45 protein-coding genes and 4 tRNA genes (2 of these 49 only partly in view) are annotated in these 57671 nt (G+C 42.5%); 12 read left to right on the forward strand and 37 right to left on the reverse strand.

From position 1 onward, the window contains the following. The 4 genes in view from ONT18_RS03310 to ONT18_RS03325 are tightly spaced (at most 37 nt apart) and all read right to left on the reverse strand, a layout consistent with a single transcriptional unit that may run on beyond the window. A protein-coding gene (locus ONT18_RS03310; RefSeq protein WP_264903987.1) for a fimbrillin family protein crosses the window boundary here: on the reverse strand, positions 1-868 show its 5' portion. It extends 698 nt beyond the left edge of the window; the window shows 868 of its 1566 coding nt (coding positions 1-868); the start codon lies at positions 866-868; the stop codon falls past the left edge of the window. Between the two features lie 34 nt (positions 869-902). After that, positions 903-1793, reverse strand: coding sequence for a fimbrillin family protein (locus ONT18_RS03315; RefSeq protein ID WP_264906784.1), 891 nt, complete (start codon positions 1791-1793; stop codon positions 903-905). Positions 1794-1830: 37 nt separating this feature from the next. Beyond that, positions 1831-2724 (reverse strand): FimB/Mfa2 family fimbrial subunit, encoded by an 894-nt coding sequence (locus tag ONT18_RS03320; RefSeq protein WP_264903988.1) that lies wholly within the window; start codon positions 2722-2724, stop codon positions 1831-1833. A gap of 20 nt (positions 2725-2744) precedes the next feature. Further along, positions 2745-3515 (reverse strand): hypothetical protein, encoded by a 771-nt coding sequence (locus ONT18_RS03325; RefSeq protein WP_264903989.1) that lies wholly within the window; start codon positions 3513-3515, stop codon positions 2745-2747. Between the two features lie 551 nt (positions 3516-4066). Between ONT18_RS03325 and ONT18_RS03330 the strand changes: the two genes are divergently transcribed. Beyond that, positions 4067-5629: an ATP-binding protein gene (locus ONT18_RS03330; protein WP_234563671.1), complete on the forward strand. Its 1563-nt coding sequence runs from the start codon at positions 4067-4069 to the stop codon at positions 5627-5629. A gap of 113 nt (positions 5630-5742) precedes the next feature. Here the strand turns inward: ONT18_RS03330 and ONT18_RS03335 are convergent, their stop codons facing one another. From ONT18_RS03335 to ONT18_RS03355, 5 genes are all read right to left on the reverse strand, one after another. Then, positions 5743-6384: a DedA family protein gene (locus ONT18_RS03335; RefSeq protein WP_233339057.1), complete on the reverse strand. Its 642-nt coding sequence runs from the start codon at positions 6382-6384 to the stop codon at positions 5743-5745. Between the two features lie 64 nt (positions 6385-6448). Then, positions 6449-8164, reverse strand: a complete 1716-nt coding sequence (locus ONT18_RS03340) for a glutamine--tRNA ligase/YqeY domain fusion protein (protein ID WP_119229109.1) — start codon at positions 8162-8164, stop codon at positions 6449-6451. 298 nt (positions 8165-8462) lie between these two features. Further along, complete coding sequence (locus ONT18_RS03345; RefSeq protein WP_022121194.1) at positions 8463-8837, reverse strand: hypothetical protein; 375 nt, start codon at positions 8835-8837, stop codon at positions 8463-8465. 77 nt (positions 8838-8914) lie between these two features. Then, positions 8915-9613, reverse strand: coding sequence for a phosphatase PAP2 family protein (locus tag ONT18_RS03350; protein WP_119238246.1), 699 nt, complete (start codon positions 9611-9613; stop codon positions 8915-8917). A gap of 70 nt (positions 9614-9683) precedes the next feature. Next, positions 9684-11594: an LTA synthase family protein gene (locus ONT18_RS03355; protein WP_264903994.1), complete on the reverse strand. Its 1911-nt coding sequence runs from the start codon at positions 11592-11594 to the stop codon at positions 9684-9686. Between the two features lie 183 nt (positions 11595-11777). Between ONT18_RS03355 and ONT18_RS03360 the strand changes: the two genes are divergently transcribed. After that, a complete protein-coding gene (locus ONT18_RS03360) occupies positions 11778-12200 on the forward strand; it encodes a helix-turn-helix domain-containing protein (protein ID WP_006846727.1) in 423 nt (140 codons plus the stop codon). Between the two features lie 95 nt (positions 12201-12295). Here the strand turns inward: ONT18_RS03360 and ONT18_RS03365 are convergent, their stop codons facing one another. From ONT18_RS03365 to ONT18_RS03420, 12 genes are all read right to left on the reverse strand, one after another. Continuing rightward, the gene (locus ONT18_RS03365) at positions 12296-12913 is read right to left on the reverse strand and encodes a sigma-70 family RNA polymerase sigma factor (RefSeq protein WP_264903995.1); all 618 of its coding nucleotides are present in this window, start codon (positions 12911-12913) and stop codon (positions 12296-12298) included. A 102-nt stretch (positions 12914-13015) separates the two neighbouring features. Beyond that, a complete protein-coding gene (locus ONT18_RS03370) occupies positions 13016-16003 on the reverse strand; it encodes a PD-(D/E)XK nuclease family protein (protein WP_264903997.1) in 2988 nt (995 codons plus the stop codon). Between the two features lie 75 nt (positions 16004-16078). Beyond that, on the reverse strand, positions 16079-19291 hold the full coding sequence (locus ONT18_RS03375) for a UvrD-helicase domain-containing protein (protein WP_264903999.1): 3213 nt from the start codon (positions 19289-19291) through the stop codon (positions 16079-16081). A 71-nt stretch (positions 19292-19362) separates the two neighbouring features. Further along, positions 19363-21489: a DUF5686 family protein gene (locus ONT18_RS03380; protein WP_264904000.1), complete on the reverse strand. Its 2127-nt coding sequence runs from the start codon at positions 21487-21489 to the stop codon at positions 19363-19365. 64 nt (positions 21490-21553) lie between these two features. Beyond that, complete coding sequence (locus ONT18_RS03385) at positions 21554-22426, reverse strand: sigma-70 family RNA polymerase sigma factor (RefSeq protein ID WP_006846722.1); 873 nt, start codon at positions 22424-22426, stop codon at positions 21554-21556. A gap of 116 nt (positions 22427-22542) precedes the next feature. Beyond that, positions 22543-24219, reverse strand: coding sequence for a GH25 family lysozyme (locus ONT18_RS03390; protein ID WP_264904002.1), 1677 nt, complete (start codon positions 24217-24219; stop codon positions 22543-22545). Further along, positions 24216-25565, reverse strand: a complete 1350-nt coding sequence (gene tilS / locus ONT18_RS03395; protein ID WP_233339052.1) for a tRNA lysidine(34) synthetase TilS — start codon at positions 25563-25565, stop codon at positions 24216-24218. The genes ONT18_RS03390 and tilS overlap by 4 nt, the downstream gene beginning before the upstream one ends. A 33-nt stretch (positions 25566-25598) precedes the next feature. Continuing rightward, positions 25599-26342, reverse strand: a complete 744-nt coding sequence (gene kdsB / locus ONT18_RS03400) for a 3-deoxy-manno-octulosonate cytidylyltransferase (protein ID WP_022121184.1) — start codon at positions 26340-26342, stop codon at positions 25599-25601. 173 nt (positions 26343-26515) lie between these two features. Then, positions 26516-27754, reverse strand: a complete 1239-nt coding sequence (locus ONT18_RS03405) for an ABC transporter permease (protein WP_117694876.1) — start codon at positions 27752-27754, stop codon at positions 26516-26518. 109 nt (positions 27755-27863) lie between these two features. Beyond that, positions 27864-28640 (reverse strand): ABC transporter ATP-binding protein, encoded by a 777-nt coding sequence (locus ONT18_RS03410; protein WP_117586656.1) that lies wholly within the window; start codon positions 28638-28640, stop codon positions 27864-27866. An 11-nt stretch (positions 28641-28651) separates the two neighbouring features. Next, positions 28652-29833: an efflux RND transporter periplasmic adaptor subunit gene (locus ONT18_RS03415; RefSeq protein WP_264904006.1), complete on the reverse strand. Its 1182-nt coding sequence runs from the start codon at positions 29831-29833 to the stop codon at positions 28652-28654. Between the two features lie 63 nt (positions 29834-29896). Next, complete coding sequence (locus ONT18_RS03420) at positions 29897-31231, reverse strand: TolC family protein (RefSeq protein WP_264904008.1); 1335 nt, start codon at positions 31229-31231, stop codon at positions 29897-29899. A 350-nt stretch (positions 31232-31581) separates the two neighbouring features. On the opposite strand from ONT18_RS03420, the gene metA reads away from it, so the two are divergent. Genes metA through ONT18_RS03440 form a run of 4 tightly spaced genes read left to right on the forward strand, consistent with a single transcriptional unit; the run spans position 31582 to position 37950 of the window. Continuing rightward, positions 31582-32499: a homoserine O-acetyltransferase MetA gene (metA, locus tag ONT18_RS03425; RefSeq protein ID WP_006846715.1), complete on the forward strand. Its 918-nt coding sequence runs from the start codon at positions 31582-31584 to the stop codon at positions 32497-32499. 36 nt (positions 32500-32535) lie between these two features. Continuing rightward, positions 32536-34599 (forward strand): peptidase U32 family protein, encoded by a 2064-nt coding sequence (locus ONT18_RS03430; RefSeq protein WP_264904010.1) that lies wholly within the window; start codon positions 32536-32538, stop codon positions 34597-34599. Continuing rightward, complete coding sequence (locus ONT18_RS03435; protein ID WP_264904012.1) at positions 34600-35526, forward strand: zinc ribbon domain-containing protein; 927 nt, start codon at positions 34600-34602, stop codon at positions 35524-35526. It begins immediately after the preceding gene. 42 nt (positions 35527-35568) lie between these two features. Further along, positions 35569-37950, forward strand: a complete 2382-nt coding sequence (locus ONT18_RS03440; RefSeq protein ID WP_264904013.1) for a TonB-dependent receptor — start codon at positions 35569-35571, stop codon at positions 37948-37950. A 77-nt stretch (positions 37951-38027) separates the two neighbouring features. Here ONT18_RS03440 and ONT18_RS03445 read toward each other — a convergent pair whose 3' ends face one another. The 11 genes from ONT18_RS03445 to trxB form a co-directional block, all read right to left on the reverse strand. Beyond that, positions 38028-39272 (reverse strand): DUF5103 domain-containing protein, encoded by a 1245-nt coding sequence (locus ONT18_RS03445; protein ID WP_264904015.1) that lies wholly within the window; start codon positions 39270-39272, stop codon positions 38028-38030. Positions 39273-39375: 103 nt separating this feature from the next. Beyond that, positions 39376-39447, reverse strand: a tRNA-Glu gene (locus tag ONT18_RS03450). Positions 39448-39517: 70 nt separating this feature from the next. Then, a tRNA-Glu gene (locus ONT18_RS03455) sits at positions 39518-39589 on the reverse strand. A 28-nt stretch (positions 39590-39617) separates the two neighbouring features. Further along, positions 39618-39704: transfer RNA gene (locus ONT18_RS03460), tRNA-Ser, on the reverse strand. Between the two features lie 524 nt (positions 39705-40228). After that, positions 40229-40858: an HD domain-containing protein gene (locus ONT18_RS03465; protein WP_264904017.1), complete on the reverse strand. Its 630-nt coding sequence runs from the start codon at positions 40856-40858 to the stop codon at positions 40229-40231. A gap of 65 nt (positions 40859-40923) precedes the next feature. Next, positions 40924-41841: a 1,4-dihydroxy-2-naphthoate octaprenyltransferase gene (gene menA, locus ONT18_RS03470; RefSeq protein WP_264904018.1), complete on the reverse strand. Its 918-nt coding sequence runs from the start codon at positions 41839-41841 to the stop codon at positions 40924-40926. Positions 41842-41896: 55 nt separating this feature from the next. Further along, complete coding sequence (locus ONT18_RS03475; protein ID WP_264904020.1) at positions 41897-44248, reverse strand: putative porin; 2352 nt, start codon at positions 44246-44248, stop codon at positions 41897-41899. Then, positions 44248-44598 (reverse strand): hypothetical protein, encoded by a 351-nt coding sequence (locus tag ONT18_RS03480; protein WP_006846707.1) that lies wholly within the window; start codon positions 44596-44598, stop codon positions 44248-44250. Before ONT18_RS03480 ends, ONT18_RS03475 begins: the two co-directional genes overlap by 1 nt. An 11-nt stretch (positions 44599-44609) precedes the next feature. Beyond that, on the reverse strand, positions 44610-45506 hold the full coding sequence (locus tag ONT18_RS03485; RefSeq protein ID WP_264904022.1) for a DUF4468 domain-containing protein: 897 nt from the start codon (positions 45504-45506) through the stop codon (positions 44610-44612). Between the two features lie 53 nt (positions 45507-45559). Beyond that, positions 45560-45648, reverse strand: a tRNA-Ser gene (locus ONT18_RS03490). Positions 45649-45757: 109 nt separating this feature from the next. Then, positions 45758-46690: a thioredoxin-disulfide reductase gene (gene trxB / locus ONT18_RS03495; RefSeq protein WP_264904024.1), complete on the reverse strand. Its 933-nt coding sequence runs from the start codon at positions 46688-46690 to the stop codon at positions 45758-45760. 225 nt (positions 46691-46915) lie between these two features. Between trxB and ONT18_RS03500 the strand changes: the two genes are divergently transcribed. After that, positions 46916-48016, forward strand: a complete 1101-nt coding sequence (locus ONT18_RS03500) for an AAA family ATPase (protein ID WP_264904026.1) — start codon at positions 46916-46918, stop codon at positions 48014-48016. 109 nt (positions 48017-48125) lie between these two features. On the opposite strand, the gene ONT18_RS03505 is transcribed toward ONT18_RS03500, so the two are convergent. From ONT18_RS03505 to ONT18_RS03520, 4 genes are all read right to left on the reverse strand, one after another. Next, positions 48126-48641: a GNAT family N-acetyltransferase gene (locus ONT18_RS03505; protein ID WP_264904027.1), complete on the reverse strand. Its 516-nt coding sequence runs from the start codon at positions 48639-48641 to the stop codon at positions 48126-48128. A 332-nt stretch (positions 48642-48973) separates the two neighbouring features. Next, positions 48974-49069, reverse strand: a complete 96-nt coding sequence (locus ONT18_RS03510; RefSeq protein ID WP_153072405.1) for a smalltalk protein — start codon at positions 49067-49069, stop codon at positions 48974-48976. A gap of 96 nt (positions 49070-49165) precedes the next feature. Next, positions 49166-49840, reverse strand: coding sequence for a DNA-binding protein (locus ONT18_RS03515; protein WP_437183704.1), 675 nt, complete (start codon positions 49838-49840; stop codon positions 49166-49168). Between the two features lie 614 nt (positions 49841-50454). Continuing rightward, positions 50455-51603, reverse strand: a complete 1149-nt coding sequence (locus ONT18_RS03520; protein ID WP_264904029.1) for a hypothetical protein — start codon at positions 51601-51603, stop codon at positions 50455-50457. 445 nt (positions 51604-52048) lie between these two features. Between ONT18_RS03520 and ONT18_RS03525 the strand changes: the two genes are divergently transcribed. The 4 genes from ONT18_RS03525 (at position 52049) to ONT18_RS03540 (ending at position 56012) form a co-directional block, all read left to right on the forward strand. Continuing rightward, complete coding sequence (locus ONT18_RS03525; RefSeq protein WP_264904030.1) at positions 52049-54208, forward strand: TonB-dependent receptor domain-containing protein; 2160 nt, start codon at positions 52049-52051, stop codon at positions 54206-54208. A gap of 272 nt (positions 54209-54480) precedes the next feature. Next, positions 54481-54627 carry a hypothetical protein gene (locus ONT18_RS03530; RefSeq protein WP_153118889.1) on the forward strand — a complete coding sequence of 49 codons (147 nt, stop codon included), beginning with the start codon at positions 54481-54483 and terminating at the stop codon, positions 54625-54627. A gap of 655 nt (positions 54628-55282) precedes the next feature. Then, positions 55283-55618, forward strand: a complete 336-nt coding sequence (locus tag ONT18_RS03535; protein ID WP_264904032.1) for a hypothetical protein — start codon at positions 55283-55285, stop codon at positions 55616-55618. Between the two features lie 13 nt (positions 55619-55631). After that, positions 55632-56012 (forward strand): hypothetical protein, encoded by a 381-nt coding sequence (locus ONT18_RS03540; protein ID WP_117664305.1) that lies wholly within the window; start codon positions 55632-55634, stop codon positions 56010-56012. A gap of 87 nt (positions 56013-56099) precedes the next feature. On the opposite strand, the gene ONT18_RS03545 is transcribed toward ONT18_RS03540, so the two are convergent. Continuing rightward, positions 56100-56360 (reverse strand): copper resistance protein NlpE, encoded by a 261-nt coding sequence (locus tag ONT18_RS03545; protein ID WP_264904036.1) that lies wholly within the window; start codon positions 56358-56360, stop codon positions 56100-56102. Positions 56361-56678: 318 nt separating this feature from the next. Here ONT18_RS03545 and ONT18_RS03550 point away from each other — a divergent pair, with 318 nt between their 5' ends. Continuing rightward, positions 56679-57671: the start of an outer membrane beta-barrel protein gene (locus ONT18_RS03550; RefSeq protein WP_264904038.1), read on the forward strand. The gene runs 1101 nt beyond the window's last position; only the first 993 of its 2094 coding nucleotides appear in the window; its start codon is at positions 56679-56681; the stop codon falls past the right edge of the window.

The raw sequence follows: 57671 nt of genomic DNA on the forward strand, positions 1-57671 counted from the left end.
AGATGTAGCCCAAATCCTCGGCTGCGCCGCTCTCGCCGCCGCCGTCAGCCCAGCTGCCGATGGTGCAACCCTCTAACGTCAAGCCAGTGGTGTTCACCCTGACGGTGTATTTATAGCGGTTGCCCGCTTCTAATACGACGTCGTTCTGCGGGCGGAAGTAGAAGGTGCCGCTGCCGAGTTCCACCTTGACGAACGGCTTGCCTGCCGCAACGGTCTGCGGGGCGGTCAGTGCCTCGTAGGTGTTTCCGCTTGCGTTGTAAGTCTTGATGGCGGTCGGGTTGCCGTTATCGGCGGAAAGGCTCACGAGGCTCACCGTGGCACCGGCGACGCTCGTGAATCCCGTGCCGGGCTTCAGTTCGATTGCGACGCGTGCCGTGCGGTGGGTAAATCCAAGTGTCGGGTCGTCAAATTTCACCGTCTGGTTTTCGGCGGAAATGAAGTCGCTTTTCTGGAAGTCAGCCAATTTGCTCTGGTCTTCGGCAACCTTCACGACAGGCATCTGTGTGATGTCTGTATTATCCAAGGGCCACCATGCCGATACGGTAATTGGGTTGCGGCTGATCCAGTAGTACGGGTCGTTCTCGCGTGAGAGCGTAGCACTCTTGTATCCGTCGGCATCCGTAGCCGTAACGGTGTATTCCTTTACCGCATCGCCAATCTTGAGTGCCACGGAATTGACGTCCACCCAGTCGCCGTCCACGGATGCACGGGTTGATGGCGTTGCCTCCACGGACAGTCCGGTGGCATGGATGACTATTGGGTATTCCTCTTTGGACAGACGGCTATCGTCAGCCAGTTCGTCCTGTGTGCAGGCGGCGAGGGCGAACAGCAGTGCGGTGGCTGCGGGGATAAATAATCTATGTCTCATAATCCTTCATTCTAATCAATTAATTATTAATATCTTACAGGTCAGCATCCACTTCTCCACCGTCTATATCGTTCCACTTTGCAATGGTGGCTTCGCTGACTTCAAGGACTTTGTTGCTCACCTTGACAGTATAGGTGTAGTTGTTGCCCGCCAGCAGTGCGCCATCGGGCATGGTGAGTGTGGCAGGATATTCCTGACCTTTGTAATTCACAACCAACGGCAGGGATGCAACTGTCTGCGGGAAGAGGATGATCGATGACGTGAGATTGCCGTCTGCCAGATTCATGGTCAGTTCTCCGGTCTGTAGTCCGTTGTCTGCGGTGGCAATACCGTCGGCCGTGTTGAACGTACCGGTGAGTAACAATCCGTCCAGCGTGTAACGTTCAGGCTTGACCACGCTGAAATCCACACCATCGCCCGCCTCGAAGGTAAGGGTTATCCGGCTCATGCGGTGGTGGAAGGAGTTGTCTTCACCGCCTTTGTAGGTTTTGTCGGTAAAGCTCACCACCGGGCTGCTTTTGTCTCCCGTGGCTCCTGAAGCAAAGAGGAAGTCGATGGCAGGCTGGTTCAGCTGCGCCGTGGCATCGGTCGTGGCTGTGATGATGCCTCCCGCCGCGTTGTACGGATAGTAGGCGCGGAAAGTATGGGTCTTTGTATCTTCGAAATAGATAACCTTTCCTTCTGCCTCAAATTTCCCGTTCTTCAGGATGAAAGGCACGTTGCCGTACCGGGTATCGTTGCCGATATCGGTGATGCCGATACGGTCACCGTTGTCCCAAGTGGTTCCGCTGGCACGGGTGTTTACGCTGATACCACCAGTAAACTGCACGGCTACCTTACCATTTGCTGTTGTAGAAGCTGTATCTTCTGTACTGCATGAAACCATTGCACCTGCTAAGAGTGCAAGGGCGAAAAACTTCGTCATCTTTTTCATATTATCAATATTTTAAAAGTTATTATTATTATTTGGTTTCTACTTCATTGTTGAGGTTTGTCCAACCGTTGATGGTAGCTTCCAGATTCATCTTCGGCTGCATTTCTTCGTACTTGAACCTTAGTTCATACTTTCCACCAACATTCATCTTAGGAGCAGTGATGTCAAACTCCTGCAAGGTCCCGTTAGGCAGCAAGAGGCGGAGATAAACATGAGAGGCGGGGCTTCCCTGTATGGTTGGCATCAGTCGGATGACTTCCGATTTCAGGGTTGATTCCGTAGCCAGGAGGGTAGGGAGTTCCACTTCCGTTGGCTCTATGCTCGGCAAACCGTAGTCTCCATCACTGTTCTTCAGTGTTGGGAACAGACACCAGGCACAATCCAAAGCCTTGCCACTCATCTCTGTGCCTTTCGGTATGTTCTCGATGATGATGGTCAGTTCCGAAAGCACGCTCTTTATAGGGGTTTGCACCACATAGCTGCCTTCCTTGTTGTCTATCTTCACATCGGCAACTCCGAAATAGGCATTATGCTTCACATCTTTAGGATTGGTCAAGCCTATCTGGATATTGTTCCAGTTGGTCAAAGACCGGGTCTGGTCAGTGGTGAAAAATGGCTCTATGAGATTGGTAATAGCCAATATCTGATAATGCCCTTCAGGAAGAGCGAAGCGTTGGCTTGCCACCTCCTGTGCACCGCCATATTGTTTTTCCTCTACAAGCGAGCCGTCATTGGCATTGAATATCCAGAGCTTCACGTCTTTCACTTCCGTACCTTGGTCGGCTTCATCAGCCCAAATGAGCGATACCGACAAGCCGCTTTCTTCCTTGTCATCATGAACATCATGGTCGCAACTTGTCAACAGGCATGGGACGCATAACAGCACCCATAACCAAATATTAAATCTTCTTTTTGCTTTCATTCTCTATCTTGTTTTAGGAGTTACGGATGATGATTGGTAAAAGGCAAGTTGATTCCTAATCTTATGCCACTTTCCCACAAGAAGTTGTTCTTATGCTGATATTCCGGCATTCCATCCATACGTTCGCCAGTAAGACGGGTCAAACCGGAATAGATACCAAGTTTTAAGCAAGAGGTCAGTTGGTAGCCCACCTGCAAGTCTGCACCATAACCCAAATGCCAGTTGGTAGAACCTTTTATCACTTTGGCATCATCGGCTATAGTCTGAATATCAGCCTTGGTCGTTACAGCATAAATATGAGGTGATACTGCCAAATCCCATCGGCTGTCAGCTGTTTGAGGGAACAACCCAAGGAGGTTGATATTTACTCTGGCTCCATATTGTCCCATAGAGACATGGCTTTTCAGATTGGCATACTCCCAACTGTCCATGCCCAGGACACCTGCCTTGTAAAGCACACCGTCGCTACCCAACCAATAGTTACGTTCTACGCAGCAGTCTTGTGCAGACAATTTCATCTCTCCATACTTGGCAGATAACTCAGCCGAGAAGATGGAGTTGAAACGATAGCCCCCATATAAGCCAGCAGCCCAACCGGGATGAGTCTTGTCGTGTCCGAAACTTGAGAAGGTAGAGAAGCCGAAAGGCATTCCACCCTCTACTCCTACATACCAGCCTTGCTGACCGGTCTTTCCATCTTCTCTTGCTTCTGCTTTCGCGAAAGAAAATGGAAGAATTAAAGCAAGTGCTGCAACCAGTAATCGTTCTTTTCCAGTTAAATAATTTCTCATATTAATCTATTATGTTTTGATTATAATTTACAATATTTTAAATCCTTCATGATACAGATTGTAAAAATCCTGGTGCAAAGATAAGGTTTTTATTTGAAAGTGGGGGGTAATATTTGTTTTTTCAGGTATGATTTTTTGGTTTTGGGTGTCTCATTCGTGGGCAATGCGACACCTTGTTTGTATTTTTTAACGTTTTCAGACTCTATTGTCTTAACTCCTTAACTTCCTTAACTCCTTTAACTTCCTGATATGCGAAGTTCAGTTATTAGCCAATAATGATGTTAATTTCATTCAAATATTTGGCGTTATCAAGATTTTGCAGTATATTTGCATCCAAAGAATTTAAAACTACTTTAGCAACCAGATCTTATTCCAACAAAGATTAAGGATATTGTTAAATTTAAAATAATTAAGAATTATGAGTGAAAGTGAGATTGAGGGCTTTCATTTAATAGTGCAAAAGATAATTGTGAAAAATATCTCTCCCAAAATTTTCCTATTCAAAAAAATATTCGTAACTTAGCAGCGCAAAACGTAAAGCATGTAGGAATATGGCAAAAATGGTAAATTTCTATCCTGTAGGAATACAAACATTCTCGAATATCAGAGAGGGTAATTATCTCTATATAGATAAGACCCAATACATCGTGGATTTTCGAGAGAAAAAAATGAAGTATGTCTTTCTGAGTCGTCCAAGACGATTCGGAAAGTCGCTCTTTGCATCTACCCTCCAGGCCTATTTCGAGGGAAGGAAAGAACTTTTTGAGGGATTGGCCATTGCTGATTATGAGAAGGATTGGGTGAAGCACCCTGTGCTGCATTTCGACCTGAGCGGCGCCAAGCACATGGGAGTGGAACAGCTGGAAAGATACCTGGCTGATATGCTTGAAGAGCAGGAGACAATCTGGGGATATAAGACGCATCAGGTGGACGCTAACCTCCGTTTGAAAGACCTGGTGAAAGAAGCATACAAGCAGACGGGTAAGAAGGTAGTGATTATCATTGATGAATATGATGCCCCTTTGCTGGATGTAGTGCATGAAAAGGAAAATTTGAAACCGCTGCGCCTCATCATGCAGAACTTCTATAGTCCCATCAAGATGCTCGACCCATACTTGGAGTTTACCTTCATCACGGGTATCACCAAGTTCTCGCAGCTCAGCATCTTCAGCGAACTGAATAACCTCGATAACATCAGTATGTTCGACCAGTATTCGGCTATTTGCGGTATCAGCAAGAAGGAACTTACCACTCAGATGAAACCGGATATAGAGGCATTGGGAGAAGACCTGGGTATGACGTATGAGGAGTGCCTGGCAGAGCTGACAAGATTCTACGACGGCTATCATTTCAGTAAGAAATCTGAAGATGTATTCAATCCGTTCAGCCTGGTAAAGGCACTGAATGCACGGGATATTGCTCCTTACTGGTTTGGCTCGGGTACGCCGACTTATCTTATCAAGACGCTGCAGAAGTATCACGTCAATGTGATGGATATTGAGAAGAAATCATGTGATGTGGATGACTTTGATGTTTCGCCAGAAATGATGACTTCTGCGCTTCCGTTGCTCTATCAGAGTGGTTATCTCACCATCAAGAAGTATAACCCGATGCTGCAACGTTATACCTTGGAATATCCTAACAGAGAGGTTAAGATTGGCATGCTCAAGAGTCTTGCACCTAACTATCTTTCACCAATATCTTTGGATAATAATAGTCTGGTAGGTGATTTTCTGGAAATGCTCTATGAGGCAGACGTTGAGGGAGCGATGGTGCGCCTGAAGGCTTATCTTGCCAGCATTTCCAACCGTTTGAGCAATAAGAACGAACGGGATTTCCAGACGGTGTTCTATCTTATCTTTAACCTGATGGGAGCACACATGAGGGTAGAGGAGGATAGTGCGATAGGCAGGGCTGATGCAGTGGTGTATATGCCTGATGCCGTATTTGTTTTCGAGTTGAAATATGATGGTTCAGCCGAGGAAGCTATCAGACAGATAGATGAAAAGGGATATCTGATTCCATATTCTGCCGATGGTAAGCGTCTGTTTAAGATTGGTGTAAATTATGACAGCACACAGCGGACGATAGGTGATTGGATTATCAAGGAATAGGTCACTTGAATCCAACCTTGTTTTGCCATGATGAGATGCTTTAGAAGATAAGTAATTATACGAAAGAAAAAATCCCCCATCCCGCTTGAGAATGCAGGATGGGGGATAGTTTCTTATTTCTTCTTGAGCCCCTTGTATGCAAGGAAAGCTACAATAACAACGGCAAGAGCCAAGATGATGTAACCGAGCTCATGACTATACTTTAATGCCTGCTGATATACATCTTGAGTTGTTTTATAGTCTGTATATTGGTAAATACCCCAACCGATGGTTGCTAAAACAGTATTCCAGATGCCAGCACCGATTGTGGTATAGAGCAAGAATTTGCCTACATGCATGCCTGCCAAACCGGCTGGAATGCTGATTAACTGGCGAACAGCTGGTACCAGGCGCCCAAAAATAGTGGATGCGGCTCCATGCTTGCGGAAAAACTCTTCTGCAACTTCTACCTTTTGGCGGTCTATCAGGCACATATGTCCGATGCGGCTGTCGGCAAAACGGTAGATGATAGGGCGGCCTACCCATTTAGCTAAATAATAGTTGATAAGTGCACCGATATTGGCACCAATGGTGGCAAATACGATGACTAGGATAAACGACATTCCGCTATCAGGATCCATGGCTTTCCATGCTGCAGGTGGAACAACCACCTCTGATGGGAATGGGACGAATGAACTCTCGATAGCCATGAAAAGGATTACTACCCAGTAATTTAAATTGTCTAGTATCCAAAGAAAAAGCTCTGCTGTATTCATTTGTTATCTTGAATCTAAATAATATCTGTCTCAGCTGTTGAAAACTGAGACAGATATAGGTGATTTATTTATTCTGTTTTGCCCATGTATCCTTCAAACCAACGGTTTTGTTGAATACTGGTTTTTCTGCAGTAGAATCAAGATCGGCCATGAAATAACCGATACGCTGGAACTGGAGATATTCACCTGGCTTCTTGCTGGCTGCATATTCCTCAACATAGCAGTTAGGATAGTCGTGGAAGCTGTCTGGGTTAAGCAACTCGTGGAAGTCACGTTCATCAGCAGATGGATTTTCTACCATAAAGAGACGGTCGTATTCGCGCACCTCTGCCTTTACGCAGTGATCTGCTGATACCCAATGCAATGTACCCTTAACCTTACGGTTGGCACCTTCCATGCCGCTCTTGCTGATAGGATCGTATTCTGCCTGAATCTCAGTGATAACACCATTTTCGTCCTTTGTGCATCCAGTGCACTTAACGATGTAAGCATTCTTCAGACGAACTTCTTTACCTGGAGTCATACGGAAGAATTTTTTAGGAGCATCTTCCATAAAGTCAGCACGTTCTATCCAGAGATTCTTAGAGAATGTGATGGTGTGTGTACCGTCAGCTTCATTTTCTGGATTATTGATGGCTTCCATTTCCTCTGTTTCACCTTCCGGATAGTTGGTAATTACGAGTTTTACAGGATCAAGTACTGCACTCACACGACAAGCTTTCTTGTTCAAGTCTTCTCTAACAGATGCTTCGAGTAAGGCCATATCGTTGAGAGCATCGAACTTAGTATAACCGATACTGTCGATAAACATACGAATACTCTCAGGAGAGTAACCGCGACGGCGCATTCCGCAAAGAGTAGGCATACGTGGGTCGTCCCATCCGATAACCAGTTTCTCATCAACCAGCTGGTGAAGCTTACGCTTGCTCATTACTGTATAAGTGAGGTTCAATCGGTTGAACTCAATCTGACGAGGACGATTGTCGTTTAATACATCTGCAGTTCCGTCCTTCTCCTTCAAGAAGTCGATGAACTTATCGTAAAGCGGACGGTGAGGTACAAATTCCAATGTACAGATAGAGTGGGTTACCCCTTCAAAGTAGTCACTCTGTCCGTGAGCGAAATCATACATAGGATATGCATGCCATTTAGTTCCTGTACGGTGATGAGGAGTTTGGATGATACGATACATGATAGGATCGCGGAAATGCATGTTTGGATTCGCCATATCGAGTTTTGCGCGAAGCACCATGCTGCCTTCTACGGCCTCAGGAGTATTCATCTTCTCAAACAAAGCAAGGCTTTCTTCGATTGGGCGATCACGATATGGGCTAGCAGTACCCGGTGTGGTAGGGGTACCCTTCTGCTGTGCAATTTCTTCAGCAGTTTGTTCATCTATATATGCATTGCCCTTCTTGATCATCCAGACAGCAAAATCCCAAAGCTTCTCAAAGTAGTCAGAAGCATAGTAGATATTGCCCCACTTGAAACCGAGCCACTGGATGTCTTGAAGAATATTCTCTACATATTCATTGTTTTCCTTGCTAGGGTTAGTGTCATCAAAACGAAGATTGCAAACACCATTATATTTCTCTGCAACACCAAAGTCCATGCAGATAGCTTTGGCATGGCCGATATGCAGATAACCATTAGGCTCTGGCGGAAAACGCGTCTGGATTCGTCCTCCGTTTTTGCCTTCTTTGAGGTCTTCCTCAACTAACTGTTCTACGAAAGAGATACTTTTCTTCTCTTCCAAATTGTTTTCTTCATTAATTGCCATAATTCAATAAAAAGAATAATTTTTAAATTTTATGGTGCAAAGATACAAATTTAATTGTAAGTACCGAAATTATCTGGCAGATAATTTTGTTTTGGGAGCGATAATTTTGTTTTGGGAGCAATAATTCACAAAATATGTTTTTAAACATATAAAAAGATTCGTTCGTTTCGAAAAATATGTCTATCTTTGCATCGTTATCCTGAATACAATCTTTTTACCTTAAATGAAACTAATACCAAAAAGAACGCCTTCGCTGTGAAGCGAGGGCGTTTTGCTTTTATACCAGGTTCATATTTAATTACTTTTTGCGGAATGTTTCGTTCTTAATAATGATAGAACCTTCTTCTGTATCGAGTGTAGCCTGCTCCTGAACATCGGCATCGAGACCCTTGCGGCTCAGGATAATCACAGCTGCTTTACCTTCTGGCTTAGCTGGCAATTCCCACTTGTAAAATTCCTTGTTAAGGCCTTTTACTTTAACAGAGAAATCACTGTTCAAAGTTACACTACGCTCACCATCTGCGCTCTTATATTCACCGGCTGCGGCAGCCTGAAATGCAGAATCGGTTACAACAGTCTGTTCTGCCTGAGCTGGTGCTGGTGCCTTTTTCTCAGAACATGCTGTGAAAGCTATCAGGCCCATAGCAAATGCAAGAATTGATAATTTCTTCATAATCTTTAAATTTTATATGTTAATAATAATGTATAATCTAAACCGTTTTTATAAGCTAACTCTTTTTATACATTTGTTTATCTCAGTGGTATGCTATAAAAAGATAGTATTCCACTGGTACAAATGATTACCCAAATAGAAACGAGCCCCGTAATGATAGGGACGCTTGCAAATCTGATGTCGTGGTTGGGCTTAAAACGTTCGGTATGCTTCCTTAAAAAATACTGAAATATATAATAATATAAGGTGGCATAGAGAAAACCAATGAGGGTACCAATCAGGAGGTCGCCAAAATAGTGTACACCGAGATACATGCGGGAATAACTGGTTATCAATGCCCACAGGCATAAGAATATCGTGAGTTTGCTCCGGCGAACCAGATATTGTGCAAAGAAGGCCATGCTCCATGCATTGGCTGCATGAGAAGATGGGAAACCATATCTGCCACCCCGATATCCTTGAACAACATGTACCATCGGACTGATAGGATTATCAGGATTGCTGGGACGCATTCTTGCTACTAATGGCTTCAGAATTCCTGATGCAGTTTGGTCTGAAAACAAGATAATCAGAGTGATGACAACTATAGTGCTCATCACAACCTTGACAGGAAAATTCTTTAGCAGTACAAAGATAAAACTGGCATAGAACGGAACCCATACAAAACGGTCTGAGAAAATCATCATGAAGTAATCCCAATACACGTTGTGAAAACCATTGAAAAACAGAAAAATCTGCGTATCAATCTGTTCTATTTGATGAAGTAATTCTATCATAGTCTTTCTTTATGAAATTCTGTAATGTTCGCTTTCTTGTTTCTGATAATCTGTTGCTCTGTCGTTTGGGCTATTTTGCACTCAAGTCATCGTACAACTTCTGAAGATAAGCCATGCCTCGCTTCAGGTTATAACCTTTTTTGCCTTTATCATAAACAACCTTTTGGGATTTATTGTCGTAGATGATAGAGTTCTCCTCTGATACCATGCCGAAAGCATCGGGTACATCAAAGAATGCAAATTTAGGAGTAGCATCACTCAACATATTCTTGCTGAACAAGAAGTCTTTGTGAGGAATGCCTAATTGTCCGAGCAGTGTAGCTGCTATATCATGCTGACTTCCTATGAGCTTAACATTCATTGGGCGAGCTATTGCTCCACCGGTCATGATAAGTGGAATCTGATAGCGGCTGCGGTCAAAGTTGTCAAGATGTTCTTTGTATGCACCAACATGATCGGCAACGAGTAATACCAAAGTATTTTTCCATCTAGGCAATTTGCTGTATTCACGCAGAAGATGACCTATGACACTATCAGTGTAAGCAAATGCATTTAAACGCTTGTCTTTCAGTCTGCTATATGGTACATCGAATGGCTCATGACTGCTTGATGTCTGGAATACTCTCAGCATAGGCTGTTTGGCATTCTGTTCTTTCCTGAGGTCTGCAAGCAGCCGGTTGGCTACGATATGATCGTGTACTCCCCATTTGCTCAATTTGTCTTCTATAGGGAAATCACTATCTGAAATGATTCTCTCATAGCCCTGGGAAACCAGCCAAGAGCGCTGGTTGGCAAAATCAACATCACCACCATAATAATATGCATTGCCGTAATGCTTTGCTTTAGCCAATGAACGTGCCAATGATGGTAATTGTGCAGATTTTGCCGGGTAGCGCATGATGCTGGTTGTAGGTTGTGCAGGATAACCGCTCAAAACAGCAACCAGACCACGATCCGTGCGGAAAGTGTTGGAATAGAATCTTGGGAAGAAAATTCCCTTTCTGGCTATTGAGTCCAAGCAGACAGCTACGTCTTTATGTGTTCCGACGGAAGGCATGATGTCGTTGGCAAAGCTTTCCATAATAATAATAAGTATATCTGGCTTTCCGTTTTTCCGAGCTTCTTCATTCAGGAGCGGGTAGGTGTTCTGGTCGCTTGAGCTTACCATTTGAGCAAAGAGCTTGTTAGCTTCTTCTTCTGACATGTATCGGTATTGCGATGCAAAATCTTCCTGATGGGTAAGTGATTCAAACAGGCTGAACATCGGATTGACGGCAGCATGATTCAAAAACGCATTTTGGCTGAAATATGCCTTTCCTGTATTTGTTGTAGATACAGTAAATCCTCCTCTGATAGGGATGAAGAGAAGGGCAGTAAGCAGCAACAGAATAAGAGAATGGCGCATACGATGATGCTCTATGTCAGAGTAGCGTGTTCTGCGACCACTGCCGAAATCTCCAAAACCATAGTTGCTGTATCTGCTGGAATAGCGCTTCTGGGTATGAGGCATGCGGAGTGCGAACCAGACGGCTATGGTAAGCAGCACAGTGATGAGGAGAGCAAAAAAGATGTAAAGCCCTCCAACACTTGCAAGTGCATCCTTTGGCGAAGTAAAGAAATAATATAATGGAGTGCTATCTAGCGGGAAGTTCCAATATGGATATAATCCTGCATTCAGTACGAATGTAATGGAAACCAGGAAAGATGCCAGTATATAATAAGCATTCAGAATGGGACGTATAATCTCCTTACGAAACCAAATCATTGCGATGAGCAACAAGCCCGGTAGTGCGGTGAGGTAACCAGCCATAGAGAGGTCGAGTGATAAACCGTACCACATCACTGTAGGCATTTCGCTCCAGATATTATCGATAGGTTGTGTAGCAGAAGCCTTTTCCAATATCATGAAAAATGGTTTCTGAATACTGAACAAAATGACAAACGTAAAATACGTTTTTATAAACCACAATATTTGCTTCATATCTATGCTTCTTGACTAATAATTATGATATACTCGGCTTTGAGCTTGAAAATTAATGCAAAAATAACCATTTTATTTCATATAAACGACTTTTTTGTGTTTATTTTTCAAAAAAGTGAGAAAAAATTTGGTCGTTCTAAATAAAAGTCGTACCTTTGTTGTAATAAATTTTATAACATAACTATGGCTAAGTACAATATTCAACCTAAAAAAGAAAAAATAGCAAGATATCAATCTATGCTGAGTGAAGAAACTAAGGACCGCCTTCGCGACGAGATAATCCGTGTTCTTGTTACTGAAAGAAAGTACAAGGACCCAGACTATAGTTCCAAGAAACTTGCAGAGGATTTGAATACTAACTCTCGCTATATTTCTGCTGTATGCGCAACTCGATTTCATAAGAATTATGCCGAGTTGGTGAATGATTATCGAGTAAACGATGCTATGTCTTTACTTACCGATAAGCGTTATGCAAGAATGAGTGTAGAAGGTATCAGCGAAATGGCTGGTTTCAATACTCGTCAGAGTTTCTATGCTAATTTCTTCAAGCGAATAGGCGTTACTCCTCGTCAATATCGTGCTAATCATTTTAAGGGATTGGAGTAAGTTTAATTGTTAATAACTAGAACATGAAACAAAAAGGAGGGTGTATCATAAGTTAATGATTCACCCTCCTTTTTGTTTTTACAAACTATTGCGAGTTACCTCTTGAAGTAGTTTCTCAATGCCTGGTGGCGGATACTCCTGTTCAATCTGCGTATGGTCAGATTTCGTATCTGGCGAACTCGCTCGCGTTTGAGCCCCATATCTTCAGCAATTTCAGCCATCGTTTCTTTAGGAACACCTATACCATAGAATTTGGTGATGATTTCTTTCTCTCGTGGCAATAAATCTGCAATGCTTTCTGCCATTTTTTTCTTCATCATTTCTATATTCAGGGTATCATCTGCAATCTTTACATCCGGATCGTTTAATATGTCTAATAGGGTATACGGATTGTTTGCGCTTAGTGGCGCATCTACAGATACAGCCTTGTCTGCGTTTCTTGGGGCAAATTTCTTCTGGTCTTTCGGTAAACGATAAAGCCCTGATTGTTTATCGATGGCCTGTGATATAGCCTTGTGAACGAATGGACCGGCATAAGCCACAAAATCGGTGCCCCGGTCGGCTTGGAACTTTTTGGCTGCCATAAGCATTGCCAGCGTTCCTTCGCTAACCAAGTCATCAAACTCAACGCCTTTACCTTTATACTGGTTGGCTACTGATTTTACATAGTTTAAGTTCTCACTAACTATCTTGTTTATTTCTTTTTCTGTCATACTCAATAATTCTTTTTGCAAATATACATAGAATAATTCAAAAAAGCAAGTATTTTGCGCATTTTAACCAATCATTTTGGTTTCCACATATTATATATGTTTCTATGATTTGCATAAAGCTGCATATGGACAGTATTCGCAACGATGCTTATCATCTGTAGGCCGGAATGGTTGGTCCTTGTCAAAGATGTTGGCGATGAGAACTTTCAGTTGTTTCATAAACTCTTCTTCGTATACATCTATGCTACTGATGAGTTCCTTGCCCATTTTTAATGTCGGATCATAATCTTCTGCTCCTGCATTTTGTATAAACAGCAAGCCTGGAGATACGGGCTCTTGAGCCGGATTCAGATTCCTGTTGTGGCTTACAATAATCGAGTAGAGCATAGATTGTAAATAATAATCTGTATGCTTGTTGAGCATGGATGGATCAAACACTTCGCTCAGTACTCTTGGACGTGTTGTTGAAATACGTCCTGTTTTATAGTCTATTACGCGGATTCGTTCTGCAAGATTATTGCCATTTGCATTACCGTTAGCTGCAACAGCGTCCAGTCGGTCGATAAAACCTCCTATTGACAGAGATAAATTGCCGATACTTGTTTCTACTTCGACGTCAGTTTTTACAACCAGCTCTAATCCGAGTATGGTGAATGGAGCCTGTCGCATATCTATCGTGACAAGTTGTCGGATATATCTTGCTATTACTTCTTTATTGATCAGTTGCAGACCATTATATTTTGGACGATACCCTGCAGCGCTAACTTTAAAGAGTTCTTCTCTGAACGCCTGATCTACCAGGCGATAAATCAGAGATTCGTCTTTTAAGGCTTGCTCTAGTTGCTCTTTTGATACAACGATAGGACGAGTCAGTTTGAGTTCTCCTTTACCGTCGGTTGTCAGAGCATCGCTGCTTGCTAATCCCAGATAGAACAGTTCTGCTGCACGATGGAATATATTTCCAAATACTTTGTTGTCTACTTCGTCCTCATCAATTTCATCTGGCTCAATCAGTCCTTCTACATATTTATAGTAGAATTGCTTTTCACATCTCAAATAGGTATTCAGAAATGTTGGCGTAAGCATTTTCAAATTCTTGAGCTGGCTGAGCGTATGCAGTTTTTTCTCTATTGGTTCATAAGTAGGACGCAGTGTGTTTTGTCCTGCGACCAAAGAAAAGCGCTCGATGTCATGATGGCTTTCTACCAGGAGTTGTAGCATAAAACGGCTCATCTCACCCGATTGGCCATCTTCTGTTGCGTTATTGTAACATAAAGTGATGTCGTGTGAGCGTTGGAGCAGACTGTGAAAATAATAGGCGTATATAGCTACTTTGTTATCTACCGTAGTCAAGCCGTATGCCTTTCTCAATGAATAGGGAATAAATGAAGCATCGTTTACACCTTTCGGCAGTTTCCCTTCGTTGCATGAGAGTACTAAGATATGCTCGAAATCAAGATTTCGAGTTTCCAATACACCCATTACCTGTATTCCTTCTGCAGGTTCTCCATGGAAAGGAATACTTGTAGATTGGATGAGCTGTTGGATGAGTCGTTCCAGAGTGATGCAGTCTACTGCTAAGTCTCCTGTCTGGATGAGTTCTTGCAGACGGTTTAATAAGGTATAGGTCCTGAAGAGCGATTCCTGGAATAAAGGATCGTCCTGTTCTTTACTATTCACACCTATTGTCTTCAAAATATCCAGCAGATACTGGATGAGTCTCAAATTGTATTCATTTTCTGTTGCAGTCTCACCCAAATCTTTGAAAAGCAGTGACAAGCCTTCATCACCATCCATGCTTAGGAATTGGCGGGTAGGATAGAACTGTTTCTGCTCGTCAAGAGCGCTCAAGAGTTTGCTATAATTTTGAGAAATATAGCGTGTGTATGGATGACGGAGCACCATGAGCACATTATGTAAGCGATAGTTGTTACTATGTTTGGGGTGACCAACGCCCTGCAACTTGATGAGCTGTTGCAGCAAACTGTAGAATGGTGTCTGTTGAAGCGGATAACCCAATGTTATATTATATGCTAACTTGTCGTTCTCAGAATAATCTGGCAACGACTTGATGCCTTCGTTTGTAGGAAGACTATGTATTACACTTTGCAACAATCCTTCATCGGCTAATACTATAGCCACTTTTTTTCCATATTTATAGCGTTTCTTTTCTTTAAGCCATTGGTTTACATAACGGGCCTGGATGTTTTCTGTAGATGCCGAAATGTATGTAATGTCTTTATTGTTATCAAAGTTATGATAAATATCACGAAGATCATGAGGAGGCATATCATTCAATTCGTTAGGATAATATTTGAGATATTCACGAATGTAGTGACCTGCCTCATGGTTGTTTTGCATATAATAGTCATCGTAGTCCCAATAGAAATGTGCTTTACCCTCTTTCATCAAGCGGTCGCAGAGTTTCCGTTCTACTACTTGCATCATATTAAAACCGACAAAGAGATATTTCTTGTGTTGGAATTTGATATTTTCATCATTTACAACTTTCCTGTATAGAGCCCCCTCATAAGCCAATCCCTGTTCTTCAAGACGCATGTTGAACTGCTTATAGATATCAAGGAAATGGCTCCATAATTGTAGAAATCTCTTTTTGAGTTCTGAGTTGTGATCATCGTTGAAATTGCTGAAAAATTTCTTAATCAGCGTTTTCTGTTCTTCTGTAAGATATGAGATGTCATCAAGTTCATGTATATTGCTAAGATTGGCAAAGAGTTTTTCTGCTTCTGCCATGTTTTTATCAATATCGTCAAAATCTGTGATAAGAAGTTGTCCCCATCCATAAAAATGGTCGAGGGTCTCATCAATACCAGTGCAGGCTACGAATGTTTTATGTAAATCGCAAACAAGTTTGATTGGGTCTCCAACTTTCAATGTGCTATGTTTGCGAAACAGATCGCTGATAGTTATGTAAGATGGCGACCAGATAGGGTGATCAGTCAAACGGGCCAGACTCTCGTTGAGGAAAAGAGCGGCGCGTTTATTTGGAAACACGACAGCAATGTCGCTGAGATTGTTTCCGTATTTCTCGAGAATATCTCTTGCTACATATTTTAAAAATGCTTTCATATCTTAATGGACTTTTCAATGTTTGCAACTGTTCTTTATGTTGCCCTGTTTTTTGGAAAGGGGCAATAGAACCTATTATTTTATTACTTCAACTATTCTGTTAGGGTATACATACCATAGATAACCTTTTACTCGGTGATGTCCCATACTTTTTAACAAGCCGATGTATTTTCTAACCTGTTCATGGTGTTCTACTTTCTGTTTACCGAATTTGAAGTCTACAACTATTGTCTCTTTTTTTGAGTTTTGCATCACGCGGTCTGGACGGTATTCTGCCACTTTTCCATTTTCAACTGTCAGGATAGAACATTCATTTAGTATGGTCAGTTCCTTGTCAAACCATTTTGCGACCTTTGGTGATTCAAGTCTTTTCCTGATCATCTCCTTTATTTTCTCTGGTGTGAGGTCTTGATCGTATAAAAGTCCGTCTAACTCCAACTGTTTCAGGGCTCCATCAATATCATCAACCGTGCGGATTGTAGAAAAGAGGTTGTGCAAAATGGTACCCATTTTGATATAAAACTTCTGTTGCTCTTCAGTTTCATCACGCTTTATAAAGTCACGGCTCTGGTTACTCTGTCTGAATTCTGGCATTTCAGGCGTAACATTTATTTTAATTTCTAAAGGTTGAGAATAGGCTGAGAGCACGTTTGTATCCTTCTTCTCGTTTGATTTCTTGGAAGAATCAGGTACATATATTTCATTATAGCAGAAAGATATGTCATCTGTTTTGGCATCAGAACCTATTCCTGTTAACTCCATCTTTACATCATTAGCTTCAAGTCGACTGGCTACCTTGTCGAGTACTGATTCAATAATGGCAGAACGATATGCACTATTAGCTCGTTTGCCAATTACAATCAGGTTGTGACTGGCACGTGTGAAGGCTACATAAAGCAGATTCAAATTGTCGACTATGTTTTGCAGATGTTCATGATTATAATCTGCTTCATATATACTTTGCTTCATCAGTTTAGCACTGAAATCTATAGGTACCAGTGGAAGTTCGTTGTATGGAGCTTCTTGCGGTGTGCACCAGATAGTGTTGGCTTTTTCTAGTTGCCAGTCACAGTAAGGCATGATAACATGATCGTATTCCAGTCCCTTACTCTTATGTATAGTAAGGAATCTGATACCTCCATCGCCATCGCTATGAATGCTTTTTTCGTGAATACGGTTATCCCATTCTTTCAGAAATCCTGTGATATCACTACTGTTATCTGTGAGATATTTACTTAAGCAATCATAAAAAGTACAGATGTAGGCAGTTTGCTTGATCATGTCTTTTATTTCGCCAAGTTTAAGTTCTGCAAAAAGGCGTTCTGTGAGATCGAACAGTGGCATTTCCAGATACTCAGTACGATTGGTCAAAAGTTGTTCCGGCATATTTCCTGCTACAGAATACGTGTCACAAAACTTGTTGAGAGTTGCTAATGCAATATTGTCATTTGGGTGTACCAGTATGTAGAGAGCGTTAACCAATGTGCATACTGCTTGGGAGGCATCCAGCCTGAATGCCTCATCTGAAACCAACGGATAGTCGGAATGGTTCATAAAATACTCAGCAATGTCCTGTATGTTACGGTTGCTTCTTACCAGGATTGCTATTTTGTTGCAAGGAACACCTCTTTCAACCAACTTGTCTACAGTGTCCAGTGTGGTTTGCATCATTCTGTCTTCAATATTTTCACCGCCCAGGAGCTGGATACTGATAGAACCATTAGGATTAGAATGGTGGACTGGTACTTGCTGGCAGACATCGCTATATGCGCTTTCCAGCTGTTTACATTCCTCAGGACATTTATCTTTCAGGTCTTCAATCTCCAATTTTACTGCTTCTGTGAAAAAAGCATTGTTAAACTCTATGATGTTTCTATCAGAGCGGAAGTTGGTACCCAAAGTTTCTATGCTTACTTTTTTCGCGCTTTTATTAAATTCTTTATCAATATTATTGAGCAGTCTCCAATCGCCGGATCGCCATCTGTAAATACTTTGTTTTACGTCACCAACAATGAGGTTACCTGCATCTTCTCTACTCATGGTTTCTTCGAGCAGCACTTTAAAGTTCTTCCATTGGATGGTGCTAGTATCTTGGAACTCGTCAATCATTATATGGTCGAGTTGAGTGCCAATCTTTTCAAAGATGAATGGCGAATCGCTATCCTTTATCAGTGAGTTGAGCAAGGTCTGAGTATCGCTCAAAAGGAAACGGTTTGCCTCTCTGTTCATCTCCCTGACTTTTTTATCTATGCTTCCCAAAAGTCGGAGCTGATTAAGATGCTTTATGGTCAGATCGGTACTTTTGAAGATTCGGGTGAGTCTGGGACGATTATCTTCTGCAAACAGCAGAATAGGGTAGAGCACCGATTCTACATAATTGAAGATATCAGTACAATTTTTTACATCAGATTTTTTGACCCATGCTTCCGGACTTTCCCGACATTTACAGAAAGTATCATTATGTAGATCATCATCACTGTATTTGCCATTTTTCAGCTTGTTGAAATAGCTCCAAATACCTCTCGTTTTTCCTGCTAAGTCGTCTGACGTAAAGCCTTCTTCTTCAAGGGAATCGAAAAAAGTAGCAGCAATTTCTTTAAGCTGCTCTTTTGCCTTATTGCGCATTTTCTTCATTCGGTCGGTAAAATCCTTGAAGAAATCTTCTTGTTCCATCAATTCTGTCAGCTTGTCGGAATGAGCTTTGTAATAATCCTTGAATATGTTCTCACCGAATTTCTTGATTTGTCCTATGACATTCCAACTCTTATCATCATCAATATTTTCTTTGATATAATCCATAATCCAGAAAAGTAGACGATCGGTATCTTCAAGACTTTCTATAAGTTCATCAACGGCATGCTGTTCTATTTGATAGTCATTGAGTTCTATCCGTAAATTGGCAGTCAGATCAAGTTCACGTGCTAGATTTCTCAATACACTCTGAAAGAACGTATCGATGGTCATAACCCGGAAATAGTTATAATTGTGTATGAGCAAATGCAGGGCTGATTCTGCATTTTTCTGAATTTGTTTGGATGAAAGATACGGTAAAGCCTGTTGTATTTGATTTACATAATCGTTAGCTTCTGGTAGTCCGTGTGCAATTTCGTATAATTTTCCTAAGATACGCATTTTCATTTCTTCAGTAGCTTTGTTGGTGAAGGTTACTGCAAGAATGGTTCTGTAGGAAGCAGGATTAGCTATCACGAGTGTCATATACTCGCGAGCTAAAGTAAATGTTTTACCTGATCCTGCACTTGCTTTATAAACAGTTAGTTGTGAACTCATATTTTGTTTTTTTTATGATGTTATTGATATTGTGCCCTAGAAATCATGTTTTATCCATGCTTTTATGAATATTACCAATCTCTAAATAGTTCAAAACCGAAGCGACAGCCTATGCCATTAAACTTCGTGTTTTTGAAGGCTGCAAAAATTCCTAGGGTAATAGCTCTTGTTGTTACTCCATATCCCCATTCTGTGTATGGGTGTAAATGGTTTACAACAAGACTGCTTACATATAGACGCTCGGCTTCTATATATTTCCCAATCAGGGGGAGCCATGCAGTTGCAATCATGGGAGCTTCATAAGTGAAATTTCCGCGAACGTAATAATCACTGGCATTATACCATTGGGATGGCAGTAATTCGAATTCTCCACTCCAACTATCATTCCAGCCTCCAGGAATATTGTCGTCATGGAAATTGGTATAGTCAACGAAGTCCCAATGATCACCTTTGCGGGTATAAAAGCCAGCTCCTAACCTTATAGAATATGATTGACGGCGTGATGCTTGAAAAATAGTTTGTGCATCTGCTTCAACCCGTTCGTAGTCTATGTTTGAACCTAGTAGGTTTATCCATCCCTTTTCGTAGTCTATTTTAAAAATCGACCCTTTCTTTCCCCATGGTAACAGTTCTAAAGCTACAGCTGGTGCTACTGACACATATTTGCTTGGATAATTAAACAGTTTATAGAAACTTTCTACTACAGCTTTTCGTTGATGTGAAACTAAACCTACTTCAAAACCGATATAGTCGTTGAAACTCCAGTGGTTAGTAAGACGAAGGTAATCATCTTTAAACTCTGTCAGTTTTCTGTTGTTTGCCTCAATATCTGTAGAAATTTCCGGTAATGACAATCCTGGATATTCTGAGAATAGTGGATATAGAAAATCGTTATCTTCTGGTTTGCTGATGCCTAACATCTTTCGTGCAACACGATTATTCGATATTCTATTACCATTACCGATTTCTAACTTCAGATATCCATTGTGCTTCGGGTTATAGTTGAATGTCAATGGTATATTGAAATAAAATCTGTGTTGTTTCATACTGTAACCTCCTTTAAAGCGAAGCCCCAATTCCAGATTTTCTGTAAACCTGTAGCCTCCCTTCAGGTCAAACTTGTATACAATTCCTTTTCGCTCGGAGTATCCCATATAGAGTGGGTTGAGAATAGGACTGATACGGAAGTAGCCTTGGTTTTGCTTTCCGAAGCCTTGGGAAATTCTGTTTAATACATTGTCACCGATAACATCCCAAAGTATGTCTTTTGCAAAGTTTTTCTCTGGTATGTTGTTATTCAAGGAATCTGTTATTTGTTTCCTTTTTTCGTAGAATTTTTTGTATATGTCAGCCTCATCTTGGTTTAACTCAATTGGGCGCACTTTTGCCATTAATGCTGTGTCGGCAACATTATTGAGCGAATCACTTAATATTTTCGGCAGTCCGTATACAGTTGTATACATGCCCGTTATCTTGTTACCCATAAAACTGAAGTTGGCTCTCATGCTGCACCTTGCAGGAGAAAGTGAACCAAATCCGTCTTTACCCATAATAATAGAGATATAGAAACGGGTCATATCATATTCGCCCTCAAAGTCTACCATGCTTATCTTTCCGCTTTGGGAATCAACAATGGCACGTGCTTCAATAACTTGGGTGTTTTTGAGACGTGGATATACGTAGACTTGAGCTTTGCCGAATGGTAATTGGGTGACGGCATATTTATAATATCTGCGATTCTTATAGTGGAAAGGAGAAAGAATATTCGTTTCGAAAAGTGTTTCTCCATATACCGTTGGAGTCATGTATTTCAAAACTGATGACAATGTGTTGCTTCTATGCGGAATGGTGCTTATGTTCAGCAAACGCTTGGCAACTGGTCTGCCATTTGCGTCTAGCGTCATTTGGTTATAATACTCGCTGATGAATCTTCTGCCACCGCCATGAGCCACCGCATACATTGTCGGTACTAGCATGAGCGTTGCATTACGTTTGTTTGTTTTGATTTGAAATTTAGTGTAGGCATAACTCTTGTGCTCAGCTCTACCTGTTGTGTCAACAGATTGTGAATATTTAAATACCAAACACATCACCGAGTCACTAAAGGTGTCTCTCGGTGACATTCTTCTTGCATGTGCTGCAATAGCCATCATGCAGAAGATAATCGTCAAAATGATGTGTGTTTGATATTTCTTCATCTATTATGAGTTAAGATGTTACTTGGCAGAAAAACTATGCCAAATATTTTGGGCAGCAGCTTTCCTAACCAAGATATTTCATAAGGATTCCTATCTTCCCGGATTCTCTCAGTTTGGTGATGCTTTTTTCTCTTATTTGGCGAACTCGCTCACGGGTTAGTCCCATTTTATCACCAATTTCCTCGAGTCCCTTTTCGGTTTCCCCAATTCCGTAGCATGCGCAGATAATTTTCAGTTCGCGATCCTTGAGGCAAACTTTTAAAACCTGTCTTAGGTCTTGTGCCATACTTTCATGGTCAACCTGCTTGTCTGTTCTGGCATCGTCTCCGCTTGCCATTACATCTGCCATAGAGTTGTCATCGTCATCACTGAATGGAGCATCGATGCTTACATGATGACCACTGGCAGCCATGCTCTGAGAAATCTTGTCCTCGTCAACACCCGTTCTGGCAGCAAGTTCTTCAACGCTTGGACGACGTTGGTTTTCCTGCTCAAACTTATTAATTTCCTGGTTTACCTTATTGAGTGATCCTACCTGGTTGAGAGGAAGTCGAACAATTCGGCTTTGCTCTGCTATTGCCTGTAAAATACTCTGACGAATCCACCATACAGCGTATGAGATAAATTTGAACCCTCGTGTTTCGTCGAAGCGTTCCGCAGCTTTGATGAGTCCGATGTTTCCTTCGTCAATCAAGTCTGTCAAGGTGAGTCCCTGGTGCTGATATTGTTTTGCTACCGACACCACAAAACGTAAGTTGGCTTCAATCAACTTATTTTTTGCTCTTTCGCCAGCTCTACCTCCCTTGCGGATAGCTTGAGCCAATTCTATTTCTTCATCAATAGAAACCATTGGGGCTCTACCTATCTCTACAAGATATTTGTCGAGGGCTTCACTATTACGATTGGTTATACTCTTTTGTATCTTAAGCTGTCTCATTATCTTTCCTCTTAGTTACACATTGCACAATTGGCGCAAAGATAATAAAAATATTGATACATGACTAGATTTATAACTTACTTTAACGTAATTAACCTAACTTACTCATTTTAAGGTTATTTTACGGTCTTGTTCTTAACAAAACTTTGAAAAGCGTCATCGTATCCGTTAAACACGTTGATGTCTACCTCTCCATGTATTCCTGCTACTCTTCCGTCGGGGCAGAGTTGCCAATATACCAATCGGATGTCTGGTTTATACTCTCCATATCGTGCAATCCAAACCTGGTAGTTATGTTTCAGATCGGGAGCCTTTGGCAGATAGCGATTTACGAAAGTTTGGCTGATGTAAAGAATAGGCTTAACACCTGTTGCTCTTTCTACAATTCTAAGCCAAGTTCTAATGCGTGCAAACAATACTCCAGACCCTCCCATTTTCTTGATTTGACTAGGAAGCGGTTCAACATCAAGAACAGGAGGAAAATCGCCTTTCCTAATGATACTGTGTTTCAGAAAGTGTCGTGCCTGTTCGGCAGCAGGTGTTATGGTGGTAAAGAAGTGATAGGTTCCAACCTTGTAACCATGTGCTTTTGCATCACGATAATCTTTTCTATAATATGGATTTAACATCGATTTACCTTCTGTACTCTTGATATAGATGAAGCGAATAGGGAAGTTTACTGTTCCTGATATGGTCTTTTTGCTGAGACGTCCAAGATGTGTAATGCGTAAACGGTTCCAGTTGATAGCATATTTTTTTCTGCCTTTTCCATGCTGGTATTTGCTCAGATCAATGCCATAAATACGTTCCGATGTATATACGAGTCTTTCGCCTTTATAGCGGTCATTTTTCCATTCTCCTATTCGTAAAGGCTTCTTGGGAGCAATGCTGAATCCGAATCCTTCACGTTTCCCGTTTTTCCAGTAACCTTCATAATAGGTTCCATCGTATCCTTGCCAGCATCCATGACCGTTTGGTTGATAGATACTGTCGGTTGTACCCCGATAATATCCTAGCGAATCAGGTAAGAGGGTGTAATCAATAGAGCGTCGAAGTGTGACTCCATGAGCTGTTGCTAAAGATGCTGCAAGTTGAGGTGAAATAGCTTTAACCCCTTCAGGAGTTGTTTCTGAGGAAAGTTGGAATGTGCGGCTTCCTTGTGCAGTTTCTCCATTCATTGCTTTGATGAGTTTGCATGCCTGGCTCTTCCATTTTCCGTTCTCGTCTCTATAATAGGCTTGATATGAAATGGAGCGTTTCAACTTGAAATGTCCCTTTTTCTGTACATGTTTCAGGGAATCAATCAGTTTCTTGGCAGAATCGCGTAGTTCCAGTTCGTGTTGGGTATAAGCGCAAATAGAGTTGTAGCCTGCATCCAGGACAGAATGAGAGTGAATATAATAGTTCAGTTCTCCAACTTTCCATTTGGAGTCTCTATACAAACTGTCTAAAGAATCAACTTTCTCTTTAAAGTTAAAGATGCTATCCGCATCTTTGCCTAGATAGTGATTCCGGCTGATGCTGTTGTTGTAGCAGGCGGCAAGTCTTCCTTCACATGAAGGAATCAACGCCCAACGGTTCATAAAGTTGGCAGCCAGTGTCGTAGTGTCTTCGTCGAATCGGAGTATTGTTTTTCCATTTTGAATTAATTCGTAGTGACTGTATACTTTTATGTTTGCTTTTGCCTTGTTCACTCTATCACTTGATGGGTTCAGACAATAATAGCTCCATGTGCTGGCGGCAGCCAGCAGAATGAGAACTAAACTTGTGATATATAATATTTTCTTTTTCATTTGATGATGACCTCCAATATTTTCTTGGTGGTTTCGGTAATCTTTGTTTTTTCAGACGTACGTTCGCCGATAAGCCAGATGATTTCACCTTTACTATCAGTTAATACATGCTGTGTCTTCTTTTGTATATAGTCAAATTTCCTATCGGTCATATAGTCACTCAACAGTTTGCTACCCTTCATGCCGAAAGGTTGAAATCTGTCGCCTTCTTTTACCAGTCGGTAGGTGAGGGGAAAACTGACTTTTTCAGCATCCAAAGTGATACATTGCGATTCTTTGCTTGGCATGAAGTCACTCATATGCGAGAAGATTCTTATCTTGATTTGGGTTCCTTCGTCCATGTTGTAAATGCCTTCTTCTGGCAGTCGGAACGCTCTTTGCTCCTGAATGTTATTCAAGTCTTTTATGTTAGAGATCAACAGCTGTTCTCTGTCGATGACTATCATATAGTCTTCGTTTTTCCAGATTTTACCGACACCACGATCCTGACTGAAGAGGCTTTCACAGATGTCATCAATGACATTGCCATGAAAACCATATCTGCCTAATTCCTTATGGAGTATGAATTCCGGACTTGGAGCATTCATGACAGATACTTTAGGGATATATATAACTTTCCTATTAGAGTCGGTTGTACTGATGCTATCCATGCTCTCAAGTATACTTTTCGCTTGGCGTATGTATTTGGCAGTGAGAGCGATATTTTCACTTGCTGCCGGGTTGATACTTTCTAAAAGAGGTACTACATGATGGCGAATTTTATTTCTTAAAGCATCGTCTTCCAAATTTGTTGAATCTGTGACAAAATCTTGCTTTTTTTCTTTTAGGTATTGCAATATATCCTGTCGGCTGATGCAGAGAAGAGGGCGCAGAATATTTCCGTTTTTGGGGGCGATGCCTGCTAATCCGTCTACTCCAGATCCTCTTAACAGATTCAGAAGTAAAGTTTCTACATTGTCATCGCGATGATGGGCCACACAAATGCCTCCTGCATGCAAGTCTTTTACTAATTGGGCAAAATAGCTGTAGCGTAAGTTGCGTGCAGCCATTTCGATACTTACCTTGTGCAAATGGGCATAAGCATAAGTATCAAAATGGATTCGAGACAAACTGATTCCCTGTTGTTGGCACAGATTTACACAAAATTGCTCGTCTCTGTCACTCTCTTCGCCGCGAAGGTGAAAGTTACAGTGCGCCGCAGAAATATTCAGTCCTATATTTTTCAAGATAAGCAATAGGGCAACGCTATCGGCACCTCCGGACAAGGCAACGATATATGGTGTTTGCCACTTGAACATACCATGGTGAATAATATATTTTTTGACGATATTTTCAATTTTGTTCATTCTGCGATACCTTAAAAGTATATGATGTTCTTATTACTTTCTGTTTTTCAAAAAGTCTTCTGCCCGCTGCAAATCTTCTGGCGTGTCGATGCCTACAGTTTCTACATCTGTAGTACCAACTTTTATCTTGTAGCCATTCTGCAGCCATCGAAGTTGTTCCAGGCTCTCTGCTATTTCTAGTGAGCTTTGTGGCAGTTTGGTTACCTCTTTTAAAACTTCTTTGCGGTAAGCATAGATGCCCAAATGTTTCAGATAAGGAAAACTCTTGAGCCATTCTTCCTCTTCTTTTCCTCTTACGTATGGAATGATGCTGCGAGAGAAATACATAGCAAAGCCTTGATTGTCTACAACAATCTTTGGACTATTAGGATTTTTTACAGCTTCCATACTGGTAAATGCTTTTCCTAAAGTGGCAATTTGGGTTGTTGGGTCATCAAAACACTGGCAGATGGTTTCCAGTTGACTCTTGTCAACAAAAGGTTCATCTCCTTGAACATTGACAATGACATCCCAGTCTCCACCAATTTTTTCGATAGCTTCTTCTATGCGGTCAGTACCGCTCTTATGATCCTTGCGCGTCATAACAGCTTTACCGCCAAATGCTTCTACAGCATTGAAAATTCGCTCATCGTCTGTTGCAACATAGGCTGCTTCTAGACAAGTTGCTACTTTCTCATAAACATGCTGTATCACTGGTTTGCCATCTAACATGGCAAGTGGCTTTCCCGGGAAACGTGTTGATGCGTATCTTGCTGGAATAATTCCTATAAATTTCATAATCTTCTATATTTAAACCTGTTTACTATTCAATTCATGCGATTCGTTTAACTTCAAATAAAAAAAGTTGCACTTCCGCAGACGCAAAAGTACAACTTTATTTTGTATTCACCAAAAAACTTTTTGTTTTTTTTGAAAAACCTCAGAGAATATTTAATGTTCTCCCAATTTTTTTATTCGTATCTGATAGCCTCGATAGGGTCGAGCCTTGCTGCCTTCTTTGCAGGATACCATCCAAAGAAAACTCCAGTAAATGTACAGACTGCAAAACTCATAATAATGCTCCAAGGCTCTATTTGGGTGGCTATATGGAAGAAAGAGTTCAGACTGAGCGACAAACTAACTCCCAATATCACTCCTATAATACCGCCAGTTACAGAAAGTAAGATAGCTTCTATCAGAAACTGGTTCAAAATATCAATACCTCGTGCGCCCACACTCATTCGAAGACCTATTTCGCGGGTGCGCTCTGTTACAGATACATACATGATGTTCATGATTCCGATGCCGCCTACCAGCAGCGAGATTCCTGCCACGGATCCGAGCAGGATGGTGATTGTAGACATGGTAGAATTCATCATGCTTGAAATTTCCTCTTGTGAGCGGATATTGAAGTCATCTTCATCTGCTTCAGTAGTATCTGTTGCGTCTTTCAATTTGTGGTTGCGCCTCAATATTTCTGTAATCTGATCTTGGGCAGGTTGAGAAGCCTCTTCGGTGATAGCTGAGCAGACGATGCCTCCTAAATAGGTTTGTGCCATAATTCGCTTCATTACTGTTGTGTAGGGCGCAAGTACCAAATCATCCTGGTCCATACCCATACTATTGTAACCTTTTTTCTTCAAGACACCGATTACTCTGAATGGAATGCTGTTAAATCGCACAACCTTACCGATAGGATCACTGCCATCAGGGAAAAGATAGTCGACTACTGTCTGTCCCAAAATACAAACTTTAGATGCAGCCTTAATGTCTGTATCAGTAAACATTTCTCCATCTGCCACTTTCAGTTGTCGGATGGAAAGATAGTCTTGGTTTACACCATAAATGGAACTTTGGGTGTTGTTGTTTCCGTAGATCCACTGTCCGGAACTGTTTACAGTAGGAGAAATAGCTGAGATATAATTACATTCGTCTTTGATGCTCTGATAGTCGGCTTGCTTCAGCGTCTCCATTGACGAAGCATCCTGTCTCACACCGCCACGCATGTCTGCACCTGGTGAAATCATAATCATGTTTGATCCCATCTCTGCGATGTTTGCCTTGATGCTGGCTTTACTTCCTTGTCCGATGGCAAGCATGGTAATAACCGCAGCAATACCGATGATGATGCCAAGTGCGGTAAGGAAAGAGCGCATTTTGTTGGCAGCTATGGCGCGGATGGCTATTTTGAAAAGATTCTGATAATTCATTTACTTTGAATTTTGAATATTGAACTTTTTAATTTTGAACATAGAGCATGTGAAGAGCATAACTCTTGATAATTCTTCACTCTTTGTTCTTTATAATCATTGCTTCTCTTTATTCATCCGTGTTGGCAGGCAAGGCTGCCAGACCTTCGGCTGCCGAGAGAATATGTTCGTTATAGGTGTCGCTGATGATGTGACCATCACGCAGTTCGATATTACGACTCGAATAATTTGCAATGTCTGGGTTGTGGGTAACGAAGATGATGGTTCTTCCTTCAGCATAAAGTTTTTGGAAGAGTACCAGAATCTCGAAACTGGTTCTGGTGTCGAGATTACCCGTTGCTTCATCAGCAAGTATCACAGCGGGGTTGTTGACCAACGCACGGGCTATTGCTACACGCTGCATCTGTCCTCCAGACATCTGATTACTCTTATGATAGAGACGTTCTCCTAAACCAACAGCTTTCAGCGATTCGATAGCACGTTGCTTTCGTTCTTCTGCGCTTACGTTCGGGTTGTACATCAGTGGAAGTTCTACATTTTCTACACTTGTAGTCTTCGGTAGAAGATTGTAGTTCTGGAAGATGAATCCAATCTTTCGGTTTCTAAGAATGGCGCGATCATTACGTGACATCTTTCGTACGCTTACTCCATCCAGATAGTATTCGCCACTGGATGGGGTATCGAGACAACCTAGCTGGTTCAGCAGGGTAGATTTACCTGATCCTGATTTACCCATGATGGTAACAAACTCACCTTCGTATATTTTAAAGCTTACACCTTTTAGGGCGTGGACAGTTTCCTCACCCACAAGAAAGTCGCGACGAACATTATCGAGTTCTATCACAACTTTCTTTTCGCTGTTTGCTTGAATATTGTCGTTTGCCATACTCTTATTTTTTATTTTTTCTTTCCTCTAGGTCCAGGACCGCTAATCAAACCTTGACTTTGTTGAGGCTCCTCATTCTCTTCAGGGGTATTAACTATGATTTCAGTAACAATCTTCTGTCCTTTCTTCAAACCCTTGATAATTTCAGTATGTATACCGTCGCTCTGACCGATGGTTACAGAATGAGCTGTAAGGGTATTGTTAGCAAGAGTCCAAACTTTGTTTTTTCCTTTGCAGTCAACAATCTTGATGTTCTTTCCCACAGTTTCCTTGGTTGGAGTAAAGCGGAGTGCTTTGTTGGCAACGGCAAGAATACCAGCACGTTCTTGTGTAAAGATGGTTACATTTGCTGTCAAACCTGGTTTTAATTTGAGATCTGCGTTAGGTGCAGAGATGACAACCTCGTAAGTGACTACATTGTTTGTTGTAGTAGCTTCCAAACGAACCTGTTTTACTGTTCCCTGGAATACATCGTCAGGATAAGCATCTACTGTAAAATTAACGCGGTCACCTTCTTTTACCCCGCCTATATCTGCCTCGTCAACATTTGCAATCACCTGCATGTTGGTCAGATCTTTAGCGATAGTAAAGAGCTCTGGTGTGTTGAAGCTTGCTGCTACGGTCTGTCCTTCCTCTACGCTTTTTGATATGACAGTTCCATCTATTGGGGATGTAATTGTAGCATAGCTCAGGTTGGTTTGGGCTTTCTGTACATTTTCCTTGGCCGAAGCTACTTGCTCTTTCGCCTGGCGATAGGTGAGAAGCGCATTTTCATAATCGTCAGCACTTACCAAACCTTTCTTATAGAGGGTCTGGTAGCGGCTCATGTTTGCACTCTGATAGTTCAAACTGCTTTGCGCACTTGCCAGGTTAGCTTTGGCAGTATTCAACTCGCTCATCAGGTTGGTTTTGTCGAGTTCAGCTATGACTTCACCTTTTTTTACCTGCGAATTGTAATCAACATAAAGTTTGTTTACAATACCACTCACCTGTGTACCAACCGTTACAGATGTTACCGCTTCAATAGTACCGGTTGCAGTTACACTATTCTGCAATGTTTGTGTGGTTACAGCTTCCTGCTTGAAGTCTATTTGCTCTTCGTTTTTACTTCCAGATAACAGCCATGCTGCCACAGCTACGATGATTACCACAATCAGGGCAATCCAGATTTTGCTGATTCTAAGTTTTTTCATAAAAATGTATGTACCTATTAATGATTTGCAATATGTTTTCGGATGTTATCACCTATCTTTTCTTTAGATTCTGCCGTTTTGGTAGAATTTCAACATGTTGATATTCAGAATGGTAAGATACTTTGCCTGAAGTTCGTTCTGTTTAGCCTTCAGAAGATTATCTTTGCCGGTTCTCAATTCTACGATGTTCTTTAATCCCAGTTTAAACTGTTCACTTAAAAGATCGTAGCTAGTTTGTGCACTTTCGCTGCTCGCCTTGGCAGCCTTAAACTGGCTTTGGTTTGTATTAGCCTGCAGCCAATAGTTTTCGATAGTAGAGTAGAGCTTAGTTTGCTCATTCTTTATATCGAGCAGGATGCTTTCACGCTGAATGAGTGCTTTGTTGACAGAAGTCTTGGTCTGTCGGTTATCAAAGAGAGGAATGCTGACACCGATTCCACCACTCAGGCTGAAGTTGGTTTTCATCTGACTGCCCCAACCGTTTTTGTTCATGGATGTGGTGCTGGTCGTAGCTCCTGCATTTGCGCTGATGGTTGGCAACTTTCCTGCCTTTGCAATCTTGATGTTCAGATCGTTCTGGTCGAGTTTGTTTTGATAGCTCAAAAACTCAGGGCGATTCTGAAGCGCAGCTGTATAGACACTGTTCATTCCTGGGATAGAGGCCAGAGCCATCTGGTCTGTTGTGCTTGGAATAGCGATGTCGAAAGCTTCTTCACTGGTAATCTGCAGGAGTTCCTTCAGCTGTCGTTTATAGTTTTTAACGTTACTTTCAGCCTGCACGATGTTAAACTCATCTTGTGCTCTCTGTGCTGTGAGTTGTGCTAAGTCTGCTTGGCTCATCTTGCCAATTTTTACCATTTCCTTACCACGCTCTTCGTTTTGAACACTCGACTGATAACTTTCTTTGTTTACGTTGATAGCCTCTGTAGAGTAGAGTATCTGTACATAAAGTTGAGCTATCTGTTCTTGCAGGTTGAGGGCTTGTGCTGTCGAATCGAGTTGTGCCGCTTCCTGTGTCAGCTTGTTCAGTTTCACCTGATTCCTGTTTTTGTTTCCGTTCCAAATCGTGTAACTGCCCATCACGCTATAGCTGCCATTGTAATATACCTTGTCGATGGAAGCTTTGCTGAAACCTTCTCCGCTGATTCCATTAGAAACCCAAGGCGTATAGCTTACACTTTGATTGGTGCTGGCAGAGAGCGATGGCAGAAGTGCTGACTTTGATTGCAGATAGTCCTCCTGAGCTGAAGCTTTTGTGAGTTGAGTCTTCTGCAGTTGAATGTTGTTAGCCAGTGCGTAACTGATACAATCCTGCAGTGACCATTGCTTAGCTTGTACAGCGATAGGGGCCGACATGATGAACAGCGCTACCGCCATGTTTTTTAAACTTGCGTTCATACTCTTTTTACTTTTTGTTTTCATTTTTACAGAACTCTTTGCATCTGTTCTGATTAAATGTGGATTAATGTTCTTACTTTCCATAATTGCAAATCTTAATAGGATACATCATTTTTTGATTTGACGTAAGCGTCGCCTATAAAGTTGCAACTGATATGTGTTTTTGATTAAAAACGTGATGATTGGTTTAATATTCTCATTTATCTTTAACAATCCTTTTCAAAGTGAAAGATTTCTTTTGCTTTTCCACATTAATTTATTTATATTTCTCAAAAAAATGTTTCTTCTTTCGTTATCTTCGCTGAAATTGTGTAACTTTGCAGAAAAATTTTAAGAAAGGAATAAAATAAATGCCGTTAAGATTACCAGATAAGCTTCCAGCTATCGAACTGTTGAAGCATGAGAATATATTCGTGATGGACGAAAGTCGTGCGCATAAACAGGAGATTCGTCCGTTGAAAATCTGTGTGCTCAATTTGATGCCCCTCAAGATTACGACAGAGACAGATCTCGTTCGTCTTCTGTCGAATACTCCTCTTCAGTTAGAGGTTTATTTTATGAAGTTGAAAAGTCACACGCCAAAGAATACACCAATAGAGCACATGATGATGTTCTACAAGGATTTTCAGGAACTTTCCAAACAGAAGTTTGATGGAATGATAGTTACCGGTGCTCCCATCGAAACGATGGCTTATGAGGAGGTAGAATATTGGCCTGAAATCAAAGAGATTTTTGATTGGGCCCGTACCCATGTTACTTCAACACTCTATATCTGCTGGGGTGCCCAGGCTGGTCTTTATCATTTCTATGGTGTTCCTAAGTATCCTTTAGAGAAGAAGATGTTTGGTATTTTTAAGCAGAAGCCTCTCGATTTGTCTCAGCCAATCTTCCGCGGTTTCGATGATATCTTTAATATGCCTCATAGTCGCCATACAGAGGTAAGACGTGAGGATATTGAAAAAGTGCCAGGACTTGACATCATTGCCGAATCGCCTGAAAGCGGTGTCAGCATTGTGATGGCCAGAAACGGCCGCGAATTCTTTGTGACGGGTCATCTTGAGTATGCACCAAACACGCTGGATAAGGAATATAAGCGTGATATGGGCAAGCGTGATGATGTAGAACTGCCAAAGAATTATTATTATCATGACGATCCGAACGAAGAACCTCTGGTGACATGGCGTGCTCATGCCAACCTCTTCTATAGTAATTGGATCAACTATTATGTTTATCAGGAGACTCCTTACAATATTGACGAAATCAGTTAATTTGAAGGGCTCGGGTGATTTCGAGATAGATTTCTTATGCAAACATTAGAATTATTGGCGCCTGCCAAAAACTTGGAATGTGGTATTGCTGCCATTGATCATGGTGCAGATGCCGTATATATTGGTGCACCTCGTTTTGGTGCACGAGCAGCAGCAGGCAATTCGCTGGAAGATATCAGACAGTTGTGTGATTATGCTCATCAGTTTGGAGCAAAGGTTCATGTTACAGTGAATACTATCATCTATCAGGATGAGATGTTGGATACGCTTAAGATGATCCAGCAACTTGATGAGATTGGTGTAGATGCACTTTTGCTGCAGGATATGGGTGTGCTTACTGAGGTGAGGGCGCAGAATTTGTGGAGTAGAGAATTGCATTCCAGTACCCAGTGTGATGTAAGAACTCCAGAAAAGGCGTATTGGCTTACCACGTTAGGTTTCAAACGTGTTGTTCTGGCTCGTGAGCTTTCGCTCGATGAAATCAAGGCGATCCATCAGGCGATTCCTGATAGAGAAATAGAGGTCTTTGTACATGGAGCGCTCTGCGTAAGCTATTCGGGTGTCTGTTATGCTTCTGAGAAGTGTTTCGGGCGCTCTGCCAATCGTGGAGAATGTGCACAGTTCTGTCGTATGAAGTTTGATTTGCTTGATTCCAATGGTCAGGAGATAGAACATCAGCGTTATCTGTTGTCCCTCAAGGATCTTTGTCAGCTTGATCATCTTAAGGATCTTGCTGATGCTGGAGCTACTTCGTTCAAGATAGAAGGAAGATTAAAAGATATCAACTACGTCAAGAATGTGGTGGCTGCCTATAGCAGTCAACTCGATGCAATCGTAAAAGCTGAACCGCGTAAGTATCGCCGTGCATCGGTGGGACATGTTCAATATAATTTTACACCTAATCTGAAGAAGACTTTCAATCGTGGCTTTACCCATTATTTCCTGAATGGGCGACAGCCGGATATTGCTTCTTTCGATACACCGAAAGCTATCGGCGAGTTTGTGGGAAAGGTTAAGGAAATACGTGGCAACATTTCTTTCAACGTAGCCACAGTAGCCAGCTTTAAAAATGGCGATGGACTGTGTTTTATCAATGATGACCGTGAGTTGGAAGGCTTTCGTGTGAACAGAGTAGAGGGAAATCGCCTCTATCCGTTTGGAATGCCTGAACATTTGCGTCCGGGCATGGCTCTTTATCGTAATAACGATCGGGCTTTCGAGGCTTTGCTGGCTCGTAAGTCTGCTGAACGTAAAATCTATATTGTCATAGAAATGGAGCCTGTGATGGGTAATGAGTTCAGGGAAGAGCCACAGGGGGTAAAGGCTGTTGTCAACATCATGAAGACGAAAGAGGCTGCTGGAGGCTTGATTTATCAGGTGGCTGAGGTGTTTAAAGAGTTGAAACTCGAAAAGGCGAAACGCCCGCAGGGCGAAAATATAAAGGCTCAGATGAGCAAACTGGGCGATACGATTTACGAAGCTTACCAGGTAGAACTTCTGAAGGGAATGGAAACATACTTTGTTCCGAACAGTATTCTCACTGCTATCCGGCGTGAATTGATAGATGAACTTACCAAGGCAAATCAGAAACAGCTTGATAAGTCGTTGTGGGGTGGATGGGATAGAACCTTGTTCAACAATGGTTTTGGATTCAGTCAGCCCGGTGAGCACCGACTTACGAAAGAGGAATTTACTTGGCAGCCGGAATACGGAAAATGGGGATATCTCTATAATATAGCTAACTATGATGCAAGAGATTTTTATCAGATTCATGGTCTGTCGCCAGTAGTTCCGGCATTTGAATTGGGTAAGAATATTCCTTCTGCATGGGATGCTAAGACCCAGGAAGAATATGATGAGAATATAGAAAAAGACAAGGCAAACCGAAGTATGCAGCCTAAGTATACCAATGAAAAGGGAGAATCGCTCCTGATGCAGTGCCGCCATTGTATCCGCTATTCGTTGGGCTACTGTGTGAAGCGTGGAGGCAAGAAACCATCCTGGAGAGAGCCTCTCTTCCTTCAGTTGGGCGACGGTCGCCGCTTCCGTCTGGAGTTTGCGTGCAACGAATGTCAGATGAACTTATATAGTGAGAAATAAATGGAAAAGAAATGGACGATACAGATTCTTTGTATGCTGAGCATCCTCTTGATGTTCAGCAGTTGTTATCATCGCCGTGCTCATCACCAGATGCATGCAGCTATGGTAGAGTACAGTAATAAACAACTCGATTCCATTTCGTTTTCTACCACCCATCATTATACCAACAAATTCAATTTTCTGGTATTCAAGGATTCCCTGGAATTGATAGCGCAACAGCCTGAAGAATTTTTGAGTAATTTGCCTATCGACTCCTTCGCCGTCCGAAAGAACCGCCTGCTGGTGGTTACGGATATCCGTATGGTTCCTCAGGATTCCATAGATTCTGTTTGGGTGCAGTTGGCAACAGAAGATAATCAGTTTGGCTGGACCCGTGAGTCCCGTCTGCTGCCGAAGGTTGTGCCCGATGATCCTATTTCAGAGTTCATCATGACCTTCAGCAATACTCACTTGCTCATCTTCATGGTTATCATTATTCTCATAGCCGTAGCTTATACAGTTCGTAAGATTTTCCATAGCAATGGTAAACTGGTTCATTTTAATGATATTGATTCACCATATCCTACAGCCTTGGTGCTTATTGTTTCGATATCAGCAACCTTCTATGCAACCATTCAGTTGTTTTTGCCAGAAGTATGGCGTCATTTTTATTTTCATCCTACGCTCAATCCTTTTGCCGTACCGCCTATATTGGGTTTTTTCCTGGCTACAGTCTGGGCGATACTGATAGTAGGACTGGCTTGTGTTGATGAGGTGAAACACCGTTTGCCGGCAGGTGATGCAGTTCTGTATCTGGGTGGTTTAGTGGGTGTTTGCGCCATTGATTACATCATTTTCAGTGTTACTACCTTATATTATATAGGTTATTTACTGCTAGTAGCCTATATATGGTTTGCCATACGGGTTTATCTGTTTCCTCATAAATAAGGATAGGGGGTGCAGGAAAAAATATGTACCTTTGCACCCGTTATGAAAAGAATAGTATTTTATAGTAAAAAGAGCGTATGCATTGGTTTGGCAGCGGTAGCGTTGCAGGCTTATGCAGTGGATAATGAAAGGGCTACTTGCTCTGACCTGTCACTAGGTACGAGTGAAAAGCTTACAGCTGCTAACGGCTTGCTGGCTGATAGCAGCCGAGTTTATGACATTGATGAAGTTGTGGTTGTTTCGCAGCCTAAGGAGAATTTCCGTCTTCGTCAACAGCCTCTCAGCAGCACTTCCTTTGGTTCTTATCAGATGCAGCGATTGGGTTCTCGCGATTTGCGTGAACTTTCCTGCTATGTTCCTAACTTCGTAATGCCCAACTATGGATCGCGTTTTACCAATGCCATGTATGTGCGCGGCATTGGAAGCCGTATCAACAGTCCGGCTGTAGGAATTTATCTTGACGGAATTCCGGTGTTGAGCAAGGCTGCTTTCAATCTTCACCATTATCAGACCAGCCGTATAGATATTCTCCGTGGTCCACAGGGAACACTCTATGGTCAGAATTCTGAAGGTGGTTTGGTGCGCATCTATTCCCGCGATGCTTATGATAGCAAGGGCACCTACGTTAATCTGGGATTGGGCTCTCATTTCTATCGTAATGTAGAAGCGGCTCATTATATGAAGCTTTCACCTCGTATCGCATTAGGGGTAGCTGCTTTTTATGATGGACAGAAGGGATTCTTCCATCGTGCAGGAACCAGCGATTATGCCGACAATTATGATGAGGCTGGCGGTAAGTTTAATCTTAAGTTCCGTTTTGATAGAGGATGGAGCATGGATTTGCTGGCCAATTACCAATTTGTCTATCAGCATGCATTTCCTTATGGTCAGTTGGATTTAAACAGTGGCAAGGCTGCATTGCCAAATACAACATTCCCTGGGCTTTATCGCCGCAACATGCTGCTTTCGGGTGTCAATCTTCGTCATGAAGGAGCGAAATGGGATTTTGCTTCTACTACCAGCTATCAGTTCCTGGATGACAATATGAAGATGGATCAGGATTATCTTCCTGGAGATTATTTGAGCTTGCAGCAAGACCAGTTGCAGAATTCTATCACTCAGGAGTTCACATTTAAGAGTCGTCAGCCTTTCTTCGGTTTCTGGCATCTTACCCAGGGTGCATTCTTCTCCCATGTGTGGTTGAAGACAAATGGTCCTGTAAAATTCGGTTCAGCATTGACGAAGCCTATCAGTAACGTTATCCAGACTCAGATGCAGCATGCAATGCCTCCGGCAATGGCTAGCGGAGTTTCTGTCAGTGTAGATATGGGAGCTCCGGGTTTGTTCCATACTCCTCAGAGCAATTTGGGTCTCTATCACGAGAGTACGTTTGATCTTTCTTCCCGTCTGAAAGCTACGCTTGGTTTGCGTTACGATTTCATGCATACAAGTATTCATTACGATACTTATGCTTATATGGCGATGACAGCTAAGGTGATGGGCAGGGAGACTACTTATACTTTGCGTTCAATGCTCAACCGCAAAACGGGTGATGATTACAACCAGCTTCTACCAAAATTTGGCTTAAGTTACCAGCTTGATGAGCAGGGCAGCAATGTTTATGCCACAGTGAGCAAGGGCTATCGTGCAGGCGGTTATAATATCCAGATGTTCAGTGACATCTTGCAGACCGAACTGAATGCTCACCGTCAGGATGCGATGCGAGGCGATTACGACGTTTCTCATACCGATGAAGATTATGATAGGGTGAACCAGACTATTGCCTTTAAGCCGGAAACCTCATGGAATTATGAGGTAGGAACGCATCTCAATCTTTTTGATCATCGTCTTCATTTCGATTTGAGTGCCTTCTATATGCAGGTTCGTAATCAGCAACTCTCTGTGATGGCAGGAACCTATGGCTTTGGCCGAATGATGGTTAATGCAGGTAAGAGTCACAGTTGTGGTATTGAAGCCGCGCTCAAGGGTCAGGCTTTCGACGGTGCTTTTGATTGGGGTGTAAACTATGGTTTTACACGCGCCGTATTTGATGAATATACTGATGGCGAGGGTGATAAGGCTGTGAATTATAAGGACAAGAAGGTTCCTTATGTTCCTCAGCATACGATAGCAGCCATGGCTGACTATCATTTAGGACAGTTTACCTTCGGATTGAACATGAATGCGCAGGGCAAGACTTATTGGGATAATGCCAATACCTACAGCCAGAAGATGTATTTCGTGATGGGTGCGCATTGTGATATTGATTTCAGCAAGATGAGCATCAGTATCTGGGGTAAGAATCTCACAGATACTAATTACAATACCTTTGCTGTTGATAATGCAGCAACAGGAAAGAAACTGTATTTTGCCCAGCGTGGCAATCCTTTCCAATGTGGTGTTGATCTGAAATTCCACTTTTAGGATTAAAAAGAAAAGGAGTTCCGGCATTCTGAAATGCTAGAACTCCTTTTCTTTTTAATCTCATTTATTTCCTTCCTTTATTTTAATTCTCCATATCCTACCAGCCGGTCGGTGCGGTCGCTCTGAGCCCGATAGTAAACCAGTACATTGTATTTGTTCTGGGTCTGGTAGAAATTTCCTTCTGATGGGAGTAGCCTGATGCTTCCGTCCTCCATCTTCATGAGATACTGATAACTGTAATAACCTTGCTTCATGAAGAGACGTGCGTGATAGGTTTTCGTCATTTCATCATATTCCATCCGATATTCGGGGAGGAAACGGCCGTAGGTCCAATCTGCGTTCAGATAAACATCGCCTGGCAGTTTGGGAGCCTTCAGGGTAAAGTGAATCTGTGCATATTCGCAGGTGTTGTTGTTTTCTACGTTGTCGCTGTTGCGGATATAAAACGAACCTTTGGCAGCTTCGTCGTAAACGTAATTGGGGCGAGGGCTGTCAGTCATTACCTTTACCTGATAGTCGCTTCCATCCCAATCTATGGCGTCTATTCCCATGGTTGGATGATCGGTGTCCAGAAACTCAAACTTTCTGTATTCGTTGCCCGCATCGAAAATCAGAGCTCTTACATGCTGCCAACTCATTTTCCCCGCACTCAGGTAGTCGGGTTTAGGGTTGATGACAGCATTGTCCCATCTTCCGTTCTGAAGCACTACGATGTTCAGCTGGTTGGGATGAGTGATTCTCAGTTGGCTGTGATCCAGTTCCATTTTCAGTTGCTGATGGTCCTTCTGGATATCTATATCTGTTGTAGAAGTAGCTTCTAACTTCAGTTTAACTAATGGCTGAGGCTCTGTAATCATCCAGCAGGCTGTAAACATTTTGCCTTCTTCCTCGTTTTCCGCATTGTCGTCATAAACCGTCAGTCTGTAGTTGCCGCTCATGGTAAGTTGGCAGTCGGCATTGGGAATTGCCAGATGATAATGAGTGTAAGGATGATTGGTGTTGATGGATTGCTCTACATCTTCAATAATCTGATTGCCGTTGAAGCCTCTCATATAGTCGCTTTCAAAGAGCGAAGCAGATACGTTCCAGTTTGCATCACAATGTTCAATCTTGTAGCTGTACCGATGATAATCGTGCGTCATGTCGTCAAAATCGATATGGATAGGTTCTCCGCCCAGTGACGATACTGGGAGCGATAACCAGTTGGTTCCGCCTACAACCTGTAGGGTTCTGATGCGCTGGTTGAATATCTCGTGCTGCTGCGCCCAGGCAGGATAGGTAAACAGAAAGAGAAGGGAGATGATAGTGTATAATTGTTTCATATTGCTTCGTACGTATATATAAAAAAATAACTTGCAGTAGCCTTTTGGTAAAGAACTAAATGCAAGCTTAAACAATCTAAATTAATACATGAAAACACTTTTGTAGTCGATAGGGGAATCGAACCCCTATGCCAAGATTGAGAATCTTGTATCCTAACCATTAGATGAATCGACCATTCAAAAAAATCTCTATTGGTCTCCCGACTTATAGAGACTTATTAATCTAATACCATGAAAAACACATGTAGTCGATAGGGGAATCGAACCCCTATGCCAAGATTGAGAATCTTGTATCCTAACCATTAGATGAATCGACCAACGGTACATATTTCGGACGATAGCTTGCGGAAGGTGGGGGATTCGAACCCCCGGTACGGTAACCCGCACGGCAGTTTAGCAAACTGCTGGTTTCAGCCACTCACCCAACCTTCCAGTCGGATTCTTAACCGAATCAACCAAGCATCGTTCTTAAATGCGAGTGCAAAGGTACTACTTTTTTCTGATTCTACCAAATCTTTTTGCAACTTTTTTTCGATAAAAATGCATTTTCTTTGTAACTCCCACATTATCAGGGGTTGTTTTCTTTCAGTATGATGAGTGCTTTCATTCCTAAAACGAGCAGAGGCGGATTTCTTTCTCAGAAATCCGCCTCTTGTAAAAGAAAGGGCCGCTCGATGATGTGATGAAACTCCGAATGTATAAACATTTGAGAGTCCTCCGCCTTTGTAATCCACCGGCTTTTCAGCTTACCTGCCTGCTGCAGTTTATGTGGCCCGCCATGAGCAAGAGAATGTCCTCTCGGTTTCAATAGTGTAATTTGATGAGTATCCCGATCGAACCGAAACGACCCTTATTCCTTCTGGCACCCATGCATCATCACGATGCAACGGTGCAAACATCTTAGTCATTATTTGATAATGCAAAGATAATGCAATATTTTGAAACTACCAAATGTTTTAGCTGTTTTCTTCGAATATTTTTTCGAAATATTTTTTCAGTTCCGTTTTGTCCTCTATAATATTGCGCAGTTCGTTGAGCGCTTTCTCGTTAGGGGAGTTGGGAATCCATAACCTGATGTATCCGTTTCGTGAATATTTTTCGTCCATGTGCTGGCTGAACCGCTCCCATTGCTGCTCCTTGTCATATTTTGGATTGTTTTCTTTGCCATACTGTATGGCGCGCAGAAATATCTCGTGAACATCAATGTCGCGATCGGCTTCTGCCACAATCTTGCCATAGATGCTGCGAGGTTGTCGGCTGGATGAAGCCCGATGGTCCTCAACAGCTTCTTTCATGATTTTAATCTGCTCCGGACCGAACCAGCGCTTCAGTCTTGCATCTGCCTGCAGAATCTTACCGCTGGTTATATGATGAATGGCACGCGGACCGCTCATCCCCAGGTCGTGGTAAGCGGCTATTACATACACCATATCGATGTCGGCTCCGGTTACCGGAACCAGTTTCAGAGAGTTTCTGATGACTCGGGTAACATGTCTGAGTCCATGACTTTCGCCAAAAGCATTATATTTGGGGAGAATCTGTTTCTCCACAAAGTCCATGATTTCGAGATTTACCTGTTGCTTCATAGATTTTCCTCCACTTTATTTATATAATAAGGTACGCGCGTACATTATTATTAGTTTATTATTGTTCAATTCGCCATTCCGATGATGATCAGGGATGATACAATGCCGAAACAGAAGATGTTCAGAGCTGTTTTGCCTAGAATTCTGTTCAGTTCTCTTCCTTCGCCTATCTTTTTCATCTCCATAAAGGTTCTGTTGTGCAGAACGATATAGAGTGCTGCAAACGGCAGGAAGATGCTGCTGGCTTCATGCTGAAATACTTCGTAGGTGGTTACACCTATTATGGTAATGATTCCCAGATTGCCCAATGCACAGTATAACCGCTCGGCATTCTTCTTTCCTATGTGAACCACAAGAGTCTTCTTGCCGGCTCTCTGGTCGTTGTCATGATCGCGGTAATTGTTCAGAATGAGCAGCGTATCAACTACCAGTCCGCAGGCTACAGATACGAGAACCGTTTCCATGCTTACTCCCTGCATGGTTTCGGGCATTACGAGATAGTATGTGCAGCATACGGGTACAATGCCGAAGAAGAGCAGTACCAGAATATCGCCCATGCCCAGATAGCTGAGACAGGTAGTATAGAGAAAACAGAAGACTACGCAACAGATGCCAACGATAACCATTTCCCAACCTCCGAAAAGAACCAGCGGAAGCCCTATGGCACAGCCCAGAAGAGTAGTGAGGATGATTCCCCATTTCATGGCTTCCAATGTTATCCAGCCTTCAGCGCAGGCACGTTTCGGTCCCAGCCGGGTTTCGTCGTCATTGCCATGTTTGAAGTCGAAATAATCATTCACCAGATTGCTGTCTATCTGCATCACCCATGCAAAGAGCAGGCAGAGTAGGGCTGGCAATATCTGTATCTGCTGAGCGTCTTTATAAGCCAGCGCAATACCCAATAAAACAGGAACAGCCGCCGCCGTCAGAGTCTTCGGGCGAGCGGCTAGATACCATGCTTTTATAGAATTTGTTTCTATCATATTCTGAAAAGATTAAAATTGAATCTCCTGAAATTCTTAAGGAAAATCAGAAAGATTAATTGAAGAAGTTCCAGCTTACTCCAATACGGAACACTCTCTCGTTCATCGGATAATGAGGAGCGAAGAAGTAGTTCTTGTCGCCCTGTCCTGCATTGATGTGGCTCATCATTACGAAGAAACGGGTGTGCTTGATGTGAACGTTGGCGTAAACATTGACGATAGGATAGTTGCCTATCTTTACGTTGTTCTCGCCGTTGCCCTGTACCGTATACTGTCCCATATAAGGTGAATAGTCGGGAGCTTCATAGCTTGTAAAGTAGCGCATGTCAGCACCCAGGTCTACGTTCAGCACCTTTACCACCTTGAACTTGATGTAGAGGTTGGTGTAGGCATTGAAGGCTGGCACTGGCAGAACACTCTCCTTGCTTGAGTGCTGGTAGGTAAACTGGTTTTCCCAGTTCAGAATGCCCAGTCTGAAGTTCTGTTCCAGTTGTGCTGTCAGCAGGTTGATTCCTCCGCTTTCCTGCATCGGAGTTACCATGACTCCTGTTCGCAAACCTTCTTCTGTAATGTCATAGCTCTGTGAGAAGTAGGTGTAGTTCTTGATTTCATCTACAGCCACTCTCAGCTTGGTGCGTGTCTTAGGGAAGGAGAGCGTACCCATGATGCGGGTATGGATGGTCTTGTCGAGATCATTCTCCCACCACAGATGACGGGCGTGATAGTTGCGGTAATAGAACGATGGGGTTTCTCTATGGAAGAAAGCATCGCCTCTTACCTGAAGCGTGTCGCCCAGGAATGGGATGTTCACGTCTACATTACCATCTATGGCAAGGGTTCCGGCGTCAACACCCGTCAGTCCTATTTCTGCTACGGCATTGTAGTGGAGGGTCTTGCCTTCCTGCTTGCTCAGCTGTCCGCCTACGCTCAGCACATGCTCGTTGTATTTTTCGAAACCACCTTCCATGGTTGGCAGTTCATAGTGACGGAGGTCGTAGCTGGCGAAAGCCTTCAAGCCTGCCTTTGCCCATTTATTGAAACCTTCAAGCATGGCAATGGCGAAGGTATTCTTCATGTGCCAGTGCTTGGTCTGGTCGTAGATGGAGTCGCCGGTCAGCCTGCCTGCATCGTAATATTCATTCAGATAATAGTCGGCAGGGGTCTGATAAGCTTCGTAAATACGGCGATAGTTGTCAAACTTTACCGTGTGGATGAAACTCGTTACCGGAACATATTCGCTCTTGTAGAAAAGCGAGTCTTCGGCATTTTTTTTCTGGACGGCCAGCAGACTGTCGGCAGCAGCTTTTCCGTTTACTGCGATTCGGGTACTGTCGTTCCTGATGTCCTTTGCGGCTGAGTCCTTAGCCGGTTCATCGCCTGCAATCTTGGCTCCGTCAGGACGGCCGCTGAATTTAGCACCCTGCTGTTTGTCGTAGGCTTTCTCATCAAATTTCTTGCCTTGTTCCTTGGCTTTCTTTCTGGCTTCTTCCTTCGCTTCCTCTTCAGCATTTTCCTTTTTCGAAGCCATGGCAAATTTCTTTGCCTTGATTTCTTCTTCGGTCATCTTTACCTTTCGGCTGAAACCTACGTTGTAGCGGTGGGTAAAGAAGATGTGCTGGTTGTCCAGTCGGTTCCAGTTCTGTTCCAGAACGGTAGGAATTTCATTGGTGGCAAACGATTCGGTATAGATTTCCGGATGTTTGATGTAATCATCGTTGGTAATACCGCCGTTCTCGGTCATCTTCTCATGATTGGTACTGAAGAGGAAGTGTGCCTGATAGCGGTCGCCCAGGTAAGATGCCCACATGGTGTATTTAAAGTGGCTGGTACTCTGTGCGTTATAATATCCTCTGCCATACTTGTAGTCGAATCTGAAACCGGCGCCTAGCCTTTTGTTGGCATTTACTGCAAACATGGCCTTGAAGTCATCTTCTCCAGTCACCTTGTCGCCGCAACTGTTCAGCGTTATGTTGGTGATAGGTGAGTAGGTGTTGGTGAAGTGGAAGTCGCTTACCGGATTTACGATATAATCGTAGGGCTCTGTAAAGATGAAGTTGCCCTGCGTGTTGCGGCGGTCGATGAAGATTCGGTTCAGTCGGGCAGTACCCATGTTTCCGAGGGTATTGTATTCGCCTCTCAGTCCTTCCGTGAAGGTTGTGTTCATATACATGTGCTGCAAGGTGTCTACTACCGCAGCCTTTGTGTCGCCGAAGCGTTCGTCTACGGTCCATACCCTGATGCCTTTCGGAATCTCCTTGTCTGAGCCCAGTGAATCGGTGTTCACCTTGCGGTTGGTTTGAGGGCGGAACTGTGAATCTTCGTTATAGTTAAAATCGTTTTGTGCCGCAACCGGGAGGGTTGCAGCACAAAATAGGAGTGATGAGAATATAATTTTCTTCTTCTTCATTATTTCTTAAATAGTCGGATACATACTTCGGCAATCTTGAGCACTACACCCACGATGAGTACGATGTAGGCGATATTGCGGCTTTCTTCCAGCTGGGTCCAGAGTATTACCCCCACGATGGCGAGCAGCATGAAGGCGATGTTGAGATAGTTGCGTACCTTCAGCATGTTGTTCTGGTCGCTGTAGGCCAATGGGCGGAGCCGGCGGTGCTGAGGTCTTACGGCGTAGCTGGTAGGCTGCTTCTGTTCAGTCTGTTCTGCGCCCTGCTCAGCTGTAGGCTGGGCTGTAGCGTTTGCAGGCTGCTGTGCCTCGTTCTGTTGTATCTTGTTGTCTGTATTCTGATTATCCATTTTTCTTCAACTTATTGTTTTACTAATGCAGCTAACTCTGCGAATATCTGGTCCTTGCGGTCGATGGTGCATCTGCGGAACTTTCCGAAGATCTTAGCCAGGTCGTTCTGCTTCTTGTTGAGCGCAATCTTGTCACTGATTACCTTTTCTGCAGGTTCCTTGAAACCGGTGCTTCTTCCTTCCTCGTAGTTGTAGATGATGCGGCCGAGCGAGAGATTCAGATGATTGTCTGAAATCCTGGCTATCAGCTGGTATTTGAATTCCGTGCGGTCGAGCGAGATGAATGACTGGCTGAAGACGAGCCATTCGTCCATCGTGTTGGCGATGACGTGTTCAGCATCGTTTACCAGTGCTACCCGGCTTGCTATGTTCTGCTCGTTCTGTGTCAGTTCACTCATGTATTTTAATACGATGTCGTAAATCTGCTTGGCAGTTTTCCCGTTAGCATCTGTATCGAGAGTGAATTCTATCTTGTTTTCATCATTATATGTGATGGCGCCTGCCAGATATTTCATATCCACTTTAGCTGTTGTGCCATTTGCCAGCTTGTTGGCAGGCTTGGCAGCCTCCTTTGGCTTAGCGGCTACGGCAACAGGAATCGCCCATCCCGTGGTTGATGTGGTTGGCTCCTTTACAACAACTGGTTCTGGCTCAGTAGCATGGGCCTTCTTTGCTTCCGCTTTTTTTGCTTCAGCTTCCGCCTTGGCGCTTGCAGCGTTGATGCTGTCGGCCTGAGCCTTCAGTTTGGCAGCCTGTGCTTTAATCTTAGCCACTTCCAATGCCTTCTTGGCAGCTTCCAACTGTTTCTGTGCCTGTTCCAGTTGCTGCTGTTCTTCAGTCAGCACGGTTTGGGCCTGTGCAGTCATCAGCGGGAGGAGCATAAATATGGGGATGATGATTTTTTTCATGTCGAGTTGTTTTTATGAAACTATAAAATGACGGTTCCTGTAGGGGAACTTAGCGGAAGATGAGGGATTCAAACCCCCGATACCCGGAAGAGGGTATACCGGATTTCGAGTCCAGCGCATTCGGTCACTCTGCCAATCTTCCTTTTTATTTTATCAGATGCAAAAGTAATACATTTTTTGCATCTGACAAAATATTGCTGTTATTTTTTAACTATATTAACCCCGCTTTATAGGATTTTATACTATAGTTTTTACTGTTGCTGCAGGAATCTGTCGGCCTCGATGGCAGCCTTGGCTCCCGAGCCTGCGGCAACAACACCCTGGCGGTAGATTGGGTCGGCCACATCGCCTGCTGCGAAAACACCCGGAATGTTGGTGGTGGCAGTACCTGACACTACTTTGATGAAGCCCTGCTCGTCGAGATCTATCTGTCCCTTGAAGAGGTCGGTGTTAGGCTTATGTCCGATAGCCAGGAAGAATCCGTCGATGCTGATGTCAAACTTCTCTTCGTTGGCTTCGCCCTTGTGGCGCACGAGATGAGCACCTTCTACACCGTTCTCGCCGAAGAGCCCCAGCGTATTGGTTTCGAACAGAATCTCGATGTTCTCCTTGTTCTTTACACGCTGCTGCATGATTTCTGAAGCACGGAGATAAGGCTTGCGCACAATCATGTAAACCTTCTTGGCAAGTCCGGATAGATACATAGCCTCTTCGCAGGCTGTATCGCCACCGCCCACTACGGCTACGGTGCGCTTGCGGTAGAAGAATCCGTCACAGGTAGCGCAGGCTGAAACGCCCTGTCCGCGATATTTCTCTTCATCGGCAAGACCCAGATATTTGGCAGATGCACCTGTAGCGATGATCACGGTTTCTGCCTCAATCTCGTTGTCGCGCTCGTCTGTAAGATGAAATGGGCGTGAACTGAAATCTGCCTTCACGATGCTTCCGTCTCTCATTTCGGCTCCGAATCGGGCTGCCTGTTCCTTCATGTCCATCATCATCTGCGTTCCGTCTACGCCGTTAGGATAGCCCGGAAAGTTTTCTACCTCTGTGGTGATGGTGAGCTGTCCGCCCGGTTGCATACCTGAATAGAGTACTGGCTGCAGGTTGGCTCTGCCGGCATAAATGGCAGCAGTATATCCTGCAGGACCGCTACCTATAATTAATGTCTTTATCTTTTCCATATTTATCTTATAGTTATATTTTTGTTTCCGATAGCTCGAAATGAGCCATTTTTCTCTGCAAAGGTACATCAAAACAATGAGAAATCAAAATAAAAATACAATATTTTTCTTTTCTTGCATAAATTATTGCTTTCGTTTGAAGAATTATTGTTATCTTTGCACCCGAAAATAAGATGCTCCGGAAAGAACATCAATTAGAAGAAACGAAAAATATTTACTTGATATATGAATCAGATTAAGAAGATTGTACTGACGGGTGGACCTTGTGCGGGCAAGACTACCGCTATGGTTAAGGTGATTGAACATTTCTCCAGTCTCGGCTATAAGGTCTTTACCATTCCCGAGGTTCCAACCATGTTCACCCAGGCGGGCATGAATTATCTCACCTCCAACAAGGATTTTTTCTTCGAGGGCGAGAAGGCTACTTTCCAGACTCAGATCAACCTGGAAGACAGTTTCCAGCGTATGGCTGAAACATTGCAGCAGCCGGTCATCATTGTCTGCGATCGTGGAACGATGGATATTTCTACCTATCTCACTCCCGATTTCTGGCACCGCATCATCTCTGAAGAGGGTTATACAGATGCCCAGCTTCGCGACCGCTATGATGCTGTGCTGCATCTGGTGAGTGCTGCCGATGGTGCCGAGCAGTTTTATACTACAGCCAACAATGCACAGCGCCTGGAGAAGGCGGATGAAGAAGGACTGAAGATAGCGCGAGAATTGGACAAGAAGATTGTTTCTGCATGGAAGGGTCATCCTCATCTCAGGGTAATCAATAACCACGAAGATTTCAACAACAAGCTGAACCGTGTGCTCAAGGAGATAAGCAATGTGCTTGCCATTCCGCAGCCGATAGAGGAGGAGCGAAAATATATCGTGAAGCTGACGGGCGAGGTTCCTAATGCGATAGACAGCGATATTGTTCAGACTTATCTTACGGGTGAGCCGGGCAGCGAGATTCGTCTTCGCCGTCGCGGTTTCGAGGGAGGCAAGTATGTGTATGTTCACACCACCAAGAAGCGTCTTTCAGACAATGAGCAGATAGAGACCGAGCGGCAGATTAATGCCAATCTTTACGAGAATATGCTTCAGCAGGCTGACTCTTACCGCCAGCGCATTCATAAGCATCGCAAGAGTTTTATCTGGAAGGGCCAGTATTTCGAGCTCGACGAGTTTCTTGAGCCGGTTTCCGACCTGATGATTCTTGAAACCCGCGGCATTTCTGCCAACGAGAGTGTGAAGTTTCCTCCTTTCATTCAGGTGCTGGAGGATATTACGGGCAACAGCAAATATTATAATTATAACATAGCGCTGAAGCGGTAAAATCAGCCGAAAATGTAAAAAGTTACGGAGATAATTCATATTCTCCGTAACTTTTTACATAAACCACTCACTTTTGGTGTTATTGAGTTTCATCATTCTATTTTCTCCTTTATCCGTTGTACTTGAACACCTTGACCATTTCCTTGTCGCCACCCACAAGCTGGCTACATTTATTCAACATTCCGGTGTCTGAGAAACCGCATTTCTCCATGACTCTTCCTGATGCAGGATTGCCTGTGAAATGGTCTGCCCAAATGTTTTCGAAATGCTTCTCGTTGATGCAGTAGTCAAGCATCAGCTTCAAGGCTTCGGTGCAGATTCCTTGGTTCCAAAATGGCTTTCCTACCCAGTAGCCCACCTCGCAGTCGTTTTCTCCGATAGGGATGTTGCTGGTTTCATGGGTGTAGTAGCCGATGCAGCCGATAGCCTCGCCAGTCTCTTTCAACACAATCGCCCATGTCGTTTCATTATGGAAGAATGTCCGGATTATCTCCCGACTCTCCTCAACAGACTTATGCGCCGGCCATCCAGCACGTGGTCCTACGTCAGGGTCGGAGGCGTACTTGAAGAGCGCCTCTGCATCTGATTCCTGCCAATATCGTAGTAAAATTCTTTCAGTTTCCATCAGATTATTTCTATGAAATTCTTCGTTCTTTATTTTGTTATCTACTGAACTTTCGCAAGTTTTGCCCACACGCCCTGAACCAACGGTCACCGGCCGAAGGGAATTGAAAATCGCTGGCCGAAGGGTAAAGCAAAGGTAAAGGGCAGAAGCCCCTAGCCCGTACTTGAACCACATACGAAAGTTCAATTATTAATTTTTAAGGCAAAGATAATAAAAAAAAGGAAAATGAGCAAAAAAATGATGATTTTTTACTCGTTTCCCTTTAACTTTCTTTGGAAATCCTTAATGACCTTAATGACCATGACCTTAATGACCGGATTCCTCAGTTTTCTTTATCCCATGCAACTCGTTACTCCGAGCGTAGTAGCGATAGCGGTCAGTATGCTGATGGCTATCTGAAGAATTGTTTTCCAAGTGTTCGCTTTCATTTTTTTGAATGTTGAATGTTGAGTGTTGAATGTTGAATTTTTGGGGGGCGGATAGGCTGGGCTAGGGGCTAGCACCCTAGCCAGTCTATCCTTGGGCTATTCAAGGCCGTCGCCAGTATCGTCCTTGCCGGTAGTACCGCCGCTTGATTCAGAGCCTTGACCGTCGCTGCCGGTCTGACCGGTGTTTGAACCACCTGGGGTAGAACCGCCTGGCGTATTATCCGGAGTAGTTGGCGCGTTGAGGTCAACGTTGGTCTTGCCCTCCTTAATCGCCTTGATAACGGCTGCCTGAGCGCTGCGGCTGGCTACGAGGTTGAACTCGGCGTCATCGCGAAGGTTCTTGAACTCCTGACCTGGCTCCCACTGAACCTTCACACCGGTGATGTTCTGCGAGGTGAACTTGTCGGCATCCTCGGCACCCTTTGAGGTGAGAAGGAGAGAGAAATCACCAAGATCGCCCAGACGGATCTTCTTGCCCTCAAGCAACATCTCTCGCATGCAGTCTACGGCGATGTAGAGGATGGCGCTGATGTCAGCTCTCGAATAAACACTACCATGTGAAGTGATGTGCTTGGCAAACTTCTCGATGGTCATGATGTCGGTGTACTGCGAGATAGCGAAAGCGTTCTGCTTCTCGGTCTTCACGAGTTCCAGGTCCTTCTGGTCAGGATTCTTGCCCTCCTTCTTCGCCTGGTTGATGCGTGACTTAGCCTGGTTGATTTCCAGAAGATTTGCGTTCACGCTACGCATTACGATGCTGTAATTAATCATAGTCGTTTGTAGTATGTTTAGAGTCCTTTGTTTTACAACTCCCCAGAACGCCCCGTTCCTGCCGTTTTCGGGGTCTTCATTGATGACCGGCGCCTGCCATCATTTATGACCCGTGTTGGTCTTAATAGAAGACCGCCTTCAGGCACCTAAGGCATTTCCTTCGATTGCTGGTGCAAAGATACGAAAAAATCCTGTATCTGCCAAATTTAGACATGTGATAAGGAGCGATTTTCAGCAAACTTACGATTTGAAAGTTAGCTTAAAAAACAAGCTCTATGTTTCATGCGGCGCTTCTCTATGTTTTCGCGGTATAGAAGCTGTGTTTTGCTTTATAAATCAGCATATTACAAAGTAATAACCTATTTGCAGGAAACGTGTTCAGTATTCAGTATTCAGTTTTTTTCGCTGTTGTTACCACTCTCTGTATAGATAGTATATTATATATATATAAATATATATATATAATATAAAATAATTACTTACAATTTATAACCATGAAAAAGGTAACTATCGCGAAAAAAACTGAATACTGAATACTGAACACCCTTTAGGCACTAATTAGTTTACTCCGCAAGGGGTATTTGTATTCAATCTGTACAGGTCGAAATAGTTCATCATTTCTCGCGCTGTGCGAATCGGCAAGCCTCGATGAGTTTCTGCTTCAGCTTGCCACGGCCAGCCATCACAGATTTATTTTGCTTCAACACGCTGCTAGGCCAGCCATCCTCGAAGCAGGTCACACTGAGATACTCCGAGGTCTGGACATCTTGGTCAACTGCCTTGTCTATCTCCTTCTTAAACTCGTCGTCCAAGTCCTTGATGTCGCCATCATGATCCTTGCCGTCCTCGGTCTTCTTGCCCTTCAGTCCTTCCGTGAAGGCACCCATCAGTCCGCCCATCACCTTCTTCACAGTCTCCTTTGGTATCACGCTGATCACCTCGCAGGAGATTGTGTAGTTGCCATTCTTCTCTAGGCTGGCATTGATATAAGTGTCGTTGGCGTAGCTATCCTTGGTGGCATCCTCGTGCTCGTGATGCTCGCCCACGGCATATTGGCTTCCGTGGCAGGCGAAGAGCAGTTTCAGCTCCTCCAGGTAGCCCTCCACCACCTCGTCGGTGTTAGCTTGGTTGCCTATCTTCATGATGTCAAAACCTATCGCCTTCTTCATTTCCTGCATGATGGGCATGGAGGCGATGTCCTTCATGCTCGCCTTGAAGAGAGCCTTTGCCTGCTTCTTGATTTGCGAGAGATTGGTAATCTTGGTGATGCGACCGTATTCATCGGTCTCAAAGTTGATGGTGGTGCCTATCACGCTCTTGGCGGTGCGCTCCGCTATCATGGCCATCATCTTGTCCCGGAAGTTGTCGCCCACCGAATCGGCCTTTACGTCCAGGAAGGTGTAGCTCATCTTATAGCCCTTGCTGGTGGAATCGTTTACCACGAGGCGCACCTGGGTGGATACGCCGAGCGTCTTCACCGTGTCCTTGCCGTCCACCTTCCACTCATTCTCATATATCCAGTATTCGCAGGTGTCGCCCTTGCAGAAGTAGGCCACCACATTCACCACCGAGTCTTCGCCAGCTGTGTCCACTTCCAACGTGTCGGAGTTGTTCGATAGCCATTGACTATCAGTGATTTTCTTGGCAATCGATACCGTGTCCTCTACCTTAGGCGACATTTCTCCGCCCCTCACGATGCCGTGGTTGGCGAGCAGTCCGCAAGCTATCATGCAGCTCATCACTATCAACGAGATTTTCTTCATAAGTTTATTTTTTATGTTGTTTATTCTTCAAGTTATTATTTCTCGCTGCAAATTTACGATTTTTTTTGTAAAAAAAGCCAAGCTCCTAAAAAAAACTTTAAAGTTAACCCAAGTTTAACAGTAAGTACGGTGCAACGAGTTAAGCGATTACTAAAAGTACAATCAACGCAATAATACTATTAATTTTACGTTCTTTTCAAAGAAAGGGGTTGTGCAATAGTAGCTTAAAGGCTAAAAGCACTACCTTTGAATGCAATAATAAGTAACAACAGGTTTAAGGTCACAAATTGTGATCTCAAAATAAAGATAGAAATATGGCAGACATAACGGAAATGACAGGAAACGGCGAACTGGTCACAAATCGTGACCAGTTGGTTGTTGTAGATAATATAGAGTCGCTAATAAAAGTAATTAGAGGACAGCAAGTTAATTGCCCTAAATGCGTATGAAAAAGTATTTATATATTCTTTGTTTTTACCTTGCGCAAAGCACGTTAATGAGCTTTGCGCAAGGTAAACATGCCTCAATGCAGGACACTATCAAACTTTCCGCTGTAACCGTCATGGCAGAAAGACCTTTGGTTCAGCATAAAGCCGACAGGATGATAGTAAGTGTAGAACATAATAAATTACTGAAGTCACGTTCTCTTTCTAGTATTTTGGAATTGATTCCTGATGTCGATTATGATGGTGAGGGAGGCATCAGCGTCATGGGAAATCGCGTCAAAATATATGAAAACGGAAAAGTGGTGAACCTGAGTGGTGTTCAACTGAAAAGATACTTGTCTTCTTTGCATGGAAATGACATCAAGAGTTTAGAAATATTACCTCGAGCAACGGCTGAGTATGATGCAGAAGGTGGTACTGCAATTCTTGTTGTCAATAGACAGAAGAAGCATGAATATGGACTTTCTGGTTATGTGGGCAGCGATTATGAGCGGAAAAGCAGAAATTCATACTCTGAATTTACTGGATTGACGTATTCATGGGGTAAGCTCGCCCTTTATGCCAATATGATTTTTGGACAGTCGGAAAGTAAAAGTGTAACCTATGAAAATGACTATGGACGAGACCTAACTGTTGGCAGCAATTCGAGAAGCAATGATAAAGGGCAATACTATATGCCAAAGTTTGGTCTTGACTTCAATATCTCTCACAAACAATATTTGGGTGTCGAGTGGTCGGGAAGCTACTCAAAAGACTACTCCAATGCTTGTTGGTTAAATTCTACGATTACGGACAAGAACAATTATCCAACAAATATAAAGACCTTTGCCCCATACTTATTAAAGGACAACGCCAACAACGTTACCTTAAACTATGAATGGACTGTAGACTCATTGGGTAGCAAGTTGAATGTTATAGCTGATTATGCAGGAAAAAGAGAGCATGATTTGTATGAATATGAGAACCAATATACTTTAGGCATTGGCTCGGACAGCATCATTTCCAAGTCGCAACCCTCTTTAGAGAGTATAGATATTTATAGCGCCCAGGTAGGTTTCACCAAGTCTTTAAAACTTCATCAGTTTGCCTTCGGTGCCAAGTATGTCTATGCTGACATCGGATACAATAGCAGATTGAATCTTGGAAACACGACCTTGGCAGGAGTGTTGTCTGAAGATATAGACAAAAGAGACGATTTCAAATATTTTGAAAAACGATTAGCTGTATACGGGATGTATAAGTATACATCACAGTTATGGGAAGTTCAAGTGGGATTGCGTAATGAATACACAGAATGGGAAACAAGGCAACGGGTGAAGAATCAATTGTATACCAAAAGAAATGATAACATTCTCTTCCCTTCTTTCTTTGTGAGCAGAGAAATGGGAGATGGCAATTCTTTATCGCTGAGTTATACACAATCAATCAATCGTCCGTTGTATCAAATGGTGAATCCGTTCGTTTTTCATCTGTCAGAGACCTCTTACAAAGAAGGTAATCCTGATTTAAAAGGAGAGTTGCTATACAACGCAGGCTTACAATTCATGCTGAAATCTAAATATATATTCTCTTTGTCAGCTCTCTTCATCGACAGGAAAATCAATGAGATATATGAGCAGATTGGAGAGTATCAAACTCGTTACATGTTAAGAAACAACGGCACAACGAAGAGGTTGACGCTGTACATGGGCATACCTTTCACATGGGGAATTTGGAATTGCAGAAACAATGTAGAGTTAAGTCAGAGTTGGTACCAGAATAGTGCCAATTGTGTCAACGACTTTGGTGTAGTTCTGTCCAGTTATAATCGCATCAGGTTGTCAAAACGACTTACAGCGATGTCAAACCTACGTTATGTCAGACATTACAAGCAACTCTTCCTTATCCAGAAGACAGATTACATCGGTGTAGATGTTGAGGGCAATTACAATTGCTGTAAGGATAGGGTGAATGTCAATTTTGGCGTAAAAGACTTGCTTAACTGTAGGGGAAAGAACAAGCAAATCTTTAGAAATGGTGATTTTGAGCACCATTCAGAATTTGATTTTCTTTCACGAAAGTTTTTTGTCAGTGTAACGTTTAATTTCTCAGTAGGCGCAAAACGCGCAATTCGGCATGATAAGGAATTTTCTAATGAAGAGGACAAAGAAAGAATGTAAAATTTTCCGAATCCGCTATCATAAAATCAGAATGCAAGGGCGTGAGTACGGTGCAACGTGTTAAGCAATTACTAACAGTACAATCATCGCAATAAAACTATTATTTTTACGTTCTTTTCAAAGAAAGGGGTTGTGCAATAGTGGCTTAAAGGCTAAAGGCACTACCTTTGAATGCTGTTAAATATGGTAATGTTCAAAGTCACAATTTGTGATATTGGAAAAATGAATATAAATATGACAGATAAAATAGAAAAAAAGAGGCAACCTTTGCAGTGCCGTACAATGGCGAGGACAACAACGACTATGTGGACGGCGAGGTGGTACAGCATATTGAGTATGTACCTTTCGGAGAGGTGTTTATAGAGGAACGCAACAACATCAGAAATACACCTTATCTTTTCAATGCGAAGGAATTATAGTTATAGAAAAAAAAAGCAAGAAAATAACAAAAGTCAGAATAAAAATGAATAATGTATGGTACATTTATTGTGGGGGTGTGTACTTCTTATTAGTTGTACATTTATTCTCTTTCTCCTAAAAAAAAGTAGAAATAGAAAAGTATTTTGGTATTTTTGCCATGTATGGATTTTGTGTGGTATAACATTGGGGATATTGAACATTGTGTTACAGAAATATGATGCCTATACTTCAATATATTTAGGTATTATCTGCTCTTGCTACACCTATTATGATAACAAACAGAATCCAGTTTCAAAGAGGACTAATGCCTATATATCATCACTTCAAGGATACGTAGCAGGTATCGGTTTTCTCTTATATGGTTTATTAAGTTTGTAGAACATAATGTTATGCCTATTCTAAATGGCATATTGTGTAAAATTGGGGCTGATGTCACTTTAGGGAGTCAGCCCTTTTTGTTTTTGACAGTATTAAAAAATCAACACAAAGTTTATGCAAAAAAACAAGTAAAGAATTAAGTTGTCTCTGCTTGGGGGAGACGATGGAAAAGCATTGATAGACATATCATTGCTCGTTTTCTGATTAATACTGCAATTCAATGCAATAAATTCAATATCCAGTCGTTCTTTAGTTATAACATAAAAGCAAAACAATATGAACTATATTTGTCTTTGGGGAATATTAGCGTCTATAACAGGAATTGCAATAATGATTTCTGTTATTAAGCACAAAAAGTCGGTAAGTGCCATAAAAAATGGCACTTACTTGATTTTTTCAATTTTGATGATATGCTTAGGAATAACAACCATCTTATTTAAAAGATATGATAGTATTTGTGCAATATCCTTTGGTATTACATTCCTAAATATCACATACAAAGACAGGCGTAATTACCAACCGAGGTTTACAATAAGCTATATTGATTATCTTAAAGGATATTTTGTTGGTTTTGGGTCTATAATGTATGGTTTGTTTAGAATTTTTGAATAAATAATCAAGTAATATGTCAATACAATTCCCTATACTTAATATTTCCTTAAGTAATTTAAGTTCACAGGATTTGGAAGAAACCCATATTGGAGACTTATGGGATTATCCTGGCGATAATAGTATCTTTGAAGAATACTACAATAATCAAAAATATGTTGACCAAAGTGGGCATATATTTAAAATAATAGGAAAAAGAAAATCAAATTTTATAAATTCAATAATCCATTTTAATAAAAAAGAACTGATATTTGAGGATTGTGGTGAGACTATTAGCTTCTCTGTATTGAAGGATTTTTTAATCAATAGATACAATTCATTAGATGATAATTTAGCTAAGTCGGTTCTGATTAGATTAACAAAACAATCAAAAAATATCAAGGATTTAATTGGGTAAACGTAAAAACATAGCCCATTTTTGAGGTAGTGTAATATAAACTGGGTTAGGCTATAATATTATGGTTTAACACAGTTTATTTGCATTTTATCTTTCCTTCCTCAGAATGTAATTCTTTCTTTCCTCTATTTGGGGTTCATTGCCAAACGAATCTATCAGAATAATATGGTTGCCATCCCTCACCTTATAGAATATGTTGTCACCACTCGAAGGATGCACAAGCATCAGGATGTTGTAGTCAAGCACTTGGAAAGTACCTTTTAACCTTTCCTGCTCGTTCTGCTTTTCTTTGAATGTCTGTATCAACAAGTAGGTGCCATCAGCATTTAACGTGAGAGTTGTTTCCACATTCGGCAGTAAATCACTACCACAAAATGATTGAGATTGCATTCTATAAAGATAGTGTAGAAAGACAACTTATTAATGAATCAAATAGAATAAAAATGCAGATAAACAGTAAGAAAAGTAAATGAAAATGTTGTTTTAGCGTTATTATGTAAAGTGTAAGCACGTATAACATTGCTTAATGTAATTTAAATATCCTCCTAAAATTATATTGTTTCAAATAGTATTTATATCTTTGCAATCGGAATACAAAATGAGGCAAATAATTGCAGTTTGCTTTCGTTTTGGTGCAATTAAAAAGATAACTTAAAAAGATAAAATATGGTCAACAAAATATTTCTTTTAGGATTATTTCTGCTTTCTGTTGCCAACGTGAAAGCTCAAACTCTGACGCATACAGATTCGCTCACAATGGAGAATATGATGCACAATCTTCCAGAAGTGATGGTAAAAGGTTCTCGCCCCATTGTCAAGGCAGAGCGGGGTATGCTATCGTACAATATGCCGTTGCTATTGAAGCAGTTGCCTGCCGACAACGCTTACGAGGCATTGACACGCATACCAGGCATCAGCGATGCTACTGGCAGCATATCTTTTTCGGGCAATGAGGTGACGCTGATTGTCAACGGACAAGCCACCACATTGTCGCAGGAACAACTGACAGAGCGTCTGAAGGCAATGCCAGCCGCACAGTTGGCAAAAGCCGAGGTGATGCTGTCTGCCCCTGCCCGCTATCATGTGCGTGGCATGGCTATCAACATCGTTACGAAAGACTACGCCGGAACCAATCAGCTTTCGGGGCAGGTCATTGGCGGCATGAAGCAAAGCAAATACGCCAAAGGTTTTGGCGATTTATATCTTTCCTTGCAAAGAGGCAAGTTTGGACTTGACGCACAATATAAATATGTAAACGGCAATTCATACGGTGAATCTTCACGCATAGCCAATCATCCACTTGGCAACAATCGTGTTTATTATAATGACGAAACAGGACAGAAGTCGTTTGGCATTACACACAACTACCGACTGGGGATGAATTATGCTTTCAGTAAGAACCATCGTCTCGACGTTGCCTATACAGGACACTGGGACAAGAGGTGCTCAAACAGCAACACCACAGGATCGAGCATTAGCGGAATGCATCATGACAGTCATGAGTATCTGCACAATGTGGATGTTAACTACTCGCTTCCTTTCGGACTCACCCTTAACGGTTCGTACACCTACTATCGCACCCCTCAGCAACAAGCCCTCGACGGCACGATGCATACGGATGAAAGCATGTCGGAAACAGAACGCAACCTGACAAGCGGC

Origin of the sequence: Segatella copri (assembly GCF_026015295.1) — a bacterium.
GTDB classification, from domain to species: domain Bacteria; phylum Bacteroidota; class Bacteroidia; order Bacteroidales; family Bacteroidaceae; genus Prevotella; species Prevotella copri_C.

Coding starts and splice junctions, on each gene's coding strand:
- ONT18_RS03315 (WP_264906784.1), bottom strand. CDS start 1,793: ATGACGAAGTTTTTCGCCCTTGCACTCTTAGCAGGTGCAATGGTTTCA.
- ONT18_RS03320 (WP_264903988.1), bottom strand. CDS start 2,724: ATGAAAGCAAAAAGAAGATTTAATATTTGGTTATGGGTGCTGTTATGC.
- ONT18_RS03325 (WP_264903989.1), bottom strand. CDS start 3,515: ATGAGAAATTATTTAACTGGAAAAGAACGATTACTGGTTGCAGCACTT.
- ONT18_RS03330 (WP_234563671.1), top strand. CDS start 4,067: ATGGCAAAAATGGTAAATTTCTATCCTGTAGGAATACAAACATTCTCG.
- ONT18_RS03335 (WP_233339057.1), bottom strand. CDS start 6,384: ATGAATACAGCAGAGCTTTTTCTTTGGATACTAGACAATTTAAATTAC.
- ONT18_RS03340 (WP_119229109.1), bottom strand. CDS start 8,164: ATGGCAATTAATGAAGAAAACAATTTGGAAGAGAAGAAAAGTATCTCT.
- ONT18_RS03345 (WP_022121194.1), bottom strand. CDS start 8,837: ATGAAGAAATTATCAATTCTTGCATTTGCTATGGGCCTGATAGCTTTC.
- ONT18_RS03350 (WP_119238246.1), bottom strand. CDS start 9,613: ATGATAGAATTACTTCATCAAATAGAACAGATTGATACGCAGATTTTT.
- ONT18_RS03355 (WP_264903994.1), bottom strand. CDS start 11,594: ATGAAGCAAATATTGTGGTTTATAAAAACGTATTTTACGTTTGTCATT.
- ONT18_RS03360 (WP_006846727.1), top strand. CDS start 11,778: ATGGCTAAGTACAATATTCAACCTAAAAAAGAAAAAATAGCAAGATAT.
- ONT18_RS03365 (WP_264903995.1), bottom strand. CDS start 12,913: ATGACAGAAAAAGAAATAAACAAGATAGTTAGTGAGAACTTAAACTAT.
- ONT18_RS03370 (WP_264903997.1), bottom strand. CDS start 16,003: ATGAAAGCATTTTTAAAATATGTAGCAAGAGATATTCTCGAGAAATAC.
- ONT18_RS03375 (WP_264903999.1), bottom strand. CDS start 19,291: ATGAGTTCACAACTAACTGTTTATAAAGCAAGTGCAGGATCAGGTAAA.
- ONT18_RS03380 (WP_264904000.1), bottom strand. CDS start 21,489: ATGAAGAAATATCAAACACACATCATTTTGACGATTATCTTCTGCATG.
- ONT18_RS03385 (WP_006846722.1), bottom strand. CDS start 22,426: ATGAGACAGCTTAAGATACAAAAGAGTATAACCAATCGTAATAGTGAA.
- ONT18_RS03390 (WP_264904002.1), bottom strand. CDS start 24,219: ATGAAAAAGAAAATATTATATATCACAAGTTTAGTTCTCATTCTGCTG.
- tilS (WP_233339052.1), bottom strand. CDS start 25,565: ATGAACAAAATTGAAAATATCGTCAAAAAATATATTATTCACCATGGT.
- kdsB (WP_022121184.1), bottom strand. CDS start 26,342: ATGAAATTTATAGGAATTATTCCAGCAAGATACGCATCAACACGTTTC.
- ONT18_RS03405 (WP_117694876.1), bottom strand. CDS start 27,754: ATGAATTATCAGAATCTTTTCAAAATAGCCATCCGCGCCATAGCTGCC.
- ONT18_RS03410 (WP_117586656.1), bottom strand. CDS start 28,640: ATGGCAAACGACAATATTCAAGCAAACAGCGAAAAGAAAGTTGTGATA.
- ONT18_RS03415 (WP_264904006.1), bottom strand. CDS start 29,833: ATGAAAAAACTTAGAATCAGCAAAATCTGGATTGCCCTGATTGTGGTA.
- ONT18_RS03420 (WP_264904008.1), bottom strand. CDS start 31,231: ATGAACGCAAGTTTAAAAAACATGGCGGTAGCGCTGTTCATCATGTCG.
- metA (WP_006846715.1), top strand. CDS start 31,582: ATGCCGTTAAGATTACCAGATAAGCTTCCAGCTATCGAACTGTTGAAG.
- ONT18_RS03430 (WP_264904010.1), top strand. CDS start 32,536: ATGCAAACATTAGAATTATTGGCGCCTGCCAAAAACTTGGAATGTGGT.
- ONT18_RS03435 (WP_264904012.1), top strand. CDS start 34,600: ATGGAAAAGAAATGGACGATACAGATTCTTTGTATGCTGAGCATCCTC.
- ONT18_RS03440 (WP_264904013.1), top strand. CDS start 35,569: ATGAAAAGAATAGTATTTTATAGTAAAAAGAGCGTATGCATTGGTTTG.
- ONT18_RS03445 (WP_264904015.1), bottom strand. CDS start 39,272: ATGAAACAATTATACACTATCATCTCCCTTCTCTTTCTGTTTACCTAT.
- ONT18_RS03465 (WP_264904017.1), bottom strand. CDS start 40,858: ATGAAGCAACAGGTAAATCTCGAAATCATGGACTTTGTGGAGAAACAG.
- menA (WP_264904018.1), bottom strand. CDS start 41,841: ATGATAGAAACAAATTCTATAAAAGCATGGTATCTAGCCGCTCGCCCG.
- ONT18_RS03475 (WP_264904020.1), bottom strand. CDS start 44,248: ATGAAGAAGAAGAAAATTATATTCTCATCACTCCTATTTTGTGCTGCA.
- ONT18_RS03480 (WP_006846707.1), bottom strand. CDS start 44,598: ATGGATAATCAGAATACAGACAACAAGATACAACAGAACGAGGCACAG.
- ONT18_RS03485 (WP_264904022.1), bottom strand. CDS start 45,506: ATGAAAAAAATCATCATCCCCATATTTATGCTCCTCCCGCTGATGACT.
- trxB (WP_264904024.1), bottom strand. CDS start 46,690: ATGGAAAAGATAAAGACATTAATTATAGGTAGCGGTCCTGCAGGATAT.
- ONT18_RS03500 (WP_264904026.1), top strand. CDS start 46,916: ATGAATCAGATTAAGAAGATTGTACTGACGGGTGGACCTTGTGCGGGC.
- ONT18_RS03505 (WP_264904027.1), bottom strand. CDS start 48,641: ATGGAAACTGAAAGAATTTTACTACGATATTGGCAGGAATCAGATGCA.
- ONT18_RS03510 (WP_153072405.1), bottom strand. CDS start 49,069: ATGAAAGCGAACACTTGGAAAACAATTCTTCAGATAGCCATCAGCATA.
- ONT18_RS03515 (WP_437183704.1), bottom strand. CDS start 49,840: ATGATTAATTACAGCATCGTAATGCGTAGCGTGAACGCAAATCTTCTG.
- ONT18_RS03520 (WP_264904029.1), bottom strand. CDS start 51,603: ATGAAGAAAATCTCGTTGATAGTGATGAGCTGCATGATAGCTTGCGGA.
- ONT18_RS03525 (WP_264904030.1), top strand. CDS start 52,049: ATGAAAAAGTATTTATATATTCTTTGTTTTTACCTTGCGCAAAGCACG.
- ONT18_RS03535 (WP_264904032.1), top strand. CDS start 55,283: ATGAACTATATTTGTCTTTGGGGAATATTAGCGTCTATAACAGGAATT.
- ONT18_RS03540 (WP_117664305.1), top strand. CDS start 55,632: ATGTCAATACAATTCCCTATACTTAATATTTCCTTAAGTAATTTAAGT.